The sequence below is a fragment of the Rhodococcus sp. 15-649-2-2 genome, assembly GCF_002258645.1.
GTDB lineage: Bacteria > Actinomycetota > Actinomycetes > Mycobacteriales > Mycobacteriaceae > Rhodococcoides.
On the sequence record NZ_NPFM01000002.1, the window covers coordinates 57,672 to 115,342 of the forward strand.

At 63.0% G+C, this 57,671-nt stretch carries 50 protein-coding genes and 1 pseudogene (2 of these 51 cut by a window edge); 18 read left to right on the top strand and 33 right to left on the bottom strand.

Annotated features, from left to right (window positions below; all coding sequences use genetic code 11):
* A protein-coding gene (locus CH305_RS01050) for a glucose 1-dehydrogenase (protein ID WP_094702151.1) crosses the window boundary here: on the top strand, positions 1–564 show its 3' portion. It extends 204 nt beyond the left edge of the window; the window shows 564 of its 768 coding nt (coding positions 205–768); its start codon lies beyond the left edge, outside the window; it ends in the stop codon at positions 562–564.
* 89 nt (positions 565–653) lie between these two features.
* Here CH305_RS01050 and CH305_RS01055 read toward each other — a convergent pair whose 3' ends face one another.
* Entirely contained in the window at positions 654–1,505 is an 852-nt protein-coding gene (locus CH305_RS01055; RefSeq protein WP_179275752.1) for an IclR family transcriptional regulator, read from the bottom strand.
* A 208-nt stretch (positions 1,506–1,713) separates the two neighbouring features.
* On the opposite strand from CH305_RS01055, the gene CH305_RS01060 reads away from it, so the two are divergent.
* Positions 1,714–2,172 (top strand): MarR family winged helix-turn-helix transcriptional regulator, encoded by a 459-nt coding sequence (locus CH305_RS01060; protein ID WP_094657879.1) that lies wholly within the window; start codon positions 1,714–1,716, stop codon positions 2,170–2,172.
* Positions 2,169–3,563, top strand: coding sequence for an MFS transporter (locus tag CH305_RS01065; protein WP_094657880.1), 1,395 nt, complete (start codon positions 2,169–2,171; stop codon positions 3,561–3,563). Before CH305_RS01060 ends, CH305_RS01065 begins: the two co-directional genes overlap by 4 nt.
* 84 nt (positions 3,564–3,647) lie before the next feature.
* Here CH305_RS01065 and CH305_RS01070 read toward each other — a convergent pair whose 3' ends face one another.
* Both CH305_RS01070 and CH305_RS01075 read right to left on the bottom strand, forming a co-directional pair.
* A complete protein-coding gene (locus CH305_RS01070) occupies positions 3,648–5,147 on the bottom strand; it encodes an aldehyde dehydrogenase (protein ID WP_094702370.1) in 1,500 nt (499 codons plus the stop codon).
* Between the two features lie 239 nt (positions 5,148–5,386).
* On the bottom strand, positions 5,387–6,505 hold the full coding sequence (locus CH305_RS01075; RefSeq protein WP_373453932.1) for a tartrate dehydrogenase: 1,119 nt from the start codon (positions 6,503–6,505) through the stop codon (positions 5,387–5,389).
* 158 nt (positions 6,506–6,663) lie between these two features.
* Here CH305_RS01075 and CH305_RS01080 point away from each other — a divergent pair, with 158 nt between their 5' ends.
* The 4 genes from CH305_RS01080 to CH305_RS01095 all read left to right on the top strand — a co-directional run bounded on the left by CH305_RS01080 (position 6,664) and on the right by CH305_RS01095 (position 10,825).
* Complete coding sequence (locus CH305_RS01080) at positions 6,664–7,557, top strand: LysR family transcriptional regulator (RefSeq protein ID WP_094639652.1); 894 nt, start codon at positions 6,664–6,666, stop codon at positions 7,555–7,557.
* A 182-nt stretch (positions 7,558–7,739) separates the two neighbouring features.
* On the top strand, positions 7,740–9,203 hold the full coding sequence (locus CH305_RS01085) for an MmgE/PrpD family protein (RefSeq protein ID WP_094702153.1): 1,464 nt from the start codon (positions 7,740–7,742) through the stop codon (positions 9,201–9,203).
* A complete protein-coding gene (locus CH305_RS01090) occupies positions 9,200–10,537 on the top strand; it encodes a TRAP transporter large permease subunit (protein WP_094702155.1) in 1,338 nt (445 codons plus the stop codon). The genes CH305_RS01085 and CH305_RS01090 overlap by 4 nt, the downstream gene beginning before the upstream one ends.
* A gap of 18 nt (positions 10,538–10,555) precedes the next feature.
* On the top strand, positions 10,556–10,825 hold the full coding sequence (locus tag CH305_RS01095) for a hypothetical protein (protein WP_141215359.1): 270 nt from the start codon (positions 10,556–10,558) through the stop codon (positions 10,823–10,825).
* 58 nt (positions 10,826–10,883) lie between these two features.
* Here the strand turns inward: CH305_RS01095 and CH305_RS01100 are convergent, their stop codons facing one another.
* Entirely contained in the window at positions 10,884–12,005 is a 1,122-nt protein-coding gene (locus CH305_RS01100; protein ID WP_094639648.1) for an XdhC family protein, read from the bottom strand.
* Between the two features lie 345 nt (positions 12,006–12,350).
* Between CH305_RS01100 and CH305_RS01105 the strand changes: the two genes are divergently transcribed.
* From CH305_RS01105 to CH305_RS01115, 3 genes are read left to right on the top strand one after another with little or no spacing between them, the layout of a single operon-like run.
* Positions 12,351–12,932 carry a (2Fe-2S)-binding protein gene (locus tag CH305_RS01105; protein ID WP_094639647.1) on the top strand — a complete coding sequence of 194 codons (582 nt, stop codon included), beginning with the start codon at positions 12,351–12,353 and terminating at the stop codon, positions 12,930–12,932.
* Positions 12,933–12,935: 3 nt separating this feature from the next.
* Positions 12,936–13,913, top strand: coding sequence for a xanthine dehydrogenase family protein subunit M (locus tag CH305_RS01110; RefSeq protein WP_094702157.1), 978 nt, complete (start codon positions 12,936–12,938; stop codon positions 13,911–13,913).
* Positions 13,910–16,075: a xanthine dehydrogenase family protein molybdopterin-binding subunit gene (locus tag CH305_RS01115; RefSeq protein ID WP_094702159.1), complete on the top strand. Its 2,166-nt coding sequence runs from the start codon at positions 13,910–13,912 to the stop codon at positions 16,073–16,075. Before CH305_RS01110 ends, CH305_RS01115 begins: the two co-directional genes overlap by 4 nt.
* Positions 16,076–16,150: 75 nt before the next feature.
* Here the strand turns inward: CH305_RS01115 and CH305_RS01120 are convergent, their stop codons facing one another.
* From CH305_RS01120 to CH305_RS01165, 11 genes and pseudogenes are all read right to left on the bottom strand, one after another.
* A complete protein-coding gene (locus CH305_RS01120; protein WP_094702161.1) occupies positions 16,151–19,558 on the bottom strand; it encodes a pyruvate carboxylase in 3,408 nt (1,135 codons plus the stop codon).
* Positions 19,559–19,613: 55 nt separating this feature from the next.
* Positions 19,614–20,483, bottom strand: a complete 870-nt coding sequence (locus CH305_RS01125; RefSeq protein ID WP_037189099.1) for an NAD(P)-dependent oxidoreductase — start codon at positions 20,481–20,483, stop codon at positions 19,614–19,616.
* A 59-nt stretch (positions 20,484–20,542) separates the two neighbouring features.
* Complete coding sequence (locus CH305_RS29320) at positions 20,543–20,848, bottom strand: hypothetical protein (RefSeq protein WP_256983435.1); 306 nt, start codon at positions 20,846–20,848, stop codon at positions 20,543–20,545.
* Between the two features lie 55 nt (positions 20,849–20,903).
* A pseudogene (locus tag CH305_RS01130) lies at positions 20,904–21,797 on the bottom strand (MFS transporter).
* 62 nt (positions 21,798–21,859) lie between these two features.
* Complete coding sequence (locus CH305_RS01135) at positions 21,860–23,509, bottom strand: AMP-binding protein (RefSeq protein ID WP_256983436.1); 1,650 nt, start codon at positions 23,507–23,509, stop codon at positions 21,860–21,862.
* A 5-nt stretch (positions 23,510–23,514) separates the two neighbouring features.
* A complete protein-coding gene (locus CH305_RS01140; RefSeq protein ID WP_256983437.1) occupies positions 23,515–24,366 on the bottom strand; it encodes an SMP-30/gluconolactonase/LRE family protein in 852 nt (283 codons plus the stop codon).
* A gap of 68 nt (positions 24,367–24,434) precedes the next feature.
* On the bottom strand, positions 24,435–26,969 hold the full coding sequence (locus CH305_RS01145; RefSeq protein WP_179278142.1) for an ATP-binding cassette domain-containing protein: 2,535 nt from the start codon (positions 26,967–26,969) through the stop codon (positions 24,435–24,437).
* 35 nt (positions 26,970–27,004) lie between these two features.
* Positions 27,005–28,255 (bottom strand): substrate-binding domain-containing protein, encoded by a 1,251-nt coding sequence (locus CH305_RS01150; RefSeq protein ID WP_037189096.1) that lies wholly within the window; start codon positions 28,253–28,255, stop codon positions 27,005–27,007.
* A gap of 50 nt (positions 28,256–28,305) precedes the next feature.
* A complete protein-coding gene (locus CH305_RS01155) occupies positions 28,306–29,358 on the bottom strand; it encodes an ABC transporter permease (protein ID WP_094670038.1) in 1,053 nt (350 codons plus the stop codon).
* A gap of 212 nt (positions 29,359–29,570) precedes the next feature.
* Positions 29,571–30,422 (bottom strand): CoA ester lyase, encoded by an 852-nt coding sequence (locus CH305_RS01160; RefSeq protein ID WP_094702372.1) that lies wholly within the window; start codon positions 30,420–30,422, stop codon positions 29,571–29,573.
* Entirely contained in the window at positions 30,419–31,420 is a 1,002-nt protein-coding gene (locus CH305_RS01165) for a MaoC family dehydratase (protein ID WP_094702169.1), read from the bottom strand. The genes CH305_RS01160 and CH305_RS01165 overlap by 4 nt, the downstream gene beginning before the upstream one ends.
* A 219-nt stretch (positions 31,421–31,639) precedes the next feature.
* On the opposite strand from CH305_RS01165, the gene CH305_RS01170 reads away from it, so the two are divergent.
* Together CH305_RS01170 and CH305_RS01175 are read left to right on the top strand one after the other, a co-directional pair.
* Positions 31,640–32,362: a FadR/GntR family transcriptional regulator gene (locus CH305_RS01170; protein WP_037189093.1), complete on the top strand. Its 723-nt coding sequence runs from the start codon at positions 31,640–31,642 to the stop codon at positions 32,360–32,362.
* A 107-nt stretch (positions 32,363–32,469) separates the two neighbouring features.
* Entirely contained in the window at positions 32,470–33,438 is a 969-nt protein-coding gene (locus tag CH305_RS01175) for an NAD(P)-dependent oxidoreductase (RefSeq protein ID WP_094702171.1), read from the top strand.
* A gap of 74 nt (positions 33,439–33,512) precedes the next feature.
* Here CH305_RS01175 and CH305_RS01180 read toward each other — a convergent pair whose 3' ends face one another.
* The 8 genes from CH305_RS01180 to CH305_RS01215 are packed head-to-tail and all read right to left on the bottom strand — an operon-like array spanning position 33,513 to position 42,196.
* Positions 33,513–34,535, bottom strand: a complete 1,023-nt coding sequence (locus tag CH305_RS01180; RefSeq protein ID WP_037189090.1) for a zinc-binding dehydrogenase — start codon at positions 34,533–34,535, stop codon at positions 33,513–33,515.
* Positions 34,536–34,589: 54 nt separating this feature from the next.
* Positions 34,590–35,789: a CoA transferase gene (locus CH305_RS01185; RefSeq protein ID WP_230596192.1), complete on the bottom strand. Its 1,200-nt coding sequence runs from the start codon at positions 35,787–35,789 to the stop codon at positions 34,590–34,592.
* A gap of 8 nt (positions 35,790–35,797) precedes the next feature.
* Complete coding sequence (locus CH305_RS01190; RefSeq protein ID WP_179278143.1) at positions 35,798–37,288, bottom strand: aldehyde dehydrogenase; 1,491 nt, start codon at positions 37,286–37,288, stop codon at positions 35,798–35,800.
* Positions 37,289–37,316: 28 nt separating this feature from the next.
* On the bottom strand, positions 37,317–38,486 hold the full coding sequence (locus CH305_RS01195; RefSeq protein WP_094702173.1) for an acyl-CoA dehydrogenase family protein: 1,170 nt from the start codon (positions 38,484–38,486) through the stop codon (positions 37,317–37,319).
* Positions 38,483–39,262, bottom strand: coding sequence for an enoyl-CoA hydratase/isomerase family protein (locus tag CH305_RS01200; protein WP_037189086.1), 780 nt, complete (start codon positions 39,260–39,262; stop codon positions 38,483–38,485). The genes CH305_RS01195 and CH305_RS01200 overlap by 4 nt, the downstream gene beginning before the upstream one ends.
* Positions 39,250–40,455 (bottom strand): CaiB/BaiF CoA-transferase family protein, encoded by a 1,206-nt coding sequence (locus tag CH305_RS01205; RefSeq protein WP_037189160.1) that lies wholly within the window; start codon positions 40,453–40,455, stop codon positions 39,250–39,252. Before CH305_RS01205 ends, CH305_RS01200 begins: the two co-directional genes overlap by 13 nt.
* A 47-nt stretch (positions 40,456–40,502) precedes the next feature.
* Positions 40,503–41,429 carry an acyl-CoA dehydrogenase family protein gene (locus CH305_RS01210; RefSeq protein ID WP_094702175.1) on the bottom strand — a complete coding sequence of 309 codons (927 nt, stop codon included), beginning with the start codon at positions 41,427–41,429 and terminating at the stop codon, positions 40,503–40,505.
* Positions 41,426–42,196, bottom strand: coding sequence for an enoyl-CoA hydratase-related protein (locus CH305_RS01215; protein ID WP_037189083.1), 771 nt, complete (start codon positions 42,194–42,196; stop codon positions 41,426–41,428). The genes CH305_RS01210 and CH305_RS01215 overlap by 4 nt, the downstream gene beginning before the upstream one ends.
* 150 nt (positions 42,197–42,346) lie before the next feature.
* Between CH305_RS01215 and CH305_RS01220 the strand changes: the two genes are divergently transcribed.
* The 4 genes from CH305_RS01220 to CH305_RS01235 all read left to right on the top strand — a co-directional run bounded on the left by CH305_RS01220 (position 42,347) and on the right by CH305_RS01235 (position 47,195).
* A complete protein-coding gene (locus CH305_RS01220; protein ID WP_094702177.1) occupies positions 42,347–43,810 on the top strand; it encodes a 3-hydroxyacyl-CoA dehydrogenase NAD-binding domain-containing protein in 1,464 nt (487 codons plus the stop codon).
* An 89-nt stretch (positions 43,811–43,899) separates the two neighbouring features.
* Positions 43,900–44,880, top strand: a complete 981-nt coding sequence (locus CH305_RS01225; RefSeq protein ID WP_094702179.1) for an alpha/beta hydrolase fold domain-containing protein — start codon at positions 43,900–43,902, stop codon at positions 44,878–44,880.
* Between the two features lie 34 nt (positions 44,881–44,914).
* Positions 44,915–46,105, top strand: coding sequence for a serine hydrolase (locus CH305_RS01230; protein ID WP_037189079.1), 1,191 nt, complete (start codon positions 44,915–44,917; stop codon positions 46,103–46,105).
* Between the two features lie 40 nt (positions 46,106–46,145).
* Positions 46,146–47,195 carry a hypothetical protein gene (locus tag CH305_RS01235; RefSeq protein ID WP_094702181.1) on the top strand — a complete coding sequence of 350 codons (1,050 nt, stop codon included), beginning with the start codon at positions 46,146–46,148 and terminating at the stop codon, positions 47,193–47,195.
* On the opposite strand, the gene CH305_RS01240 is transcribed toward CH305_RS01235, so the two are convergent.
* The 8 genes from CH305_RS01240 to CH305_RS01275 all read right to left on the bottom strand — a co-directional run bounded on the left by CH305_RS01240 (position 47,196) and on the right by CH305_RS01275 (position 54,463).
* The gene (locus CH305_RS01240) at positions 47,196–47,981 is read right to left on the bottom strand and encodes an enoyl-CoA hydratase/isomerase family protein (protein WP_037189078.1); all 786 of its coding nucleotides are present in this window, start codon (positions 47,979–47,981) and stop codon (positions 47,196–47,198) included.
* Position 47,982: 1 nt separating this feature from the next.
* Positions 47,983–49,593, bottom strand: a complete 1,611-nt coding sequence (locus CH305_RS01245; RefSeq protein WP_230596191.1) for a class I adenylate-forming enzyme family protein — start codon at positions 49,591–49,593, stop codon at positions 47,983–47,985.
* A 2-nt stretch (positions 49,594–49,595) separates the two neighbouring features.
* The gene (locus tag CH305_RS01250) at positions 49,596–50,369 is read right to left on the bottom strand and encodes an SDR family oxidoreductase (protein ID WP_094670089.1); all 774 of its coding nucleotides are present in this window, start codon (positions 50,367–50,369) and stop codon (positions 49,596–49,598) included.
* Between the two features lie 63 nt (positions 50,370–50,432).
* Positions 50,433–51,200, bottom strand: a complete 768-nt coding sequence (locus CH305_RS01255; protein WP_037189075.1) for an SDR family NAD(P)-dependent oxidoreductase — start codon at positions 51,198–51,200, stop codon at positions 50,433–50,435.
* Positions 51,201–51,298: 98 nt separating this feature from the next.
* Complete coding sequence (locus CH305_RS01260; protein ID WP_037189158.1) at positions 51,299–51,640, bottom strand: carboxymuconolactone decarboxylase family protein; 342 nt, start codon at positions 51,638–51,640, stop codon at positions 51,299–51,301.
* 5 nt (positions 51,641–51,645) lie between these two features.
* A complete protein-coding gene (locus CH305_RS01265; RefSeq protein ID WP_230596190.1) occupies positions 51,646–52,488 on the bottom strand; it encodes an aspartate/glutamate racemase family protein in 843 nt (280 codons plus the stop codon).
* Between the two features lies 1 nt (position 52,489).
* Entirely contained in the window at positions 52,490–53,701 is a 1,212-nt protein-coding gene (locus tag CH305_RS01270) for an acetyl-CoA C-acetyltransferase (protein WP_094670087.1), read from the bottom strand.
* An 18-nt stretch (positions 53,702–53,719) separates the two neighbouring features.
* Positions 53,720–54,463, bottom strand: a complete 744-nt coding sequence (locus CH305_RS01275; protein ID WP_037189073.1) for an SDR family NAD(P)-dependent oxidoreductase — start codon at positions 54,461–54,463, stop codon at positions 53,720–53,722.
* 62 nt (positions 54,464–54,525) lie between these two features.
* Between CH305_RS01275 and CH305_RS01280 the strand changes: the two genes are divergently transcribed.
* Complete coding sequence (locus CH305_RS01280; RefSeq protein ID WP_037189072.1) at positions 54,526–55,716, top strand: acyl-CoA dehydrogenase family protein; 1,191 nt, start codon at positions 54,526–54,528, stop codon at positions 55,714–55,716.
* Positions 55,717–55,831: 115 nt separating this feature from the next.
* On the opposite strand, the gene CH305_RS01285 is transcribed toward CH305_RS01280, so the two are convergent.
* Together CH305_RS01285 and CH305_RS01290 are read right to left on the bottom strand one after the other, a co-directional pair.
* Complete coding sequence (locus CH305_RS01285) at positions 55,832–56,254, bottom strand: universal stress protein (protein WP_037189071.1); 423 nt, start codon at positions 56,252–56,254, stop codon at positions 55,832–55,834.
* A 55-nt stretch (positions 56,255–56,309) separates the two neighbouring features.
* Complete coding sequence (locus tag CH305_RS01290) at positions 56,310–57,053, bottom strand: SDR family oxidoreductase (protein ID WP_037189070.1); 744 nt, start codon at positions 57,051–57,053, stop codon at positions 56,310–56,312.
* Positions 57,054–57,257: 204 nt separating this feature from the next.
* On the opposite strand from CH305_RS01290, the gene CH305_RS01295 reads away from it, so the two are divergent.
* A protein-coding gene (locus tag CH305_RS01295; protein ID WP_037189069.1) for an aldehyde dehydrogenase family protein crosses the window boundary here: on the top strand, positions 57,258–57,671 show its beginning. Its footprint extends 1,014 nt past the window's final position; 414 of the gene's 1,428 nt are visible here — the first part of the coding sequence; its start codon is at positions 57,258–57,260; its stop codon lies beyond the right edge, outside the window.

Consider the following 57,671-nt stretch of genomic DNA (forward strand, 5'->3'; position numbering starts at 1 on the left):
TCCAGCGACATTCGTAACGCAATCGAGCGGACCGTCGAGGAATTCGGTCGGCTCGACATCGCGTTCAACAATGCCGGCATCGAACAGCCGGCCGCACCACTGGTCGACATCGAGGAAGACGAGTGGACACGGCTGATCGACATCGATCTGCGAAGCGCTTTCCTCTGCATGAAGTACCAGATTCCCGCGATGCTCGAAAACGGTGGCGGATCCATCGTCAACACGTCGTCGGGAGCAGGTGTCATCGGGATTCGAGGGCAGGCGGCATACGTCGCTGCGAAGCACGGATTGATCGGACTGACCAAGTCTGCCGCGCTCGACTACGCCGACCAGGGCATTCGAGTCAATGCGGTCTGTCCCGGAATCATCGAGACGCCCATGATGGACAGGTTTTCGGGCGGCACTCCGGAAGGCAGGGCTCGTGTGATCGGCCAGGAACCCGTCGGACGCATGGGAACCGCCGCCGAGATCGCGTCTGCGGTTCTGTGGCTCTCGTCAGACCTCGGAAGTTTCGCGACAGGTCATGCAATGGTGATCGACGGAGGTCAGACCGTCGGTCTCTGACCGACCTTCCGGTACCGGCAAATCGCCGTCAGACAGTGTGAGAGCACCTCGTCTGGCGGCGATTTGCCTTGTCTGCTTGGGAGATTCGATCACAAGGAACTCGAGACCGGTCCCGCCCCGTCGGCAGCGTCGGCGCGACGTTGGATGTCGGCCACTCCGTCCGAAATCTTCGACGCTGCGAGCTTCACGGCCGTCACTGCCCGCTGCACGTCGACATCGCGCCGCTCGTTCACATCCCACGCCACCCCAACACTTCCCAGTGCCGTCTTCTGTCCGGTGAGAACAGGTGCCGCGACTCCGCAGACGCCAGGGTTGAACTCCCCCACCGTGACGACGAAACCGTCTTTCTTGAATGCTCCCAAAGTCGTACGGAAAGCGCTCCACGAATCTCCCAGACCCGCCTGCTGGATCTGCTCACGTTGACGCGGGTACAACGCCTTCAGACGGTGATGTGGAAGGTACGCCAGGATTATTTTGGACACCGCTCCATGAAACAACGGACGCCGTTCGCCGCGAGAAAAACGGTTGGCCGGACTGAGCGGAGCGCGGTACTCACCGACACAGAGGACCGAGTCGCCGAATGGTCGACACAACAACGCGGAGTGACCGATGTTGTCGACAAGATCCTCCAGCACACCGCGGCTGGCCAATAGAAGTGGATCGGTCTCGCGAATCTGGCGATCCATCTCGATGATGCGGGGACCGAGAGTGTATTGCCCGTTACGCACCGCGGCGATCAACCCGGCATCGTTCAACGTCTTGATGTACCGATACCCCGTCGATCGAGACGTATCGAGGTATTCGAGGATCGCGGCGGTGGACCACATCGGCTGGGCTTCGCTGAACAGTTCCAGAATGTGGAGCATCTTCTCCAGGCTGCCGGCCGTGTCCGGGCTTTCCGCCACCTCATCGAGGTCATTCGATGCATGAGACCGTGCCATCGTTCGAGTCCGACCCATTTCTTCCGTCGTTCGCCGCGTACCACTCATCCTAGTGCTCCGGCCCACCATGATGCGTCACACCGCACTGACGCCCGACCGACCGGATATTAGCCAGTGATGCTGGCTACTTATCCGCCATCTTACATCCGAAAACGCCCTTAAGGGCGTATGTTGATAAGCATTGCTGGCTATAAATAAGGAGGGTCACGTGGACGATCGGGTCGATGGACTCCGAGAAGACATCGTGCTGTTCAACCGCGCTATTCGAGCGAACGTTGCTGGCCACCTACTGACGCCCACCCAGCTTCAGACACTTGGGAATCTCGACCGCATCGGCGCAATGAGCGCCCGTGAACTGGCAAATGTAGAGCGGGTGACACCGCAGACCGTGGCTCGGACGGTCACACTCCTGGAAGAGCGCGGACTGGTTACACGCATCCAAGACCCCGATGACGGTCGCGCGCAGATTATTTCGATCACGCAGGAGGGCAAGGCGAAGCTCGGAGCCGACCGCCGCAAGCGCGACGAGTGGCTGGCGAACGCACTCGATACGCATTGCAGTTCGGTGGAACGTGACGTGCTCTTCGCTGCCGGTGCCCTGCTGCGTCGCCTGTCGAGCGCACCCGTCGTCGACGACAGCGTCGACGATCGGGCGGTGCGCGAATGACGCGGAGTACCGAAACGGAGCCGACGCGAACATCAATTCCCTTCAGCGTCCGAGGAGCGGCTGCCACCGGAACCGTGCTTCAACCGCTCAACTCGTCCATGATCGCTGTGGCCATTGTCGGAATCGCAGCTCAGTTCGGCCCGAGCGCCAACGTCTCGTGGGTCATCTCGGCCATGTACATCACAACCGCCGTCTGCGCGCCGATGGCGGGTCGCTTGGGATCGATGCTCGGCGCGCGCCGAGTGTTTGTGGCAGGTTTGGCTTTCGTGGCACTGGGTTCCGTCTGCGGGGCCTTCGCACCGAACATCGGGACGTTGATCGCGTCGTACGTTGTTCTCGGGATCGGGATCTCGGCGCATATGCCCAACGCCATGACCATGGTGCGCGCATACGGAGAACTCCACGGGCAGCAAACGCGCACTGCGCTCACCACCATCGTGATGTGCGGCCAGTCCGTTGCTGCGCTCGGCCCGACCGTCGGCGGGCTTCTGGTCGGAACGTTCGGCTGGCAGTCGATCCTGTGGGTGAACCTTCCCGTCGTGGCCATCAGCGCGATCGCAGTGTTGTCGGTCGACGTCGGAAACGAAGGTCGGTCCACGGTGTCCGTGCGAGAAGCTCTCGGAGCCATGGACGGAATCGGTATCGCGTTCTTCGTCACCGCAGTGGCGTCCTTGATGGTGTTTCTGGTGTCGATCGGAGACACCGTCCGATGGTGGATACTCCCCGTCTCTTCGGTCGCGTTCGTGCTGTTCGTCGTGTGGGAACGTCGCACGGACCAACCGTTCTTCGACGTGCGCGCTCTTGCCCAGAACCGTGCGCTGGCTGCGACCCTGGGCGGTGCACTCATCACCTACACGTGCTTCTACTGCGTGTTCTTCGGCATTCCACAGTGGCTGCAGGCTTCTCGGGGAATGACACCCATCGAGACCGGTCTGACCATGCTGCCGGTCGCCGGCGTCACCGTCCTGTCGACGGTCATCGGAGCCCGCGTGTACGGCCGGTTCGGCGCGCGACGCACCCTTCTCGCCGGCACGGTCATGATGCTCGTCGGCGGCACCCTGATTGCCACCGTCGAGTCCAGCACCGCCCCGATCTACGTTCTGCTTCTGGTCGCTGCCGTACTCGGAATCCCCAACGGCTTCCACAACATCGGCAATCAAAGCCTCATCAATGCGACGACCTCGGTCGACGATGTCGGCACCGCTATCGGGATGTACCGGACGATCGCCTTCGTCGGAGCAAATCTTGCGGTGGTCGTCTTGCAGATCACCGCAGGTCCGGTCGTCGACGACGACGGCCTGCACCGGACGGGCATGTTCATCATGGTGTGCGCCGCAGTCGTTCTCGCGGGGTTGCTCGCTTACCGTCGAGCGGCGACGTCGCGAGGTTGAGACAAGAAAGTGGGCCCCTTCCGTTGATTGCCCAGTAAGGCAACACAATCGAAGAAGGGCCCACTTTTCGGGGTCAGCGAGTCGTCACAGCTCCATGTAGACGCATTTGGTGTAGAGGTAGTTGTCCATGTGGGCAGCGTTGCCCTTGGCTCCGTATCCGCTCAACTTGGTGCCTCCGAAGCCGACCATGGGATCGATGTATCCGTAGCAGTTCACCCACATCGTGCCCGTGTGCACTCCACGGACCACCCTCATGGCGGTCGACAGACCTTGCGACCACACTGCACCGCCGAGTCCGTAGTCGCTGTCGTTGGCAATGTGAATAGCCTCGTCCACGTCGTCGAAGGGAAGAATCGAGAGCACCGGTCCGAAGATCTCCTCGCGGGCGATACGCATATCGTTCGACACACCGCCGAACACGGTCGGTGCCATGAAGTAGCCGCTGCCGAGATCGCCGCCCAACCGCTCGCCGCCACGGAGCAGTTCGGCTCCTTCCTCACGGCCGATGTCGGTGTAGGCCATGACCTTGTCCAACTGGGGCTGCGAGATGATCGGACCCAGGGTGGCCGCGTCGTCGAGGCTGTGTCCGACCCGGATCTCGTCCATGTACTTCAGGAGTCGCTCGGTGAATTGATCGACGATGGACCGCTGAACCAACACACGCGTTCCGGCGAAGCAGATCTGACCGGAGTTGGCAAACACACCCATGGCTGCTCCTGGTACCGCCTTGTCCAAATCTGCATCGGAGCAAACGATGTCGGCGGATTTGCCACCGAGCTCGAGCTGTAAGCCCTTGATGTTGACAGTCGAGGCCTTGATGATGCTGCGGCCGGTCTGCGTCGATCCGGTGAAAGCAATCCGGTCGACGTCCGGATGACTGGCCAGCGCGTTGCCCGCATCTTTGCCCAAGCCAGTGACCACGTTGACGACGCCGGCGGGAACGCCGGCCTCGTGCAGTATCTCTGCCGTTCTCAGAACGGACAGCGACGCGTCCTCGGAGGGCTTGAGTACGGTGGTACAGCCACTGGCCAAGACCGCACCGATGATCCAGAACTGGCCGCCCAACGGGCCGTTCCACGGGATGATCCCCCCGATGACACCCACCGGAGCTTTCAACGTCATCGTGGCGATGTCGCCAGGGATGCCATTCATCAATGTCTCACCCGAGATGTTCCCCGCTTGCGTCGAGAAGAACGACAACATCTTCATCAAGGCCGCCTTGGAGTTGCGCAACCTCGTGACCGGGGCACCCATGTCCAGTGCTTCGATCTGGATCAGTTCGTCGAAACGGTCGTCCATGATGTGCGCGATACGTGTCAATAGAGCTTGACGTTCGTAGGGAGACCAGGTGCTCCACTGACCGTGGAAGGCGCGGCGGGCCGCGACCACCGCCCGGTCGATGTCGGACTCGCCGCCTGCACCGATCCGGGCGAGAACCTCACCCGTAGACGGATTGACGGTCGTCAGAGTCTCACCGGAATCAACCGGAACACCGCGCCCGTCGACGAAGGGGTGGTGCACCTCCCGCGCCAGGAAACTCTGCGCACTGTCCAAAAGTACAAAATTCTGCAGATCCGTACTCACTTGCATCCTCTCGAAAATTATCGACGACACCGCATCGGTCGGTGGAGCGTCAACCGACTTGACGGTTCTTGTGTTTCAAAGCGCGCTCTACATCCATGAGCCGAAACTGATTCGCGTACAAGGATTTCACACCCGGTGTGCCCTCGGCCCGAACTACGCGCACGCTCGGGTGGAACTTCGTTGGAACCGGTCGGCTCGACAAGGGCCATATCGAGCCGACCGGGGTCTGATGCGCCGGGTCACACTGGCGTGAGCGCGGTCCGTAGCGCGTTGACGATGGCATCGGTGACGGTTTTGGTGTCTGCCGTGCCACCGATGTCGCGGGTGAGGACTCCCCCAGCTGTGGTTGCTCGAATGGCGTCTTCGATCTGCCTGGCCTCGGCGTGGCGTCCGAAGTGATCGAGCATCAGGGCTGCGCTGGCGATCGCGCCGATGGGGTTACTGATGCCTTTGCCTGCGATGTCGGGGGCCGATCCGTGGACAGGCTCGAACATGCTCGGATAACGACGTTCGGGGTTGAGGTTGGCACTAGCTGCGATCCCGAGGCTGCCGGCGAGTGCAGATCCGAGGTCGGAGAGAATGTCGGCGTTCAGGTTCGACGCGACGACAACGGACAGTTCCTCTGGGTGGAGGATGAATTTCGCGCTCATCGCATCGACCAGAACGCTCTCCGTGGCAACGTCGGGATAGTCCGCTGAAACTCGATGGAAGACCTCGTCCCACAGCACCATGCCGTACTGCTGGGCGTTGGACTTGGTGACCGAGGAGACCTTTGCGACAGTGCGAGTGCGCGCCAGATCGAACGCGAAACGCATGATCCGCTCGCAGCCCTTGTCGGTGAACAACGACGTCTGCAGTGCCACCTCGTTGCCAGGGCCGCGTCCGCCGAGGTTGCGTCCACCGAGGCCCGCGTACTCGCCCTCGCTGTTTTCCCTGACGACAACCCAGTCGAGTTCTGTGTCGTCCGCTTTGCGTAACGGGGATTGCACTCCGGGCAGAAACTTCACCGGTCGCACATTCGCCCACTGATCGAAGTTCTGTGTGATGTTCAGGCGCAGACCCCACAGACTGATGTGGTCCGGGACGTTCTCCCACCCCACGGCACCGAAATAGATGGCGTCGTAGGCTCTCAGAATCTCGAGGCCGTCGTCGGCCATCATTTTTCCTGTCCTCGCGTAATATTCGCTACCCCAGGGAAACTCGTCCCATTCGAAGGCGAACGCACCCCCGGAGTGCCCGGCCACGGCGTCCAGTACCCGTCTGCCCGCGTCCACCACCTCTGCCCCGACACCGTCGGCGGGGATCGACGCGATCCGATACGTGGTCGACTGCGAGCCCACTACTACCTCCGATGTCAGACAGATCACGCTTTGAGTCCATCAATTAAGACCTCGCAAGCTCCCCCCCGTCCAATACCAAGTTCCGATGTCACTCATAGGCTCGATCAATAGGAAGGGTTCGGCCGCAGCTAGACTGCATCGAACTCACGACGCTCACAACAAGGAGACAGGTTCGAGTGGATGCACGAAAGCTGAAGTATTTCCTGGCTATTGTCGATGAAGGAAGCATCAATCGCGCGTCCGAGGTGTTGCTCATCGCCCAACCCACTCTCTCTCAGGCCATCGCCGGACTGGAGCGCGAACTGGGGGTGCCCTTGTTTCATCGCATCGGTCGGCGACTCGTACTGAGCGCCGCCGGCGAAACCTTGGTGGGGCCGGCTCGAGTGGTATTGCGCGATCTGGACGACGCGGAAGCAGCCGTGCATGGCCTGAAGGGACTTCGAGGAGGACGCCTCGACCTGATCACGATGCCATCACCTGGGATCGAGCCTCTCACCACTATCCTCACCGCGTTCGGTCGGCTGTTTCCGGCCGTAACCGTCAATGCCCAAGCCGCATTCACCCCCGAGGAGGTCCTCCGAGCGGTTCGCACCGGCGTCAGCGAGATCGGCATTCTCGGCTCACCCCAGGCCGTTCAGGCACCGGACCTGCAGGTGGTGACATTCAAGAGCCAGCCTCTATTGCTGCTGTCGAGCCCCGACGCGGATCTACCCGACCGGCCCGAGATTCAGCGGTCAGAGCTGGCAGGGCTGAGGTTGATAGCTTCTCAACAGGGGTCGCTGATGCGATCGCTGGTGGACGACATTCTCGCCAGCGGGATCCCCGCCACTATCGCCGCCGAGGTCGCACACCGGACGTCCATTCTCCCCATGGTGCTCAGCGGCTTTGGCCACGCAGTCACTCCCTCTGCCTGGGCGGCGTCGGCAGAGCAGGCTGGTGCCCGAGTTCGCCGCATCGTCCCTGAGTCCTACCTGCACGTCGCCGCCGTGTGCCGACTGACACACATGACTCCCCCGGCACGAGTGCTGATGGACGAAGCCCAAAAGTACGCCGGCGAAGTACCGAATTGAGCATCACCGAGATTTTTTCCACATCCGAACATCGGCGTAATCGATAACTTCAATTGGCAAAACGTATTGGACATTTGAGGCTGCGTAACCCCTTAATAGATCGACTCGAACTGTGACCCAAGCGACAACGCGTGTCCGAAGCCGGACGCTGTCATTCGAGGTAAACGCGATAGGGGTTTTATATGCCGACCGAAACCGACGACCTGGTACATCACCTGGCGTACGCAGCTGCCAACACGACGTTCGAGACACTGGCACCGGAGGCGATAGACGCCGCCAAGAAAAGCATCCTGGACACTCTCGGGGTAATCCTTGCCGCCAGTGGCGTCGAACCAGCAGTACGCGCAGCTATCGACCTGGTCCGAGAGGGTGGTGGTACCCCAGAGGCGTCCCTCCTGGCTTTCGGAGGAAGAGTCCCGGCCATCGCGGCAGCGTTCGCCAACGGTGCCTTGGCCCACTGCCTCGACTACGACGATCAGACTCCCTGGGGCCAACATGCTTCCAGTTCCATCATCCCCGCCGTTTTCGCAGTCGCCGAGCGCAAGGGCGGAGTGACCGGCCAGGACCTCATCGCGGCGGTTGCGACGGGTCAAGACTTGTTCGCCCGGCTGCGATGCAACGTCGGTTGGCGTAAGGACTGGAACCTGTCGACGGTGGTGGGGGTGTTCGCTGCCACCGCAGCAGCAGGTCGCGTACTCGGCCTTTCCGCCAGTCAGCTCGCCCATGCACTGGGTATCGCGAGCATGCAATCGAGCGGTGTCATGGAGGTAGTGGCTGGAACCGGAAGCGACCTTCGTGGCATGTACGCGGGCTTTTCTGCCCGAGGCGCGGTGACGGCCGTTCTTTTGGCCGAGAAAGGCACCACGGGCGTCGACACCCTGTTCGAGGGCGAATACGGCATCCTGAAAACATACTTCGGCGGCGTATACGACCGCGAGAAGATTCTAGAGGGTCTGGGAACCGATTACCTGGGCAGCGGAACTCTCTACAAGAAGTGGCCGGCCGTCGGTACCGCCCACAGCCACATCCACGCGACCATCGAGCTACTGAAAGAAAACCACCTGACTGCGGACGATCTCAGCGAAATTCGTGTATTCGTCGGCGACTACCACGATCTCATGTGCCGTCCACTCGAAGCACGCCGAACTCCGACGACGCTGGTCGACGCGAAGTTCAGCCTCCCGTTTCTCGTCGCGGTCGGCGCAGTTCATGGGACCGTGAAGATCGCGCACTTCAGCAGTGAATCTCTGAAGGACACATCTGTCCTGGCCGTCGCTCAGAAAATAGTCCCGATAAGTGATGCGTCCCTGGACTGGACTCTCGAGTTACCCCCGGGACGAGTCGAGATCGTCACTCGGGACGGTCGGCGATACGAGAAGACCGGCACCGGGGTACCAGGAAACGACGATGCGCCGCTCTCCTGGAGCGATTTGGCCGAAAAATTTATCGACTGTGCGGCGGTCGCCGTTGTCAGGCATTCGGACGACAGTCTGGACGAGGTCGTGGACTCGATCAAGAAATTGGAATCGCTCGAGGACGCAACAGTGGTACTGGGAATTCTCAGTCCTGCTGCAAGCAATAGTTGTTCACCGGAGTACGAAACATCTTCGCAGACGACGTCGCCGAAAACCGGGGCGCGGTTGTGATCGCCATCTGGGCGCTCGTAGCATTCATTGGCACGATCGTGGTGTGGAATGCAGTGCTCAAACGAAATATCGGCGAGGCGATGCTCGTCGGCTTCGTCGTAGTCGGCGCATTTGCCGGCCGAGATGCGCCGAGGTATATGGCGAACGGCTTCGTCGACGCGATTCAGGCCGAAATTACTTTTGCGGCTCTGGCGTTCATCTTCATGAGTTTCATTCTGGCGAAGACACCGGTGCTCGATCGGCTCATCGATATTCTCAACTCATTCCTCGGGCGAATGAAGGGAGGACCGATTTACACCACGACTCTGGCCGGAGCGATTTTCGGTGCGGTCGCCCACGTCGGCGCATCCATGGCCGCAGTAGTGGGATCGGTGACGGTTCCATGGATGAAACGTTCCGGCGTCAGCGGAGAGTTGTCTGCCACCGTCGTAGCCGGTTCTGCAGGTATGGGTTTGACGTTTCCATTCAGTGCCACGATGTTCATCCTGGTCGGATCGGCCACTGTCAGCGGCATGATGGACGCGGACGAAATCATCGTCCCCCTCGCCATCGCAGGCGTGTGGTGTCTCGTTTACCGACTTGTGCTCAATTTCTATCTGATACGCAAGAACGGCTTGCAGCCGATCGCTGTCGAGGACCGAATCCCTGCCCGACGCAGTCTTCGTGCTGGGTGGACCTCGGGCCTTCTACTCATTCCGCTGCTCATCCCCTTGTTCCTCACCCAGGGGCCGATCGCGAACGCACTCGGTCGATACACCGACTTGGTGATGTCGAGAGCGATAAGCATCATCACCTGGATCCCCGTGCTGATGATTCTGCTCGTCCTTTTTCTCGGACGTCGACACCTGCCCAGAGACGGCAAAGGCTGGTGGAAGATACTCGGCGAATCGGCACCTCAGTTCGGAATCATCGGCACGACGCTCGTCGCGGCGTTCTCCGCGTCCGCTGTTCTCGGCCAGCTGAGGCTACCCGAGCAATTGACCTCGATGCTCGAGTCATTGGCCGCACCGAAGTGGCTGATGGCAATCCTGGTCGGGATCATCATCGTCGTCATCGCGATCCCCCTGACGGCATCGGCCACCGTCGCAACCGTCGGACCGGTGGCCGTCGCAGCATTGGCCGGTGCCGGCGTCCCTGTACCGATTGCGGCCGCCGCGGTGCTGGTCTTCGCGTCGACCGAGGGAGCGTCACCACCGTCCGGCGCGCCGATCTACATCGCCGCAGGAATAGCAAGAATCGATCCGTCGAAAATCTTTGTGCCGCTGCTCAAGTACTACTGCATTCCAATTCTCGCCATCGGTGTGCTGATCGCGCTCGGCATTCTCCCCGTCTGAATGGATAGGACATCGTTCATGTTCCGCACGGCCGTATCGACACTTTTCCGCCTCAGCACCGTTGTCTTTCTGCTCGGAGGGCTGGTCATCGTCCTCTGCCAGGCGGCCGGACTGATCCTCGGCAGAGGGGAATTCGTTACTCAGACTTTCGCCTTGATGAGCCCTTACGTATTCGGCAGCGCGGGAGTAGCCGGGTTGCTTGCATTCGTGATGTCGTATCTCGGCGATCCCGAGGAAGACTCTGTGACCGAATCCAGCGTTCGTGACGCGGCACCGGATGCAGCATAGACCGCACGGCAATGAAAGTGGCCTGCGGACCCCACCGAGTAAAGCGCAATTGCACCGGCTAGACAACCGCATTCATTGACACGCGCGCGTCAACGCCGACACCCTCGTGCTGTCGATGTATCGGTCCGTCCAACTGCCGCAGCCGCTGTCCCGAAGCGCCACTTCGGTCAGCTATCAGTTGGGCCAGAATCGAGATTGCTGTCTCCTCGGGGGACCGCGCATCGAGGTCCAGTCCGAGGGGTGAGTTCACACGCGCGAGCACATGCTCGGGAAGCCCTGTAGCCCGTAATCGTCCTAGTCGCTCGGAATGCGTCCGACGTGAACCGAGCGCACCCACGAAGGCGAGCTCGTCCAGCTTCAATGCCGCCACCAACATCGGGACATCGAACTTGCTGTCGTGTGTCATCACGCATACGACCGTGCGAGCGTCGAGTCTGCCGGCAGCGTCTTCGGCTTTCAGATATCGGTGCGGCCAGTCGACCACTACCTCGTGCACGTTCGGGAAACGTTCGGTGGTTGCGAAGACAGGTCTGGCGTCGACGACGGTCACCCGATACCCGAGCAGCGTGGCAGACGCACCCAATGCTCGGACGAAGTCATTGGCACCGGCCAGGATCATCCGCGGCGGAGGAGGGAAGGTATGAACAAACACTCGGGCACAGTCCCCCGCGTCTTCGACGATGCCGGTCGATCCCGACTCGTACACAGCAAGGGCACTCACAGGCAATTCTCGCGCCCAACCGTTGTCTAGCGACGCCTTCGGGTCGCCCAGTACGAAACGTCGCGGCTGATCACTCAGCACCGTGACCAGGGCGAACTGTCGTTCCTGGTCCCGGGCCACGATCAACCGATCGATCAATTGTCTGTGCGAGGGGTCGATTCGTTCGATAAAGACCTCGATCTCGCCACCGCACGGTAGTCCGATCTCGATTGCGTCGGGATCGGAGTAGCCGAACAGCTCGCGCGCGGACGTTCCGGTTCTGATGACCTCGACAGCCGTATGGATCACAACTGATTCGACGCATCCTGCCGACAATGAACCCAACGGTTCCCCGTCTGCGGTCACGACCATGCTGGCTCCGACAGCGCGCGGTCCCGCCCCGGACGTTGCCACGACACGTGCCAACGCGACAGGAGAGGTTTCCAGAAGACTACTGATGTCATCGAGCAATTCGTGCATTCAAGGGCCCTTCCCGGATCGCGGCGCGATTGGGCTCTCGGTATACGAGACCGCGTGCGATGCAAAATAGCGAAGTCGCTGATGCCGCTGTGTCGAAGTACGAACAATCAACTTATGATGCGGCGTTGGCTCGACGGTACGCCGCAATGACGGCCCTTGCCGTCAAACGTGCAGGCAGAGGGGTTCCCTGCCAGTACGTGCCTAGCCAGTGCCTGTCCGATCCACGAATTCGCTGCAAGCATGGGCCCAACAGTCGCGTCCCCACGTTCGTACAGTGCCTAGGAGAGTGCAATGGCCCCACAGCACGACACCGATTCGCCCGAAGAAGCTAGCGTTCCACACACCATGACGCGCCGTACCTTCGTAGGTACCTCTATCGCTGCAGGTGGCGCGATTGCGGCCGTTTCTCTGTTGAACGGTTGCTCGAACGACTCAGGTGCCCCGGTCACCCCATCCGAAACGTCGCCGGTGCGATTGACGGTGAACGGTGCCGAACGTGAACTCGCCGTTGATAATCGCACGTCGCTGCTGGACATGTTGCGGGAGCACACGGAGCTGACGGGAACGAAGAAGGGCTGCGACCAAGGCGCGTGTGGGGCCTGCACCGTGCTGTCCGACGGTCAGCGGGTGTTGTCCTGCTTGACTCTTGCCGTTCAAGCAAACGGATCCGAGATAACAACCATCGAAGGTCTGGAGACCAATGGCCAATTGCATCCACTCCAGCAAGCATTCATCGACGAAGACGGCTTCCAGTGCGGATTCTGCACCTCCGGCCAGATTCTCTCGGGAATCGGCTGTATCCGCGAGGGTCACGCCGGCTCACCTGAAGAGATTCGTGAATCCATGAGCGGCAACATCTGTCGGTGCGGCGCGTACACCAATATCGTCACCGCCATCTCTCGCGTGGCCGAACAGGGAGGTGCTTGAATTATGTTTCCTTTTCAGTACGATACGGCTGCCGATGAAGCAGCAGCACTGGATGCAGCCGAAGGCGGTGCCCGTTATCTGGCCGGAGGAACCACCCTCGTCGACCTGATGCGTCAGACCGTCGAACGGCCCACCCGAGTCGTCGATATCAATGCGCTGCCCTACCGCGACGTCGACCTCGACTCGAACCGCTTGCGCATCGGTGCCCTCACTCGCATGTCCGAGGTTTCGGCCGATGAACAAGTGCAGGAGCAGTTTCCGATGCTCACCCAGGCGCTGGATCTCAGCGCCTCGGCGCAGCTACGCAATATGGCTTCCATCGGCGGAAATCTGCTGCAGCGGCCACGTTGCCTGTACTTTCGCGACGTCAATGCCAACTGCAATCGTCGCGAGCCTGGATCCGGTTGCGCAGCAATCGATGGCCGCAACCGCACATTGGCGATCTTAGGAACCAGCACGGAGTGCGTGGCAACACACCCATCCGATCTTGCCGTCGCGCTGACCGCACTGGACGCCACGATAGTCACCCGAGATCGAGACGGAGAGCGGACAATCCCGATCGCAGACTTCTTCAGGTTGCCCGCAGACACACCCGACCGCGAGAACAACCTCGCACCCGGAGCACTCATCACCGCCGTCGAGATCCCGGTCCGCCCTGACACAAGAAGATCCGGGTACCTCAAGGTCCGTGACCGCTCGTCCTACGAGTTCGCGCTGTGTTCGGCTGCCGTCGCGCTCGACATCAGCGGCGGTACCGTCCGGTCGGCGAGGGTCGCCGCCGGCGGAGTCGGCACGGTCCCGTGGCGCCTGACCGGCGTCGAGGAACGACTCGTCGGCCAGAGGCCGAGCCCCGAGTTGTGGACCACCGCAGCAGACGCTGCGGCGGAAGGCGCGCAACCCCTGTCCGAGAACGGATTCAAGGTGATATTGCTCCAACGCACCGTCCGACGTCAGCTCTCCAGAATGGCGGCCCTGTCGTGACCACCCCACTGAGCGGCGTACTGACCGGTCAACCCCTCACCCGCGTCGACGGGCGCCTCAAGGTCACCGGAGCTGCGCTTTACGCTGCCGACAACCCAGTACCGGACCATCTGCACGCAGTCCTTGTGTGCAGCAGGGTTTCTCGGGCAACCGTCGCATCGATCGATACCGACGCCGCCAGAGATCATCCCGACGTGGTCAATGTGATCACGAACTTCCCTGGTATCGAACTCCCCTACGACATCTCGCGGGTCAACTTCTTCGGCCAACCGCTTGCGGTTGTCGTCGCGAATACTTTCGAGGCCGCGACGCACGGTGCGGCTCTGGTGTCCATTCGGTATAACGAGGAACCGCAGAGCACCAATCTCGACGACGCAGCAGAAATGGGCCGCGAACCCAGCAGAATGGGTGCCCCGTACTCCCGCGGAGACGCCGACACAGCACTCCGCACCGCACCTGTCGTCGTCGACCGCGAATACTCCATTGCACGCAATTATCACAACCCGATGGAGATCCCCGCGACTATCGCGTCGTGGGACGGCGACCGTCTGACGGTGTGGGACAAGGTGCAAGGAATTCACTACAGCAGGGCCGCATACAGCGGCGCTCTCGGGATTCCTGCCGAGAACATTCGCGTCATATCCCCCTTCGTAGGTGGTGCATTCGGAAGCGCCGGCGAAACCTGGCCGCATCAGTTCCTCGCAGCGGAGGTAGCGCGCCAGCTTCGCCGTCCGGTGAAGCTGTCACTGACGCGACCTCAGATGTACGCCGCGATCGGCTATCGCCCCACGAGCCGTCAGCGCCTTGCCCTCGGTGCCGATCGTGACGGAAGATTTCTTGCCACCGTGCACGAGAGCGAAGTCGAGGTATCGCGGTACGGCGGCTACGAGGACTTCCCCACGGAAGGGACGAGACTGATGTACACGTCGCCAGCATTCCGGACGGCCGCGAGCGTCGTTCCCCTCGACACCAGCGAGTCAACCTATATGCGAGGACCGGGAGCCGTCACGGGCGCATTCGCGCTCGAATGCGCCATCGACGAAGTCGCGGAGCAACTTCGACTAGATCCGATAGAAATCCGGTCGAGGAACGAGCCCACCGAAGACCAGACCACCGGAGCTCCGTTCTCGACTCGCCGACTTACCGAATGCTTTCAGCAGGGCGCACGGACGTTCGGGTGGTCCCGACGCAACGCGACCCCCGGTGCCGTACGTGACGGCGACCAGCTCATCGGCATGGGTACCGCATCTGCGCTCTACCACACCCTTCGCTCACCGTCTTCGGCGACGGCGCGGGTGAACTCCGATGGGACAGCCGAGATTTTCGCCGCCGCTAGTGATATCGGGCCAGGTACCTACACCGCGATGACTCAGCTGGCTGCCGATGCGCTGGGCTTGCCGCTCGACAGGGTCACATTCTCCCTCGGCGACAGCAACTACCCGGAGGCCGCAACCCAGTACGGTTCACAAGGGATGGCGAGCGTCGGATCGAGCATCGAAATCACCGCAAACATGCTGCGTGATCGCATCATCAGAACCGCCGTACTCGATCCCGCATCGCCCCTGAACGGGGCTCGGCCGGACGAGATCGACATCGTCGACGGCCAGATGCAGTTGCGTGGCGACCCGGGCCGAGCAGAGACGTACCGGGACATGCTGCGCCGCCGCGGCGAACCGAGCATCGAAGCGTCCGAGACCTACACTCCCGAAGACGTAAGTGCCCGATTCTCCATGCACGCATATGGAGCCGTGTTTGCCGAGGTGGCCGTGGACGAGCTGCTAGGAACCGTGCGGGTGCGGCGAATGTACGCTGTATACGACGCCGGCCGAATCATCAACCCCAGGATGGCGCACAGCCAAGCCCTCGGCGGAATGACACAAGGCATCGGCATGGCTCTGCTCGAGTCCGCAGAAGTCGACTACCGCGACGGACGTCTGGTCAACGCGAACCTTTCCGACTACCTCGTGCCGGTCAACGCCGACGTCCCCGTTCTGGACGCTGCGTATCTCGACGCCCGCGACGACATTGCAGATCCGATCGGTGTCAAAGGCCTGGGTGAAGTAGTGATGGTGGGAGTTCCCGCAGCAATTGCCAACGCTGTGTACAACGCGACAGGGCGCAGGGTGAACGATCTTCCCATCACAATCGAGAGCATGCTCTAGTCCACGGCACGAAGCAGGTGCGGCCGATAGCGCGCGCTACCGGCCGCACCTGTTCGCGGTCTCGGACTGTCCCACTTACGACGGATCGGTCGGATCCCCGACACTGATGACGGCGATGAGGTCTCCACCTTCGACCTGCGCGACACCGGTGATCGCGAGGCGGGTGATTCGGCCGCCGCGTGGTGCAGTGATTGTGGCTTCCATCTTCATGGCCTCGATAATGGCCAACGTGTCTCCCACCGAGACCGAATCCCCCTCCGCCGCAACCATCGTCACGACTCCAGCGAACGGTACCGCCACGTGAGACGTATCGTTTCGGTCCGCTTTCTCCGACGCCGGGGCATCCGCCGCAATCGACCGGTCGCGCACCGACACCGGGCGCAACTGCCCGTTGAGGATGCACATCACCGTCCGCATTCCGGCGTCGTCGGGCTCCGAAATGGCCTCGAGCCCGATCAGCAGCTCCACACCCTTTTCGAGCTTCACCCGGTGCTCGTCACCCTGTCGTAGACCGTAGAAGAACTGGTTTGCCGACAACGACGAGGTGTCGCCGTACTTCTCGCGGTGTTCGGCCAGTTCCTTGGCGGGGCCGGGGAACAGCAACCGGTTCAACGCTTCTCGACGGACCGGTCCGGCTGTGTCGAGTGCTGTCTCGTCGTCGGGTGTCAGGGGTGCGTCAGGGCGCGCCCCGGTTCGTCCGGCGAGCGCCCGTTCTCGGAACGGCTCCGGCCATCCACCGGCCGGTGTCCCGAGGTCGCCGCGCAGAAAGCCGATCACCGAATCGGGGATGTCGTACTTTCCTGGGTCCGCTGCGAAGTCGTCCACGCTCACCTGCGCACCCACCAGGTGCAGTGCGAGATCGCCGACCACCTTCGAACTCGGTGTCACCTTGATCAGTCGACCCAGCAGCCGATCCGCGTCGGCGTAGGCCCGCTCCACCAGCTCGAATCGATCTCCGAGTCCGAGCGCAATGGCTTGCTGGCGTAGGTTCGACAGCTGGCCGCCAGGAATTTCGTGCCGGTACACCCGCCCCGTCGGCGAGGGCAGCCCGGACTCGAACGGCGCGTACACCTTTCGCAGAGCCTCCCAGTACGGCTCTAGATCGCACACGCTCTGCAGGCTCAAACCGGTATCGCGTTCGGTGTTCGCCGCAGCCGCCACGATGGCCGACAACGCCGGCTGAGACGTCGTGCCCGCCATCGGAGAGGACGCACCGTCGACGGCGTCCGCCCCGGCCGTCCACGCAGCGAGGTACGTCGCCAGCTGCCCACCGGGTGTGTCGTGAGTGTGCACGTGCACCGGAAGGTCGAAGTTCTTGCGCAGCGCGCTCACCAAAGTGGTCGCCGCCGGTGCCCGTAACAGACCCGCCATGTCCTTGATCGCCAACACGTGCGCGCCGGCGTCGACGATCTGCTCGGCAAGCTTCAGATAGTAGTCGAGGGTGTAGAGGTCCTCTCCAGGGTTCGACAGGTCACCGGTGTAGCTCAGCGCCACTTCCGCTACGGCAGAAGCAGTTTCGTGCACGGCGTCGATGGCCGGTCGCATCTGGTCGACGTTGTTGAGCGCGTCGAAGATACGGAAGATGTCGACGCCGGTCTGCGCGGCCTCCGCCACAAACGCGGACGTCACCTTCTGCGGATACGGGGTGTACCCCACAGTGTTGCGACCTCGCAGCAACATCTGGAGACAGATGTTGGGCACGGCCTCGCGAAGGGAAGCCAGCCGCTCCCACGGATCTTCGTGCAGAAACCGCAGCGCCACATCGTATGTCGCGCCGCCCCATGCTTCGATCGAGAGCAGCTCCGGTGTCGCTCTCGCCACGTAGGGAGCTACCGCCATCAAACCAGTCGTCCTTACACGCGTCGCCAACAACGACTGATGCGCGTCTCGGAACGTCGTGTCGGTGACCGCAAGCGCTTTCTGCTCACGCAGTGCGCGAGCGAAGCCTTCGGGACCCAGCTTCTGGAGACGTTGACGACTACCGTCCTGCGGGGGAACCGTCATGTCCAGTCCCGGCAGTTTGTCTCTCGCGTAGACCACGGTCGGGCGACGGCCGTGCGGCATGTTCACCGTGATGTCCGCGAGGTAGCTGAGAATCTTTGTGCCTCTGTCACCGGAGGCGAACGACGTCAGCAGACCGGGCCGCTCCTCGATGAACGAGGTCGTGATGTGTCCGGCTCGGAAGTCGGGATCTGCCAGAACGCTCTGCAGGAACGGGATGTTCGTGGCCACGCCACGAATGCGGAACTCTGCGATTCCCCGCCGCGCGCGGGCGACCGCGTCATCGAAGGTGCGGCCACGGCAGGTGAGTTTGACCAGCATCGAATCGAAATAGGCGGAGACCTCCGCACCGGTGGTGGTGCCACCGTCCAGACGCACACCGGCCCCACCAGGCGTCCGGTACGCGGTGATCCGCCCGGTATCGGGGCGGAACCCGTTCGCCGGATCCTCCGTGGTGATACGGCACTGCAACGCCGCCCCACGAATCGTGATGTCCTCCTGTCGAAGCCCCAGATCCGCCAACGACTCACCCGACGCGATCCGCAACTGCGACTGCACCAGATCGATATCGGTGATCTCCTCGGTGACAGTGTGCTCGACCTGAATACGCGGATTCATCTCGATGAACACATGGTGTCCGTCGCGATCGACCAAGAACTCCACGGTCCCAGCGCACGAGTAACCGATCTTCTTCGCGAAGGCGACCGCGTCTTCGCACAACTGAGACCGCAACGCCTCGGTGATGTTGGGGGCCGGTGCAATCTCGACCACCTTCTGGTGGCGACGCTGCACCGAGCAGTCTCGCTCGAAGAGATGGATGACGTTGCCGTAGGTGTCTGCAAGGATCTGTACTTCGATGTGCCGGGGCTCGATCACTGCTTGCTCGAGGAATACCGTCGCATCGCCGAACGCCGACTCAGCCTCTCGCGCAGCAGCTTCGATCGAGTCGCGCAGACCTGCGATCTCTACCACCCGACGCATGCCGCGGCCGCCACCGCCCGCGACCGCTTTGACGAACACCGGAAAGGTCATGGTCTCGGCTGCCGCCATCAACTCGTCGACGTCCGAAGACGGTTCAGAGGACGAGAGCACGGGCAGACCCGCGGCCTTCGCCGCTGCTATGGCACGAGCCTTGTTCCCCGTCAGCTCCAACACATCGGCAGACGGGCCGACGAAGGTGATTCCAGCCTCCACGCACGCCGCCGCCAGATCCGGGTTCTCCGACAAGAACCCGTACCCCGGATAGATCGCATCTGCGCCGGCGCGGACCGCAGCATCGACGATCTTCGTCACCGACAGATAATTGCGCACCGGATGTCCGGGCTCGCCGATCTCGTACGCCTCATCGGCTTTGGTGCGGTGCACCGAATTTCGGTCCTCGAACGGGAACACCGCAACGGTGCCCGCTCCGAGCTCGTAGGCAGCACGGAATGCTCGAATTGCGATCTCGCCACGGTTGGCGACCAAGACCTTGGAAAACATATGGACAGCAAACCCCTCGACGAGCTGGAATCGGACTGTTGAGTCGTGCAGAACTTCAGTCGGTCACAGGTGGGTACCATTTCTGCATGAGGTCGGTCTGATCGGCGGAGCCCCCGAGTCGTTCGACCGCCTCGTCCATCATCTCGGCGACCAACGATCCGACTCGCAGTTTCTGCCCGACGTGGTCTGCCAATGCCCCGGCGAGATGCGCGTCCTTACGCATCAATTCGAGCGTGAAGCCCTGCTTCAAGTTGGGGAAGACGATCTCGGGATACGTGTAGTCGGTGACGTAACTGCGCCCGGACGATACGTTGAGGACGTCGATCATGACATCGGGCGGGATTCCGTACCGCTCGGCGAGCGTGATCATTTCGACCGTCGCGAACCGGTTGCAGTGGTTCAGGAGGTTGTTGACCAGTTTGGCGGCATGTCCGGCACCGACCGGCCCCAGGTGAAACACGTTGGAGGTGATCGTGTTCAGCAGCGGCTCGGCGCGGGCGAAATCCTCGTCGGTTGCGCCGACCATGAGGGTGGCCAGACCGTCGTAGGCGCGTCGAACCCCGCCGGCGATCGGTGCATCGATGTAGGAGATCGATTTCACGGCGAGGTCGCGGACGAGTCCCTCGTCGACGATGGGAGTGCTGCTCGTGGTGTCGATGACGAGTGAACCCGGACCCATCTTCTCGGCCAGGCCGCCGTCGCCGAGCAGAAGCTTCAGGACGTTGTCGGGGCCGGGAAGAGACAGGAACACGACGTCGCATGTCGCTATCTCGTCGAGTGGTGCGAACCTCGCTCCCCGTTCCTCCAAGGGAAGTGCGAGGGCGGGGTTCAAGTCGTTGACCAACAACGTGTTCGTGTCGACGAGTCGAGACGCGATGGCCGACCCCATCGCTCCGATGCCCACGAATCCAATACTCTGCGACAAAAGTCCGCTCCCCTCAATAAGTCTGACAATTCGCATTGTGCTACCTAGTGGCCCAATTGTCAATGCAGAGAAGCGTTCCTGACGACGTGATCGGCACCGGACCGCCGAGATGGAGCATCGATCTGCCGTACAGACAGGGCACACAGGGCCGAGATGACGGTCGATGCCGCGATCCAGAGCACGACCGGCAGCCCGGAGTCCATGTCCGCCACCAACTTCGTCAGCACCAACGGCGTCACCGCACCGCCCAGAATGACTCCCAGGGTGAACCCGATCGACAGACCCGTGTACCGGACCGCGCCGTCGAACGCCTCGGCGAAGAACACGCCGATGGTTCCCCACGTCATCGAGTAGCCGGTCAACATGACCAGGTACGCAACGAGAACGGACGGCCTGGTTCTCCGTGTCGAAGGCCCGCATCTATCCGTACGCGGTCACCGCGATAGCCAGATTGCCCGTGATGAAGATCTGTTTCCGACCGACGCGGTCGCTCAGCGCACCGAAGAAAATACTGACCGCGATCACCCACACGGCCGCCGCGATGATGATCACGAGCATCTGGTTTCGGGTGAAACCGTGATTGGAGCCGTACGACAGACCGAAGACGGTCGCAGAGTAGAAGGTCACCGAGTTGCCCACGGCTGCACCGGCTATCAAAAGAACAGCCATCTTGTGTCGACGAAGAACGACCAGCGCGGGGGCCGGCGAGACGACATGAGACTTGCGCAGGGCCTCGAACTCGGGGCTCTCCTCCAGACGCAACCGAATGATCAACCCGAGGATGACGAGCAGACTGCTGATCCAGAACGGAACGCGCCACCCCCAGCTGAGGAAGGCGTCGTCGCCCATCGCCGCGCCGACCACCAGGAACACGATGTTCGCCACGATCAGGCCGCACTGGGCACCCGTCTGAACCCACGAACTGTAGAAACCCCGCTTGCCCTTGGGGCTGTGTTCGACAGTCATCAGCACGGCACCGCCGTATTCGCCGCCCAGCGCAATACCTTAGATGAAGCGGAGAACAACCAGCAGGATGGGGGCGGCGATCCCGATGGTGCCGTATGACGGAATCAGCCCGATGGCGACAGTCGCGGCGCCCATCATCACCAGAGTCACCTTGCGACCCACCCGATCCCCGAAATGACCGAAGACGACTCCACCCAGTGGCCGAGCCACGAATGCGACGCCGAAGGTCGCGAGCGACAACAGCGTGCCTTTCACCGGATCGGAATTGGGGAAGAACACCGTGCCGAACACCAGCGCGGCAGCGGTTCCGTAGATGAAGAAGTCGTAGTACTCGATGGTGGTGCCCATCAAGCTGGCGATGCCCACCCGTCTGACGTCATTCTTGGAAGGTGTCCTGGACACGGTGTACCTCAATTCCGATGGTCGCTTGCGAGTCGCTCGCGCAACTCGACCTTGCGAATCTTTCCGCTCATTGTCTTCGGCAAGTCGTCGACCACGATCACGCGTTCGGGGCAGTAACGCTTGGCCAAGCCGGACTCGATCAAGAAGTCCCGCAACGATTCCACTGTCACCGCGGAGCCAGGTCGGCACCGCACGAAGGCGCACGCTCGCTCGCCCAGCCTGTCGTCGGCGTACCCGACCACAGCCACATCGGTCACGGCCGGATGGCGGAAGATCTGACTCTCCACGGATCCGACGGGAATGTTCTCGCCGCCGCGAATGATGATGTCCTTGGTCCGGCCCGTGATCGTCACCGAACCGTCCGGGTCGTGGACCGCCGTGTCACCGGTGGCGAACCAACCGTTGTCGTCGAACGCTTCCTCAGTTGCCTCGGGACGATTGTGATAGCCGACGAACATGCCCGTACCGCGCAGCCAAAGATCGCCCACCTCACCGTCGACCGCGTCGTCGCCTTCGGCGGTACGAACGACGACCTCAGCACTCGCGAGCGGTAGACCGTCGGTGGTGCGATTGATGTCATCGAGACCTGGCTTGCCGGACACAGCGATACCGAACTCGGTCATTCCCCACGCAGGGATCACGGAACATCCGAGCGCCTCTTCCGCCTCGCGCATCAGCGGGCGCGGGATGGGTGCGCCCGCCACTGCGATCAGGGCGAGATCAGGAGCGTTCTCGCGACGAAGCTCGGACGTACGCAGCAGGTCGATCAAGAACGTCGGAGAGCCCACCATCGTTGTGATGCGCTGCGATTCGATGACGCGAGCGCCGACGTCTGGACTCCACTTCTCCATGAAGACAGCGGTTCCGGCGAGGTGAACAGTGAACAGCGCTCCCCAGAAGAACCCAGTCGAGTGCCCTACCGGTGACATTACGAGATTTCTGAACGGTCGACCGAGCGACTCGGGACCAATGTGAACAGCCCACCCACGAACCACGACATCGAGGGTGGCGTGCAGGTTCATCACGGCCTTGGGTTCGCTCGTCGTCCCCGAAGTGAAGGCGAGCTGAGCAACGCCGAGAGGATCGGCCGGCACCTCGACGAATGCCTCCGCTTCCCCAAGGAGCGCGTCGAGCGACACGGTCCCCTCGACTGGCTCCCCGACGACCACGATCGTCAGATCGTCGTTCAGACGGATCTTCTCCGACAGGGCAGTGGTCACGACGTCGGTGGTCCCGTGGAAACGAGAGACGACGAGCATCTTCGTTCCGGTCGCAGCGGTCATCGACTCCACTTCGTGCGAGCCATATGTGATCGGAATGCCCGAATATGTCGCTCCCGCCCTCAGCACGCCGTAGACGACGCCAAGGAACTCCGCCGAATTCGTCATCATCACGGTCACCACGTCCCGTGGTTTCACACCGTTGGCCTGCAGACCGGCTGCGACCCGTCGGCTCATCGTGTCCAGCTCGGCATATGTCGACTCGCCGACGGTTCGCCCGGTGTGGTCGACGCTGACCGCCGCTACCCTGTCGGGATGGCGGGCGACCGCGTCGTCGAGGAAAGCCCACAACGACTCCGGCCGCCACTCCCCCTCGTCCAACCGGCGGAGCGCTTCCTCGTACGTGACGACCGAACCGTCGGGCAACCCTCTGGTCATAGTGTTCATCGTGCTGCCGGGACGCCGACTCGCATCGTGACGATGCTGCTGTCGCGTGCCGACTTTCGGGCCTCGACATCGAAATCCGGTGTCGCACAGAAGAACAGCGTGCGACCGTCCTCGCCACCGAGTGCGCACGCGAAGACACAGGAGCCCGGGTCGACGTTCTCGACGATTTCACCGCCGACCAGGCGAAGCAGCCGATCCTGTCGGATGTCGGCAAGCCACACACCGCCCTCGGAATCTATGCACGACCCATCAGGGGAGACCGTCAACTCCTTCATCGCGTCATCCGCGGACCGCGACGTGGGCAGCGGACCGAAGGTCGCCCACACCCGTCGGTTGACGAGCATTCCCGAGTCGGTCAAGTCGAACGCCGTGATGCGATTGCCGAACGTCTCGTTGACGAGCATGACGTTGTCGTCGGTGATCACACAGCCGTTCGGGAACCACAGGTCGTCGGCGACGCGAGTGATTGTCCCGTCCGGATCGACTCGGTGAATGCAGCCGCATCGCATGTCCTCGCCTGCATAGAGGTCGAACCCGAAGTCGCCCAGGTACGCTCGCCCCTGAGTGTCGACGATGATGTCACCGAGGAATCCGCCGACATGATCGGACAGATCCGCGTGCACGACGACGGTCCCGTCCGGTTCCCGCCGGAGCAGCGTCTTGTCCATCATCGACACGATCAGCAAACGACCGTCGGGCAGCCACCCGAGACCCGACGGTTGATTGGGCACCGTCGCTTCCTCTCTCAGGTCCGAGCCGTCCTCGCGTGCCGACTGAACCTTGTGGGTGTACAAATCGGAGAACCAGATACGGCCGTCGTGCCAGCGCGGCCCTTCTGTGAACGTCATTCCGGGAACAATGGTCTCGAATTTTTCGGACACAGTGGACTCCTCAGTGGTGGTTTCTGTCCGAATGCTCATGCTTCGGCGCGCCTCCGTCCGCGTTGTGCGTAGGCGTAGGTGCCAACTGCGATCAGCAGAATGAATCCGTAGATTGCCTGCCGCGACGAATCCGGGATGTTCAGCAACGGCGTGACGTTGTTCAGAAGCGAGAGGAACAAGGCTCCCAACATCGCGCCGATGAACGAGCCGCGGCCGCCGGTGAGTACCGCGCCACCGAGGAACACCGCCGCGAAACAGGTCAACGTGTATCCCGAGCCGACCGAGTTCGATCCGATACCGGTCTGCGACGCCAGGAACACGCCGGCGACGACAGCACCGAATGCGCAGACGAGCAGTCCGATGGTTCGCACACGAGCGACCGGCTGGCCGACACGTCGGCTGGACTCGATGTCGAAGCCCGTCGCGCGAAGTGCGAGACCGGCCGCGCGGCGGTACAGCCACCATTCGCCTGCCAGTGCGACGAGAACGAGAACGATGAAGGCGGTGGGGACGAATCCGACACCGAGAGCGAACAAGTCGTACAACTGTGGCGCGATGACACCTTCGGGGGTGGGTCGCAGAACGATCGCCAATCCGGCGATGATCGCCATGGTCGCCACGGTCGCCACGATCGGGTTGATCTTCAGCTTTTCGATCAGCAGCGCATTGAGACCACCGACCGCCAGCGCGGTGAGCAGGAGTAGCGGTATCGCCACGATCAGGGTGCCCACGGACAGATCCGGTAGCACAAGGGAGGCGATCACCACCGTCAGGCTCATGGTCGATCCGACCGAGATGTCGAGACTGCCCGAGATCATCGTGTACTGCTGTCCCAGGGCGACGAATGCGAGTGGCAACGTCAGCAACATCAAGTTGGCCCAGTTCTGCGGTGTCCAGAAGACATCCGACTGCGTTCCCGTGTAGATCGAGACCAACGCCAGAAGGACGAGCAGCATGGTGACGGGCACGTACGCCGGGGCCTTGGCCAGTAATCGGCCGAGCCAACTGGGACCGATCGGAAGCGAGGACACCTCCTCGTCGACGTCCACTGCGCCCACGAACGAGCTGACGATCGCGGATTCGGTTGTGGGGCAACTGATTTCCTCTATCACCGCACCCTTGGACATGACTACCACCCGATCGCACAGGCCTGCGAGTTCCGACGAGTCCGAGGAATTCACCACGACGGCTACACCGGACTCGGCCGCATTCGCCAAGAGCCGATAGATGTCCAAGCGCGCCTTGGCATCGACGCCCTGTGTCGGCTCGTCGACCATGAGGACTTTGACCTGCTTCATGGCCGCGCGCGCCAGGACGGACTTTTGCGCATTGCCGCCCGAGAGCCCGCCGATGGGCTGGTAAGGGGACACCGTCACGATTCCCAGACTGGCTTTGACGTCCTCGAAGCTCGAGCGTAGTCGCCCGGGCAGAGCCAAGCCGAAGGGTCCGGCGTCCGATCCGAGCTGGGTGGTGGCGTTGGACATCACCGACAGCGGAAGGAACACCGATTCTGCGGCCCTGTCACCGCTTTGGAAGCTGATTCCCGCGTCGAGCGCGGATGGAGGCGACAACCGCGAGATGTTCTTGCCGTCGATCGACACCGAGCCGCCGGTCTGACCGATACCGATCATTCCGCGCAGAGCAGCCCGCTGGCCGTTACCTTCTGCGCCTGCGACGCCGACGATCTCGCCCGCGCGCACACTGAAGTCGATGGGTCCGTACCCGGGACCCGACAGCCCGGTGACCCGAAGCCGTTCGGCAGCAGCGGAATCCACGCGCTTGCGTTCCGGGAACTCGAGGGCGGTCGGCGCACCGACCATGAGTTCGACGATGTCGTCGACCTCCCACTCCCCCGAATCGAAGGTGCCCTGCCCGATGCCGTCGCGGATGACCGTGATCCGATCGGCGAGGCGTCGCACTTCGTGGAGGCGATGGCTGACGTACACGATGGCCGCGCCGTCCTTACGTGACTGACGAACCAGTCCCTCGAGGTGCTCTGCGTAGCGCATGTCGAGTGCTGCCGTCGGTTCGTCGAGCATCAGCACCAATGGGTTGTGGCACATCGCTTTCGCGACTTCCAGAAGCTGGCGTGCACCGGGACCCAGTGCGACCACCGAATCGGACGGCTTGAACGGAAGATCGTACTTCGCCAGCAGCCCGGTCAGATTCTCCGGCGGTGCCTCGCCGATCGAGTGGAAGGACAGTGCGATGTTCTGCTCGACCGTCATGTTCGCGATCAGAGAGGTGTCCTGGTACGCGACCATCAGTCCCAACATGCGCGCCTGGCGCACCCCGCGGCCACCCAGCTCCTCGCCGCCGATGATCACGGTGCCCTGATCGGGCACGACCACTCCTGACGCCGACTTGATGAGTGTCGACTTCCCCGAACCGTTTTCGCCCACCAGGGCGTGTACTTCACCGGGGAGCACATCGAACGACACAGCGTCCAACGCGCGAACTCCCGGATACGTCTTGGTGACGTTGCGCATCACCAGCGCGGGGGTCCGGTCCGAGTCCTGCGTCAGCTTCTCGCGGGTGCGAACCGAGGTGTCACGATTGTTGTTGTTCATGCCAGTTTCTTCTTCCGGATTGATGGCCGCGGGCATCATGACGCCGACAATGCGAGTCGAATTTGTTCGGGGGTCAGCAGGCTCGGCACCGGTGTGCTCGCGGGGATCGAGCTGTCCATCTGATCGAGAATGTCGCCCACCGGAACAACAGGATTCGGTGAGATCATTTGTTGGTCGACGTCCTGCCCGGCCCTGAGCATGATTCCGGCCGTCACCGCGATGCGGCCTGACCAGACTTGACTGTTGGTGACGAACCCGACGGGCTCGAGCCCCGCGTCTCGCGCCTCCGAGAACGCTGTCAACCAGGACTGGTTGACCACGTCGGACATCGTGACCGGCGGAGTCACACCTCGGTCGATGAACGGACGCACGAGATCCTCGGGGGTGTAGTCGTAGACGACAGCGCCCGGGTTCTCACCGGAGGCGAGAAGCGCATTGGCCGCTTGCGATGTGCCCTGCGGAGTCCACTGGGTGAATCCCTCCACGGATTTCTCCCAGCCGTTGTCGGCCATCGACTGATCGAGGCACGGCTGCCAGACCGCTGCGTTGCCATTGCCCGGGATTCCCGTGTAGAGCGCGTAGGTTTCGGATGATGACCCGGCGGCAGCGATCATGTCGCCGGCCTCGGCGTAGGTCTGGCACAGATCAGGAACGACCTGGGCCGACACCGTGGCGGCAAGGTCGGCGGGGAGCGGAGTCTGCGCCTCCACCACCAGGATCCCGGCATTCTTGGCCTGCTCGAGCACCGGCCCGATCGCGCCGCCGTAGATCGAGTTGATCACGATGACGTCGACCTGCTGAACGACCAGGCTGCGGAAGTTCGCGAGGAATCCGGCTACGTCGGTCGAGGTGTTGTAGATGAATCTGCTGACCTGCGGTGACGCGATGGCCTGAGCGGTGATCTCGGCGCGGAAGATGCTTCGCCACGGGTTGACGTTGTCGTTGGCGAACGCGACGGTCATCGATCCTCGACCCGTCTCGCAGGTGTTGTTGTCGAGGCAGTCGGCGTAGACGGCGTCCAGTTCGGGGGTGAACGGAACCGAGGCGACGGCCATCGTGTTGCGGATGACCGGGTTCAGGGAATCGGCGGGGATGTTCTGTAGGAACGCCTTGTCGATGGTGGCCTGCAGAGCAGCCGGATCGGCCACATCGGCCGAAACGGGCTCGACCACACCGCGTTCGACCACGGCGGAGGTCGTGCTGGAACAACCGGCACCGAACACCAGTAACGGTACGAGGGCCGCCAGGTACAGCCAACGGGGTCTACGCAGTCGCGCAGTGATCATCGAACTCTCCGGATTTCGTGAATGCGGGTGGGAACGTCCAGCCTGATCGGTCATTTCTTCACCCGCACGGCCCCGGTGATGCGGCGCAAGCCGCTGGCACCGAACGTCGCGAGCGTGATCGCTGCCACCGCAGTGACCAATGCAATGCCCTGCACCATCGTTCGGGCACCCGCCGACAGGCCGAGGATCGCGAGTACTTGATCCAGCAGCTGAAGGAACAGGCTGGCCACGACGACGCTGAGGACACTTGCCGGTCCGCCTGCGAAGATCCCGCCCGCAATGCCGACTGCGGTGACCGTTGCCAGCTGATAGGGCATTCCGATGCTCACGTCGGGGGTACCGACGAAGCCGGACACGAGTACACCGGCGATGCCGTAGAGCAGTCCTGCAGCGGCGAAGGCTGACACGCGAACGGTGGTGACCCGCACTCCCAGCGCCCGCGCTGCCCGTGGGTTGGACCCCACCTCGGCGACTCGGCGACCGGCGCGCGTGAGGTGCAGAGTTCCCGCGACGAGCAGGGCCACCACGACTGCGACGAGGAAGCATGCGTTCACTCGGAGGATCGACGTCTGAGTGAAGTCCTGCAAGACCTGCGGCGCAAGACCGGACAGCGAGAACGAGACGCCGGTCAGGTAACTGATCAGACCGCTCACGATGCCGAACGTGGCCAGGGTGACGATCAGCGAGTTCAGCCCGAGAGCGGAGATCAGGATGCCGTTGACGACACTGATGGCGATGGCCGTCAGGATCGCCGCGAAAATGACGAGCGTGACGTTCGCTCCTTCACCACCGAAATGGACCACGATGCCGGCGACTGCCGCGATGATCGCGGGTACGGACAGGTCGATCGCGCCCAACATGATAATCAACATCTGGCCGAGAGCAGCTAGTGCCAACACCCCGGTGAGTGCTGTGACCACCCAGATGGAGTCGCCCGACAGTGCCCGCGGGGTGGCGAAGAGGGCGACGACGATAAGAAGCCCCAGCGCGCCCCATGCTGCGAGGTAGCGGCCCGGGTACCGGTACTTGAGATCGGTGAGCACGCGCTGCCTGCTACTGCGGGACGCCTCCGCAGGCCTACCACCCTGAATGATCGTTGACATCTGCCACACTTTCTTTACAGTCGGTCAAAAGTGTGACCGAGTGATCGAAGTCATACTATTACTCATGTCTGGCTCTTCGTCAACGATTGATCGAAGCTCGCCGAAATCTGGTCATGTCACGCCGAGGCGGATGCACGCCGAAGACCCGACCGCACGATCAGCGGTCGGGTCGATCAGTGTTCAGGTCAGGACATCAGCCGGCGGTCGAACGATCAGACAGTCCCGTACACCCGGGCAACGATTGCGCGGGCACGAGCAATGACTGGCGGGTCGATCATCTTACCGTCCAAGGCCACAGCTCCTCCGTCGTCATCAACGCCTTGCGCCTCGCTCATCTCGAGTACCTTTGTCGCCCATGCTGATTCGTCGGGTGACGGCCGAAGAGCGTCGTGTACGGCACCGATCTGGCGCGGATGTATGCACAGCTTCGCACCGAGGCCCAGAGCGAGAGCATGAGCGACATCGTCCGCGAGCTGCGCGGTGTCGTCGATACTCGCGGTGACGCCATCCACGGGTGACGCGAGTCCCGAAGCCGCGCTGGCAAGCACCAACTGCGAACGCGTGTGCCGGAAAGCGTCTCGGCAGTCCGGATCGACGCCGAGCGCCACAGCAAGATCCATATGGCCGAGAGCGAGACGAGATACTCCGTCCGCTGCGGCGATGGACTCGGAGTTCACCACACCCCTCGGCGTCTCGATTAGCGGTACCAAAGGTGCGGACAACTCACGGTGAAGCGACGCAAGCCTGGACGCAGAGTCCGCTTTGGGCACCATGATCGCTGCACCGCCACCGCGCATCGCGCGGACCTCGGTGCCGTGCCACCGTGTTCCGTGGGCGTTGATGCGAACCATCGTCAGCGCACCGTCGACACCTGCGTCGGCTCTGGTCAACCATTCTTCTACCGCACGTAGAGCCTCGCCCTTGTCGGAAGGTGCCACCGCGTCCTCGAGATCGAGAATCACTACATCAGCGCCGGCCGCGTGAGCTTTGCGGAACAGTTCCGGCCGAGAGGCGGGGACGAACAGGAACGTTCGCGCCGCACCGACTGCATCTGCGGCCCTCATCGCACGAGCACGATCGGACGCCACGCGAGAACTTCGTCGAGTTTGCCATCAGCATGCCTGCGGGAGGTGGTCACCTTCAGTCCGAGTGCATCGACTCCGGAAGCGTGCGAGGTCACGCTTTCGATGGCCACCGTCGACGCCAGAACGTCGCCCTCGTGAACCGCAGCGAGGTGGTCGCACCCGTGCCATCCCGCGACGGCGACGATCCCCGGTAGGGCCTGACACACATGATGGAATGCGAGCCCGATGGTGTGTCCGCCGTATACGAGTCGTGAACCACCGCCGGCCGCACTGTCGTGATGCACGCGCGCGACGTTTCCTGTCAGACGAGCGAGTTCGGGTGCGCTGGAGACGACGTCGCCACCGAGAACGCGCAGTTCTGTTCCGATCTTCGACGGCATACCGGTCGATCGGGGAATGCCGGCTATGTCCCAGTCGGTGATCGAGGCGAACATATCGGTCTCCACAGGGAGGTCGTTCACCGTCGCGATGTCGTCGGCCTTGTCCGTCGGCGGGGCTCCGGGCGACAGGAGCAACATGGCGCACCGTCGATAGTCCAGGACTGTGCGTCCGCGTTGGTCGACCGTCGTGATGCGCAGAACTGCCAGTCCGGTAGGGGTCCGCGGAGCCTTTCGTGCATTTTCTCTCAGGGCTTCCACCACAGCCTTGGTCCGCAGAGTGTCGCCGATGGCGGGAAGTCGGTAGAAGAACAATCCACGGTAGAACAAGTTCGCCCGCACGTGCTGGGTCGCCGGCGTGGACTGGCCGATCGAGACATCCCACACGAGTGCAGGGCTCGCCAGAGGGCCACCGGTCACAGTCCGCGCTCGTTGTCGATCGAGCGAAAGCGCGAATCGATTGCCGACGATGGACTGATGGACGGCTGCCATGCCCTCGGTGAGGGTGACGGCCGGCGCCGTGTCGAACACTTGCCCGACCGTCAATTCATCGAAAAATGGACTGCGCTCGGTCGTGAGACGCTCACCTACCACTGACATCGGTTACTCAACCTTCACATATCGACAACGTGAACAGCTAGAATACTGTCAGATATTTATCGCGTTGAACATCCTTGATCACTGGACCGAAAGTGCGCAGTCGCACAAGTGAGCGTCGAGCGCCCAGAAACTCATTCGGTCGACAGCGTGGGAGACTGTAAGACCATTGATGTGTCAGCCGACAACGCGAGCACTTATTCAACGCCGACTGGAGATCACATGCCTTCCACCCCAACCAGTTCTTTCAAAGCGCGTCAGGTAACTCGCCCCCGCGATCAGGTGGAAGAGCAGTTACGCGAGGCAATCCTCGACGGGCGCTTCAAACAGGGTGCCAAGCTCCCACCCGAGACAGAGCTCGCCCAGCTGTTCGGAGTCAGCCGCCCGACCGTCCGAGAAGCACTCGGCGCACTCGTCAGTTCAGGGCTCATCCGGAAGATCCCCGGAGTTGCCGGCGGCAGCTTCGTGAATACGGTGACACCACATTCGCTGAGTCAGATGCTCAGCGAATCCATGGACACCATTGTCCGCATCGGCGCGCTGGACATCGCCGAGATCACCGAGGTGCGGCGGCTCCTCGAGATCCCCGCCGCAGAGTGGGCCGCGCGCAACCGAACAGACGAAGACATAGTGAAGATTCGAAGTGTCATCGACCTGCAGAAGAACATCACGATCGACGATCCGGAGATCCCGGAGTACGACCTTCGCTTCCACACCGCGATCGGCTACGCATCGGGAAATCGGCTGCTCGCGGCCTTCATTTCGTCGGTGCACGACGCCACCCACCCCGCCCAGTTCCTGGACGTGACGCCCGAGGTCGCGAAAAAGACGGTTCGTCAGCACATCGCCATCGAGGCAGCGATCGAGGCTCGCGACCCGGAGAAGGCCGGAGCGGCCATGAGAGAACACCTGGACTTCGTGCTGCAGTACTCGCTCCCCTGCTGACGAACAAGCCGAGCCGCATGCCCATCCTTATTGTCAGACATTAAACTGACTGCTAGTTTTGGTGGACACTTCCTTTCTGGACTACATCCTGCGGCTGGAGATCACCCATGACGAACACTGCATTACAGCCGGACGGCGAGCCACTGAGAATTCTGGTCACCGGAGCAGCGGGCTTCGTCGGGTCTCATGTGGTGGAGCTTCTGGCTGCCGATTCGGACACAACCGTGATCGCTACCGACGCGGGCGGCGAGGCCATGCTGAAGGAATTGGACAGACTGGACGGTGTGACTGCGTATTCGGCAGATCTTCGAGATCCGTCCTCGATCACCTCGATGGTCCGCGACGTCGACGTGATCGTCCATCTCGCAGCTGTCCGGACGAAGGCATCGTCCTCGAACACCCGTGACGCGCACGAGGTCAACGTCGGATCCACCTACGACCTGCTGACCGCGGCGAGCGACTCCAGCGCGCGACGGTTCGTTTTCGGGTCTTCGCACACCGTCTACGGCTCGTTTCCCGATGCCCACCGTGCCCCGTTCGCAGAAGACGAGCCGTGGCCCTGCACGGGGGTCAACATGTACGCGGCCACCAAACTCGCGGGCGAGGCCTATTGCGAGGCGTTCGCATCGGCGGGTGGGCCCGATTATCTGGCGCTACGGCTGGGCACGATCTACGGCCCGCGCACCAGTCCGGGCTCGAACGGGTCGCTGATGACCGATCTCCTCGCGGCCGTTCGCGACGGCCGGACACCGACCATTCCGTGGGCCTCGACCGCTCAGCACGGGTTGATTCATGTTGCGGATGTCGCAGAAGCCGTCCGCCGCGCAATTCTTTCCGACGCGACGGGCATGGCGGTCAATGTCTCCGGCGTCCCGCGCACGTCCGCGGAGATCTACGGAGCCCTGGCCGAAATGGCTGGAAGTGATCCCACCGCAATCGTTTTCGACGAGAACCGGACTCGGCACCAGCTGGTGAGCCAACGTCGGATGAAGGATGTGCTGGGCTTCACGCCGGAGGTCGAACTGAAGGACGGCCTGCGCAGCGTGATCGAGTGGTTCGACACGACACTCGTGTGAAACGACTGGTGTGAAACGAGATGCGACGCCGACCGTGTGACGGTCGGCGTCGTACGTCGTTCGCTCGGCTGCCGTCAGAACAGGATTACGCCCTTGCCCGCGCGTTGCTTGTCGAACTCGGTATACGCCTCGGACACCTCGTCGAGCTTCCACCTATGAGTGAACAGCGCGTCGACCGGAAGGTTTTGCGCAACAATGAAGTCCGCGCACTCCTTCTGCCCCACCCAGGACATCGACCACGAGGTCATGACCGTCAACTGACGTCGCAGATACGGCAGCACGCCGATCCGGATCTCGGCGCCGACACCCACGAAACATGCACGGCCCCATCGCGCCAAGCTGTCGACGAGGTCGGCAGCGGCGATGGACGACCCGGACGTCTCGATCCCCAGTGGCACTCCGTCGGCACCTGCCACCTTCCGGACCGCCTCCGGTACCGGCCCGGCCGCCGGATCGATCGCAGCCACAGCGCCGAAGCTCAGTGCCTGCTCCCGCCTGGCGGCACTGAGGTCGACCGCGATGACGCGCGCACCCATGGCCGTCGCGAGCATCGTTGCGGACAACCCGACCGGCCCCTGCCCGAAGACGACCACCGTTCGTCCGCCGACGTCACCCACCCGGTCGAGAGCACCCCACGCGGTACCCGTTCCACACGAAATCGCCGCGCCTGCCTCGAAACTCAACGTGTCATCGAGTGGAACCAGGGTAGACGCAGGCACCTTGATGTACGGCGCGTGACCGCCATGGTCGTCGCTACCGAGCACGACGATCGGTGCGACGATACACATCTGAGACCACCCTGACCGGCAGTCCGAGCAGGCCCCACAGCCGATGTAGTGATGGATCATCACCCGGTCGCCGACCTTCGCGACGGTGTCCGAGACACCCTCGCCCACCGCGTGCACCACACCCGCGGGCTCGTGTCCGGCGATGCAGCGTCCTTCGCCATCGGTGGGCTCGGCCCGGTAGTAGTTGAGGTCGCTACCGCACAGTCCCGACGCCTTGGTGGCCACGACGACTTCGCCCTCACCCGGTGTGGGTTCCGGAAAGTCACGCAGTTCGACCTTCCTGTCGCCGAGGTATACCGCTCCTTGCATCACGTACTCCTGTCGTTCGCCATTGTCTCAACTTCGTTCATCGATCCGAGCGGGCTATCCGATGACACCGCGCTGGTGCAGGCCGGCCAACTCGGCACCCGACAGGCCAAGTGTGTCGGCAAGGACTTCGTCCGTGTTCGCCGACAAGCCTGGTGCTGCAGCAGATGTCGCATGCACGTCACCCCACCGCCACGGTGCCGCAGCGCTGAGCATGGTGCCGACGCCCGGTTGATCGATCTCGTGCACGATGCCGACCGAATCCGCGAGCGCGAGCTGCACTACCTCGCTCATATCGCGGTACGGACTCCACAGCGCTCTTGCCGCGTCGAGTGCCTGCTCTATTTCGGAGAAATCGCGCGCCATGAACCAGGGTCGGAGAACGGATTCGATCGTTTCTCGAAAGCGGAACCGCTCGCCTTCGTCGTCGAGGTCCGCACCGAACGTCTCCGCCAACGCCGAGAACACTGTCTCGGTGCCCGTGGCCCGCTGCACGGCATGCCACTGACCCGTCGTCAGCGCGACGACCATGACGCGACGACCGTCCGAGGTCTCGAAATCGACACCGAAGGTCCCGAACATGTGATTGCCCAGTCGCGCTCTGGCACTACCGGATTCGTGCGCCTCCGCCAACCACCCCATGTCCGCCACACCGGCGAGAGCCACGTCGGACAACGCCACGTCCACCTTGGACCCGTTCCCCGTCCGATCGCGATGGACCAGCGCCGCTGACACAGATGTCGCGGCGATCATCCCCGTCACGAGATCCCATGCGGGAAGCACGTGATTGACAGGTCCCACAGAGTGGCTCGGACCCGTCATCATCGGCACACCGATCTCGGCATTGATCGAATAATCGACCGCAGGCAATCCGCCCCTGCGTCCTTCGATGTGGACATGGATAGCGTCGGCACGGTGCTCGGCAAGCTGCTCGTAACGAATCCTGCTGCGGCCCACCATGTTGTCGACCAGAATTCCGCTTCCGGGACCGGGCGCGGTCACCAGTCCGACGAGGAGTTCGCGACCCTCGGGAGTCCGATGGTCGATGGTCACGGATCGCTTGCCACGGTTGAGGTTCGCCCAGAACAAGCTCGATCCGGTACGAGAGAGCGGCCACCGCCCGGCGTCACTACCGCCGGCCGGCGGATCCACTCTGATGACATCCGCCCCGAGCTGGGAGAGTGCAAGCCCGGCGGACGGACCGGCCACGAACGAGGACGCTTCGATGACGCGAACGCCTGCAAGCGGCCCCGTCACCTCACCGATCACGTTCTCGCCAGTGCCGGGTCAGCCGCGACGAGTGTGTCGGCAACCGCCGCCGACACACCTACAGCCTTGAGCTCGACATATGCTTCGAGTCCCTCCGGCCCGTTCTCCCGACCCAATCCACTGAGCTTGATCCCGCCCATCGGTGCGGAGAAACCGGCCGGACTGCCGTTCACCTCGACCGTGCCGGTATGCATGCGCCCGGCGACACGCAGGCCGCGCTGAACGTCCCCGGTGAACACCGCACCGTTGAGTCCGTAGTCCGAGTCGTTGGCCAACTCGATGGCGTGCGCCTCGTCGCGGTACGACAGCACCGACACCACGGGCCCGAAGATCTCTTCCCGCACGATCTTCATGTCGGGAGTGGCATCGACGAAGATGGTCGGCTCGACGAACCACCCGCGATCGAGGTCCTTCGGCCGACCACCGCCGAGCACGCAACGCGCACCCTCGGCCCGCCCGGCGGCGATGTAGCCCTCCACGACCGCGCGCTGACGCTCGGAGACCAGGGGTCCGATCTGGGTCTCGGGGTCCATCGGGTCACCGACGGGCATCGCCGACACCATCGCTACGAGACGGTCGGTGAACTCCTCCTGCTGCGACTCGTGCACGAGAATGCGAGTCTTGAGCGAGCACACCTGGCCGCTGTTGCGGAACGATCCCATGCGGAGCGCTTCGACAGCCTGGTCCAGGTCCGCGTCGGGAAGCACCACTGCGGCCGACTTGCCACCGAGTTCGAGAGTGACGCGGCGCAGGTCCTCGCCGCAGCGCGCAGCGATGCTTCGCCCCGCTGCCGGGGATCCGGTGAACGTCACCTTGTCCACCAGCGGATGCCCGACGAGATACGCACTCGCCTCTCGGCCTGCCGGCACGACGTTCAGCACTCCGGGTGGCAGACCGGCTTCGGTTGCCAACTCGGCCAACAGATACGCATCCAACGGCGTTTCCGGCGACGGCTTGAGCACCATCGTGCAGCCGGCGATGAGCGCGGGCACGAGTTTCTGCACGTTGATCGAGAGCGGCATGTTCCACGGAGACACGGCAGCAACGACGCCGACAGGGCTGCGAGTGACGAGAGCGTTCGCCAGCTCGGAACGTCGCAGCGAACGCCACGGGAACTCCGCTGCGATGTCGAGGGACGCGTCGATGACCTTGACCGGGTTGGCCGCCTGAATGGACCGAGATTGGGTGATGGGACAACCCATCTCGGTAGTGATCGTCGTGGCGAGGTCCTCTGCGTTGTCCAGGAACAGCTGCCTCAGCCGCTGCAGAATCTCGAGGCGGTCCTGCAGCGTGGTGCCGCGCCACTTACCGTCGTCGAAAGCACGGCGCGCAGCACGAACAGCGGTATCCATGTCCTCGACGGATCCTGCGGGTACTGTCCCGTAGACCTCGCCGGTTGTCGGCGAGATGAGTTCGGTCATTTCGGACGACGCAGGGGCGATCCACTCTCCGTCGACGAAAATCGTTTCGTACGTTGACTTCTGCATGTCCTTCAACTTCTGCATATCGAATGCCTCACGCGTCCGCGGTTGCACGTGTCGCGGTGAGACGGATGTCCCGCGCGACAAGCATGCTCTGAACCTGATTGGTGCCGTCGTAGATCTCGGCGATCTTCGCATCGCGCAGTAGCCGCTCGACACCGAGCGAGACCAGGTCGCCGTCCGGCCCCAGAAGCTCGACGCATCGCGCGGCGACCGTCGTTCCCAATGTCGTGCAGTGCATCTTGACCAACGACACTTCGGCGACGGGCTCGTCGACGCTCGAGTCCACCTGATCGCACACGGACAGCAGCATCGCCCGCGCCGCCGTGATGTCGCCGCGCAACCGGGCGAGCTCGAACTGCAGGTCCTGCGCATGCAACGTCTTCGACGACAGCAGATCTCGATCCGCAGCCCAGGACACCACTGCGTCGAACGCTCCCTGCGCGAACCCCACGCCCTGCGCCGCTGCGCTGATCCGCGATCGAACGACGGAGCGCAGCAACAGCGGATAGCCGTCGCCTTCCTCGCCCATTCGAGCCGAGACCGGGATTCGGCAGTCCTGGAACGACAACGTCACCGTCGACGCGCCCTTCTGACCGAGCTTCTTCATGGGCGGACCCGGCACGAAGCCGTCGAGAGTCGCCGTGTCGAGCAGAAACGCTGTGATACCCAACTTTCCGAGGGCTGTGTTCACCGTGGCGAACAGAACGATCACGTCGGCGCGGTCACCGTTGGAAATGAACGTCTTCTCGCCGTTGACTACGTAGCTGTCCCCGTCTCGACGCGCAACCGTACGCATCGAACTGACATCGGATCCCGCGCCGGGTTCTGTGAGTGCGATGGATCCAATCGCAGTCGCTGCGCACAGTGCCGGGACCCAGCGCTCACTCTGCTCCCGTGTGCCCTGCAGATGAATCGGGTGAGCGGCGTGCATCTGCGTCATGTAGACGGTTGATGTCGCTCCGCACGCTGCCGAAATACGCAGCAGCGCTTCGGCGTAGGTGGAGGTGCTCGCTCCCGCGCCACCAAGCGACTTCTGCATCTGCAGAATGCCCAGGCCCGCTTCTGCCAACTCGGAGATCGCGGCGGCGGGGAATGTCCCCGTCGCGTCGATCGTCTGTGCTTCGGGAGCGATGGTGCGCGCGATGACCGAATCGACGATGTCGATGATGTCGTAGTCGATGCTGGCCCACGGTGTACTCATGTGTTCTCCTGGTGGAAGACGGGTGCGCGACGCTCTGCGAAGGATGTGATCCCTTCCTGCCCGTCGCGCGCAGCAATGGAGATGGCAGCGAGGGCCGCCTCATGATCGAGCGCTGCAGCACTGAACGCCGACCGCGCCGCATCGAGAATGTTCGCGACCCCGGTTCTGCTTCCCGACGCGATCAGCTCGGCCAGGCGTCGGGCCTCAGCGGTCGAATGCTCCGGCGGCGACGGAGGTACCGAGAGCAGACCGATCTGCCAGGCACGATCCGCGTCGACACGCTCCCCCCCGAGCATCATGAGAAGCGCCGCCGGTTTGCTCACGGACATGGCGAGCCGCTGGGTGCCGCCGAAACCCGGGATGCACCCGATGCGCGCCTCGGGGAGGCCGAATCGACTCCGATCGGACGCCACTACCAGGTGGCAGGACAACATCAACTCGAAACCGCCACCGAGCGCGAATCCGTCGACGTCGGCTATGACCGGGATCACCGAGTCGGCAATGGCTTTCATGGTTCGTTGACCGGCTCGAATGAACGCGTGCGCAGCTTCGACATCGAGCCCGCGGATCTCGTCGAGATCGGCACCGGCGCTGAAGGCTCTGTCCCCACTGCCACGAATGATGATGGCACCGAGGGAATTATCGTGTTGTGCGTCGGTGACTACGCCGAGAATCTCCCCTAGGACGGTGGAGTTGAGTGCGTTCAGTTGGCCCGGACGGGTGATCTCGATGGTCAGCACGCGTCCGGAACGCATGGTGTCGATCACGGAACCCATACGACCTCCTCGTTCGCCAACTGTGCGATCGCCGCATCGTCGAGTCCGATCTCGCTCAGCACAGCCCGGCCGTGTTCCCCGCGCAGAGGTGCCGGAATACGAGACTGCCGATCCTCCGGGTCGGACGCAAGCCGCCATGGCGTACCCACGCCGCGAAACGTACCGGCCACCGGGTGCTCGTAGGAGACGATGGCCCTGCGCGCTTCGACCTGTGGGTCGGAGACCACCTCCGACAATGAGTTGATCTGCGAGCACGGAACACCGACGGCCTGCAGTGTCTTCAGCGCGGCCTCGGACGGCATGGTCTCGAGTCGAGCTTGAAAATGTCCTACCACCTCGTCCCTCTTGGCGCGTCGATCGGCGTTGGTACGCAGATCTTCTCGTCGTCCCAATTCGTCCAACCCGAGCGCCGCGCACGCACGACGCCAGTGACCGTCGTTGCCGATGGCGACCACGATGGGACGGTCGGCTGTCTTCATGGACTGGTAGATGGCCACGACCGAGTCGCGCCCAGAGCACGGTGACGGCTCCGGCTCGCCGGCGAGGTAGCTCGCGATACGCGGTGACATGAATGCCAAATCGGCTTCGAGCAAAGCGATGTCGACGATCTCGCCCTCCCCGGTGCGTTGCTGCTTTACCAGGGCCGACGACACAGCGAACGCAGCGACCGTTCCCGCCGCGACGTCGGACAGGGCTGTGCTGACGCGTTGCGGTACGCCGTCCGCGCCCGTCACGCTCATGATTCCCGATCGGGCCTGTGCTATCAGGTCGTAGCCCGGCAATGCGGAATCGGGTCCGGTGAGACCGAAACCGGAGAATGCACAGATAATCAACTGCGGGAAAGCCTTTCGCAGAGTGTCTGGACTCAAGCCGTGCTTCTCGAGTTTGACAGGATTGATATTCTCGATGAAGACGTCGGCGGTCTCGAGCAGCTTGAACAGGACGTCGCGGCCGGCCTGTCCACGGATGTCGAGGCACATGCTTCGCTTGTTTCGGTTCACCGACAGGAACCAGGCGGCCTCACCGTTGAGGAAGGGAGGGCCCCATCCACGCGCGTCGTCTCCGCGTGTCGGTTCGATCTTGATGACGTCCGCACCCATGTCGGCGAGGTACATCGAGGTCGTCGGTGCAGCGTAGGACGACGAGATGTCGACTACCCGAACACCGGCCAACGGTCCACTCGCTGCGTTCATGTTCTTCTCCGGTTCTGTGTCTGTGTCGCTGTCACAGGAGGCAGCAGTCATGGCAGCACGGCTGCTCGAGGGCCCAAGCCGAGTTGGGCGACTCGTGCGATGTGGAAGCGTCGCCCACCTGCCCTCGACGCGATACCGATGGCATCGCGCAACAATCCGGCGATGGGGTACTCGTCGATGTACCCGTACCCACCGTGCGCCTGAACGGCATCGATGCATACTGCGACAGCGGCGCGGCCGGCGACGGCCGACACAGGTGACGAAGCGGCGCCGTCGAGGGCCAGCACCAGCAGTGCTTCGGTCTCCCTGACTCGAAGATCCATGTCGGCGACCAGGGCACGCAGGCCGACGAAAGACCCGATGGGGACGCCGAACTGGTGACGACCCATGACATAGGCCTGCGACTCGAGCACGGCTCGGCGTGCCGTTCCGACCAGCGCGGCCCCGGTGAACAGGTCCCACCGCGAGACGAGCTCGGAGGCGTCGGCGTCGGCGACGACAGAGCCGGAGGGAAAGGTCACCGAGACCAAATCTGCCTGCGCCAGACCGGATCGCTCGCTGCCAATTGTTCCGACCGAATCGAAAGGCGCTGCGAACACCGATCCGGACTCTGCGTCCCACACCACTGCTCGCTGCGGTTCGAGTGCTGCCGACACGACGGTCGCTGAGCCGGCAAAGGCCAGTCCGAACGACGAGCCGTCCGGTCCTGCGTCGCGGCCGACGTGGTCGGCAGCGTATCGGCCGGCGAGCACGAAGGCGAGTGACGGAGATGTCTGCGCGACCACGCGGACGGTATGAGCAAGCCAGTGCACGCCGTCCGCCTCGTCCGCGACATCGCGCGCGAGATCGAGGAGTCCGGTGCTGTCCAACGCTCCGCGTGAGGCGCTCACCGAGTCGGACGAGTCAGCCACGGACGACGCAACCTTCGTCGCGGTCGTCAGGAACGCCTCCAACTCGGGGCTCAGGGCGGTCATCGGTTGAACTTCGATCGGTCGGGCTCACGGCGCTCTTCGAAGGACTCCGACATCTCGGTGGCCTCCTGAGTGCTGCGATATGCAGTGAGCAGGAGGTCGTGAGCCATGCGTGCCTGCCCGACCACACCGGTGTGCCGTCCGGAGAATGCAGCCTTGAGTGCGCTCAACGCGAAGGGGCCACGACGGCGAAGCGTCTGCGCCAGCTCGTGTGCATGTGCGACCGGATCGTCGGCGATGTCGTTGATCAAACCCATGTCCAGCGCCTGCTCAGCGGAGTACTTGCGGTTCAGGTACCACATTTCCTTTGCGCGCCGACGCCCGATCGTTTGTTCCAGGTACCACGTGCCGTATCCGGCGTCGAAGCTTCCGACCATCGGCCCGACCTGACGAAAGATCGAATGCGGCGCAGCGACGGTCAGATCGCAGACGACCTGAAGGACGTTGCCGCCACCGACGGCGAAGCCGTTGACAGCCGCTATCACGGGCTTGGGCATCGTGTCGATGAACTCGTACAGGTCGATCACCGGCATCACGCTCGAGTAGTCGAGTGAGCTGAGCTCTTCGTGCTCACCGCCGATGCAGAAGAACTTGTCGCCGGTCCCGGTCAGCACTGCCGCATCGATGGTGGGCGTCTCTCGCACCATGCGGAACGCGTCGAGCAACTCGCGTGCGGTGGTGAAACGCAGCTTGTTCGCGTTCTCGGGGCGGTTGATCGCAATGGTTGCCACCCCCTCGTCGACGGAGACGACAATGTCTTCGTAGGTCATAGCGGTACCACTTTCTGTTCCGGTCCAGAATATCGCTTTGTAAGACATTTAGTCTGATACTTTCTTTACAGCAACGTACATTGTCATACAGATAGAAGCAACAAGATTTGTCCGGCGCGCGGCCCCGCCAACAACTTCCGGGAGACACACATGACCACAGCATCCACCCCGATCTGCGTTGTGGGCGCAGGAACGATGGGGCGTGGGATCGCGCAGACCGCGCTCTCCGCGGGCCACTCGGTAACACTTGTGGATCCGCAGGAAGCACAGCTGAAGGCCGCGACCGACGACATCGGGACCCGGTTGGCGAAGCGGCAGCCTGCCATCGCGGCTTCCCTGGACAGTCTGCTGACCACCTGCACGTCGATGGACCTCGCTCCCCAGCATCCGAACACGGTGGTCATCGAGGCCGTCCTCGAGTCGCTCGACGTCAAGGCCGCGGTCTTCACCGCGGCTGCCGACCACTTCGGCCCTCAGTGCATCCTCGCGACGAACACCTCGTCGCTGTCCGTCTCCGAAATCGCCGCCCGCTCCCCACTCCCCAGCCGAGTCGTCGGCATGCACTTCTTCAATCCGGTGCCGGTGATGAAGCTGGTCGAGGTCGTCACCGGGCTGCAGACCGACCAGCAGGTTGCGGACGACATCGACACGCTGGCGGTTGCGTGGGGCAAGACGGTCGCGCGGGTCACCAACGCACCTGGCTTCATCGTCAACCGGGTCGCGCGCGGCTTCTACGGCGAACCTCTTCGGCTTCTGCAGGAATCCGTGGCCTCTCCCGCCACACTCGACGCGATCATCCGCGGCGCTGGCCAATTCAGGATGGGCCCGTTCGAGCTCATGGATCTCATCGGCAACGACGTCAATGCCGCCGTGACGAGGACCGTGTGGACGGCCTTCAATTTCGACCCCCGCTTCGAACCGTCGCGCATCCAGGACGAGCTCGTTGCGGCGGGCCGCTACGGACGCAAGCGTGGCCACGGCTTCTACTCCTATGCCGACGGTGCCACCGCGGACGCCCCCGCGCAGGTGGTGGCCGGGGCACTGCCCGGTGAGTCGATTCGACGAGGCGACAGCCCCGAACTCGACACTCTGGTGGAGCGAGCGCGCGTCGCGGTCACACGCGAGGAAACGGCACTGAGCGCGCGGGGCGAACTGGTACTCGACGGAACCGTAGTCGTGATCACGCGTGGCCGAACCGCGCGTTCCGAGTCGGCCGAGCGAGGCGGCGTACCCGTCGTCGTGCTCGACCGCTGCATCTCGGTGGCGTCCGCCACCGGTATCGCGATCGCATCCTCGCACCCCGAGGTGCTCTCGACCGTTGCGGCGATGCTCGAACGTGCAGGCATCGCCGCCCACCCCGTGTCCGATGTGCCGGGACTCGTGCTGGCTCGAACTTTGGCAGTCGTGGCGAACGAAGCGTGGGAGACCACCATGCACGGAGTGGCTACCCCCGACGACATCGATGTCGCCATGATGCTCGGCACGAACTACCCTGCCGGCCCGTTCGAATGGACGCGCGACTGGTCGCGGGCCGCAGTTCTGGAACTGCTCGACGCGCTGTGGTCGAGCTACCACGACACCCGGTACCGAGCCAACCGCCTACTACGCGATTGACGGGAACCCGACATTCGGCGGTCTCGATTGCGAGGTTTGCGTCGCCCCGGCGGTTCACGGGAGGCGATTTCCTGACGATACTATGATCCATGACACAGTCGAGCGGAGCGTCGCGGCTTCCCCGACCCGAGATCGACGCCGAACTCCGGGCTGGGCTCGCCATCGTGGGTGGAGTCTTCCCGCCGACGATCACTCCTGACCTCATCGCCTTCATGCGGCGGTCGTACGCGTCGCCGCCCCTCCCCGACATCCTGCAGGGGCACCTCGTGGACCACCTCGAGCACGTGGTCCGCGGCCACCTCGGCGACGAGATCGTCATATCGGTATTTCGCTCCCCCCGCCACGGCGGCCCGCGGCCGGTGACCCTATACGCCCATTCGGGAGGGCTCATGTTCGGCGACAGATTCAACGCGCTGGCACTGAACCTCGACTGGGTCGAACGCCTCGGTGCAGTCCGCGTGTCGCCGGAATACCGGTTGGCACCGGAGTTTCCGGACCCGTACGCACGCGAAGACCTGTTCTCGACACTGCGGTGGATCGTAGACAACGCATCGCCCCTTGGGGTGGACACCTCGCGCATCATGGTTGCCGGAGCCAGCGCCGGCGGCGGCCTCGCGGCTGGACTCGCTCTTGCTGCGCGCGACCGCGGCGGACCACGCCTGTGCGGTCAGTTGCTGATCTACCCCATGCTCGACGACCGCGGAACTGCCGTATCGACAAAGCAATTCGATGCCGTGGGCGTCTGGGACCGAGTGAGCAACGAGACCGGATGGCGCGCGGTGCTCGGCGAGCAGTACCGGACAGACGACGTCTCGCCCTACATCGCCCCGGCCCGCGCAACGGACCTCGCCGGCCTTCCACCTGCGTACATCGACGTCGGATCGGCCGAGATCTTCCGGGACGAGGCCGTCGACTATGCGACCTCCCTTTGGCACGCAGGAACCGACGCAGAGCTGCATGTGTGGAACGGCGGGTTCCACGCCTTCGACATCTTCGCTCCGCACACGACTCTCGCCCAGGGCATGATCCGCACCCGCAACGCGTGGGTCGAGAACCGCCTCGCCGATTGATTTTTCGCTCATCCCCGAGAAAAGGAGAATCAGCATGACCGCATCACAGGTCGACCGCTCGACCTTCGAATCCGCAATCGACCCTGTTCTGAACAACGCTCCCGCATCGGTACCGGGCGTCGTCGCCGGCGTCACCGACAGGAACGAGACGTTGTATCTGAAGGCTTCCGGGTACCGAGACGTCGGTGCGAAGAGCGAGATGACCACCGACAGTGTCTTCGCGATCTTCTCGACCACGAAGGCGTTGACCGGAGTTGCCGCGTTGCAGCTGCGAGAGCAGGGACTGCTCGACTTCGACGCGCCCGCAAAGGAATATGCGCCGGCACTGGGCGAGGTGCAAGTGTTGGACGGGTTCGACGACGAGGGCCGACCCGTACTCCGTGCACCCAAGCGTGACATCACGACGAAGCATCTGCTCCTGCACACCGCCGGGTTCGGGTACGACTTCTTCAACGAGAAATACAACCGCCTCGCGGTCGAGCACGGCCAGCCCAGCATCGTCACCTCGAGCCGTAAGGCCCTGCAGACTCCGTTGCTGTTCGATCCCGGCGAGCAGTGGGAGTACGGCAGCAACATCGACTGGGCGGGGCAAGTGATCGAGGGGATCACCGGCAAGAGGCTCGGCCAGGTGATGCAGGAACGCATCCTGGCGCCGCTCGGCATGAACGACACCGCGTTCACCCTGTCGGACCGCACCCGCGATCGCGTGGCGACCATGCACCAGCGGGAAGCCGACGGTGCACTGACCCCCACGGACTTTGCGCTCCCCGACCCCGAGGTGGATATGGGTGGACATGGCCTGTATTCGACTGTCGGTGACTATCTTTCGTTCATCAGGATGTGGCTGAACGACGGGGCGTCCGCCTCGGGCGAGCAGATCCTGCGGCCCGAGACGGTTGATTTCGCACTGCAGAATCACCTCGGTGATCTGAAAGTCAAGATGCTTCCCGGGGTTATCCCGTCGCTCAGCAACAATGCCGAATTCTTCCCCGGCATGCCCAAGTCCTGGAGCTACACGTTCATGATCAACGACGAAGACGCACCCACGGGCCGACCAGCCGGAAGCAACGCCTGGGCGGGACTTGCGAACCTGTACTACTGGATCGATCGGCGCAACGGAATCGGCGGGTACTGGGCCACCCAAATCTTCCCGTTCGCCGATGCGGGATCCGTCGGCGGGTATCTCGATTTCGAGAAGGCCACCTACAGCGCTCTCCATGGCTGACAATGGGTAGGACACGATAGAGAGCGGCGGAAGGGGCCGAATGCAGGAGCTACTCGGCAAGATCTCGGCACTCGACCCCGACGCCAGCCTCGGAATTCGTGTGATCGCCTGTTTCGACGAGCTCATCAGAGGAAACGTCAACAGTCGTGCGCTGCTCAGCACCGCAGCGTCGCTCGCAGGATGCCCCGCAGGGCTGCAGGTGGACGACCCTGCACGAACGATGCGCATGACACCCAGCGGTGAAGAGCTCGACGGTCCGGGACCCGGCACGGTGTTTTCCTACGAGCTTCCCGGTAACGCCGAGGTGTGGCTGGAACGGCAGGGCGCGCCCCACCCGAACGACGCCATCATCGTCGAGCGTTTGGCTCTGTCCATCGGTGTCAGGCTGGGCATGGAGCGCCGCGACCTCGAACCCCGTCGAGACCTGGGGACCGCCCTGGACGCGCTGCGAGACCCAATGGAGCGTCGAGCAGCAGCAGAACGACTTGGCCTGAGAACAGGACAGTCCTACCGCATCGTGGCTGCGCCGCTGTTCGCGGTGTGGCAATCCCATCCGTCCGGGGCCGGCGACGTGGTCAACACCGCGTACGGCGCGATCCACATCGTGGTCGTCGACGCGCACGCCGACCGCCTCGACGTTCGCCCTTCGGGTGCTGGAATCGCGGTGGGGATCGACGATCTGGACTTCTCGCTACGCACGGCGATGGTCGCTCTCCAACTGTGTGACGGGGACAAAGAACCGTTCGTCGACGCGGATCGATACACCGGGATCGTGGAGTTGCTCGCCGATTCCTCCGAACGCCGAGCGGGACCCGACGTGCGCGCGATCGCGGACGTGATGAACCACCCGTGGGCGCGGTCGACGCTCGACGCTCTCCTCGACGCGCCGTCGATCCGTCAGGCTGCCCGCCTTGCCGGGGTCCATCACAGCACCATGCAGTCTCGGGTCGATTGCGTGCAGGACATCATGTCCTTCGATCCGATGTCCGGTTACGGCGGAATTCGTCTTGGACTTGGGTATTTGCAGTACCGACTGGCCACATCACATGTCCTCGAGCTGCCGCCACCGATACATCACTCGGGCGGATGATCAGGCCGTGTAACGCTCCATGACCGCCAGAATTCCGGCCCGGACATCGGGGCGGGCGATCAGCGAGATATTTGCCGCCAGGCTTGCGCGAAGGGCCGTGTCGAGCTCGACCGTGGACCTCGTACGAACGATCTTCTTGACACTCGCGTACGTAGCCGACGGCCCTTTCGTCATCTCTCGGGCCACCTCGATGGCTCGGTCGGACAGAGCGTCGGGTTCGCATACCTCACTGACCATGCCCAGTGCAAGAGCCCGGTCGGCAGTGATGAACTCGCCCGTCGCAAGCATGCGCAGCGCGGCGGCCGGACCGATGAGAGACGGTAGGAGGTACGCACCGCCCGCTACCGGAACCATACCGAGATTGACGTAGCTCTCGGCAAATCGCGCCCTCGACGACGCAAGCCGCACGTCACAGGCGAGCCCGAAGTCCAGACCTCCTGCAGTTGCGGCCCCGTTGTATGCAGCGACTACCGGAACCGCTGCACCCCAAAGCAATCGAACGGTGTGCTGCACGGCAGGCATCCAGGTTGCGGCGAGGTACTCCATCAACCCATCCGGACCGTCGGCGTTGTAGACGTCGTACATCTCTCGAACGTCAGCGCCAGCGCAGAAGACCTTGCCGGTACCAGTGAGCACCACCGCAGATACCGAGTCGGACTCCGCGAGTTCTGCCACCGCTTCGCCCATGCGTCGCACGACGTCCGGGGTCACCGAATTTCCTCTGTCCGGCCGGTTCAGTCGGACAGTTCCGATTTCTTCTGCCACCGATACGACGATGTCCGTCACGTCATTTCTCCACTCTGGTCACGTTGGCCGGCACACCGCTCGGGTCCGCAACCCACGACTGCACGATCTTCTTGATGTCGCCTCGCGCGATCTTCGACTCTCCCGAGGCGCGTGGAATGGGATCCGGTGACACGAATATGTGACCAGGCCGCTTGAATCCGGCGAGGTTGTTCTTCAGCCACGCGTCGAGGTCGGCGCCGACGGACTCCCAGGGCTCGGACAGGTGCACGTATGCCGCCGGAGTCTCCCCCCACTTCGCGTCGGGAACACCGACCACCACGGCTTCGCGGACGGCTGCGTGCTTCTCGAAAGCCCGCTCGATCTCCACCGGTTGAATGTTCGTACCACCGGTGATGATCGTTTCGCTCGCGCGACCGACGATGTAGATGCGCCCCGACTCGTCGAGGTGACCGAGATCGGAAGTGCGCCACCACCCGTCGGGAAGCAACCGTTCGGCGTGCTCGTCCTCGGAGCCGAGCAGTGTGCTCGCGACGCTCGGTGTCCTGATCACCAGTTCGCCGTCGACACCCGGTTCAGGACTGTCGAGGACCACGCCGTCGGTGTAGACGGAGAACTCCACACCGGGAACCGGCCGCCCGATCGACGCCCAGAGTTCGCGCTGCTTCATGTCGGTCCGCGACAGCAGCGTCGTCGATGCGGGCGCTTCCGTCTGGCCCCAGCACTGAATCAACGCGTCGGTGTGTTCCCCCACCACCTCGAGCGCGGGCAGAGCCGCCGGCTCACCAGCGAGCATGAGGCAACTGAGCGACGACCCTCGCAGTGCGGCCAGTCCTGCGAGCGTGCTCATGCGTCGCAGCATCGTCGGGACCGCGAACATCCAGGTGATCCCTCGCCCGACGATCACATCGAGCATCTGCTCCGCATCGAAGCGGTCCATGAACACGTTGGTGCCGCCGCAGAGCAGGGTGGGCAGAACGCTCCAGCCACCGGCGTACACCAGCGGCGCAACTTGCAGCGTTCGCGGCCTGTCGACCGGTCCACTGCTGCTCATCACCCAGGTGTTCCCGAGGATCGCCGCACGAGCACCTCGATGAGAGATGGCTATCCCCTTGGGTTTTCCGGTGGAGCCGGAGCTGAAGCGAATGTGATAAAGGTCGTCGGGACCGGTCGCGGCCTGTACGGATGTCGGTGCGCCGCCTGCGACGATCCCGGCGAACATCAGCCATCCGTCCCGTGGCCCGATGTGCACTCGCAGGATGTCGGCGCCGTCGAGAACCTCGTCGAGTACGGCAGACGATGCGTCGTCGGCCACGACAAGACGAACGTCCGCCAATTCGATGCACCGACGGAGCTCGTTCGGAGCGAACCGATGATTGAGGGGAACTTTGACGAGTCCTGCTTTGAGCAAAGCGAATTCGAGCACCACGTACTCGACGTGGTTCTGCGCCACGTATGCGACGCGACTGCCCGGCGTCAGGCCGAGGCCTATAAAGGCGTTGGCCAAGCGGTTCGACGAGAGCACTAGTTCGGCGATGGTCAACCGATGCTGTCCGGCAATGTCTTCCGCAGCCACCTCGTGCCCGGGGCGACGTTGGATCTGACTCATCAACTGGACGACGGTCTGGGCGACCGCCGGTGACTGCGCACTCATCATCAACCTTGGCCGAAGCCGATTGGCATGGTCGCCAGTGACAGCCCGCCGTCGACCACGATGGTCTGGCCGTTGATGACAGCGCTCTGGGGAGAGCACAGGAACGCCATGACCTCGGCGACCTCGGCCGGTGTCGGGTACGCACCCGACGGGGTCTGCGCGAGCCACTGCTTCGCGTAATCGTCCCACGCGTCGCCTGCGTAGTAACGGAAGGAGTCGGTGTCGATCGGTCCTGGGCAGACTCCGATCGTGCTCACCCCGTTGGCGGCCAACTCGATCGCAAGGTACTTCACGATCGTCTCCATCGCAGCCTTGGCCGCGCCGAGGAGGCCGTGTCCCGGGAGGACGCGGAAGCTGTCCCAACCGCTGACAGCCATGACGCGACCGCCACGGTTCATGTGTGGCAGAGCCAGTCGAACCAGGTCGAGGAAGCCCTGCACCGTGATGCCCATGGTCTTCTCGATGTGACGTCCGTGAATGTCCATCAGCGGCTTGAACGCGCTGGCTGCGGCGTTGGCCACGACGACGTCGAGGGAGCCGAAGCGGTCGACCGCGTGTCCGATCATGGCCTCGACGGCGGCAGTGTCGGACACGTCCGCCTGCACAGCGAGTGCCTTTCCTCCCGCCGCTTCGATGGCATCGACGGTCTGGCTCGCGGCCTCGGTGTCGCGGCGGTAGTTGACGACGATGTTTGCGCCTTCACCGGCGAGACGCAACGCGAGTTGCTGCCCCATTCCGCGGGAACCGCCGGTGATCAGGACCGTTTTGTCACGCATGGGGTGAACGACCTCTCGGTGTCGGATTGGAGAAACTCGTGATCGGAATGGCAAGGCGGCGCGTCATGAGCCCATCGTCAATCCTCCGCCGACGCACAGGGTCTGCCCGGTGACGTAGCTGGCACCGTCGCCCGCGAGATATGCGATCGCAGCGGCGATTTCGGACGGCTCACCCGCTCGACGCATCGGCACGCCCCTCAGAATGCTGCCCAGCACCCCACCGTCCGCGCCGTCACCGGATACCAGACCTTGCTCCTCGAGCAGGGGGGTGGCGGTGATACCCGGTGCCACTGCGTTGACGCGGATCCCGAAGCGGGCCCACTCACGAGCGAGCGACTTGACCAACGCGATGATGCCGGCTTTGGCCGCCGAGTAGACGGCTTCGCCGGAGGTGCCGACCGTGCCTGCTTCGGACGAGGTCAGCACGATGCTTCCGCCGCTGTCCTTCATCACGCGACCCGCGGCCGCCGACAGGTAGATCGCCGACATCAGGTTCACGTCGATGATGCGACGCCAGTAGTCCGGAGACTCGTCGAGGAACTTCGTGATCGCCGTCCACCCGACGGTGGAGACGACAGTATCCAGATGCCCGACGGCCTCGACGGCGGCCGCGACCAGTGCGTCGCAGGCCTCCGGGTCGGTCGCGTTCCACGACTGTCCCAGGTCGATGATCCCGTCCACTTCGGCGGCGAGTGCTGCCACCGACTGCGCATTGAGATCCGCCGCGACGACGCGAACTCCCGCGCCCGCCAATTCGATGGCGCTCGCGCGTCCGATTCCGGATCCCGCTCCCATCACCAGCGCGGTGCGGGTGCCATTACGTTCTGTCATCGACGATTCTCCTGTAGAACTCGAATACGCTGGTCGGTCGTGGTCGCGGTCACACGCAAAAATATCATGATGCGTATTGTCTGACAATACTATTGCTGTTAATCAGCGAGTTCGTCGTGCGCCCACGACAGGGCCTCCACCACAGGTACGAGGCCGAGGCTCGTGCCGAGTTGGAGGATGACGATCTGTTCTATCTCCTCCAGCGTCGCGCCTGCATCCTTCGCGCGCGTGCAATGCACGCGGAAGCCTCCCTCGTTCCGCGTGACAGCAAAGCCCACCAGCAGACTGAACTCCCGCTGTTTCGGTTCGAGAGTGCCGTACGCGTCGGCGGCCACGCGCAGACCACGGAAGGCATCGGCAACGTCCGGCGCGGTTTCGCGAAGACGGTCCAGATTGGAGACGAACACATCCTGCTTGCTCAACGGGTAACGCACGTCCATCGAATTCACTCCTCTGTTCGTTGTGTGGCGGGGTCGGAACGGTCGATCGATCGCTTCAGGGCAGGCACGTTGTAGCCATCGGCGTATTCGGCGGCAGATTCCTGGATCGACGCTTGGGGTGCCCGCGCGTACAGCCTGCGGCGACTGACGAAAGTGCCTGCCTGCCGGTGTATTCGGACAGCCGACTCGACTGCGGTCACGAGCGAGACGGTTCCGTCGAGGAGCGGTGCACCGTCGACGTCGCGGATCCCCACTGCATTGAGGAACGCGGTCAGGCGACCACCCGCGGGGATGACCACCTCTGCCCCTTTGTCGAGGGACGCTCGCGCCGCCGCGACGAAGGAGTCGATCGCTTTCTGGCGCTTGCTGTCATCGGAGAAGCACGCATCGAGTTCGTGCGGAGTCAGGCCCATGCATTCGATGCTCGCGAGCCGGTCGCGCAATCCGTATCTGGCGACGTTCTCCTCGAAGCGACCGCCGAAGTAGGGATTGACTCCTACGAGCGAGAACTGACTGCCCATCATGCAGGCCGTCAACATCGAGGTCTCCCCGAGACCCAGCACCGGGATATCGACCATCGACCGTGCCTCGCGAAGCGCCGGATCGAGGATGTTGCCGATCGCCACCGCGTCGAAGCCGTCCTGTTCCGCAGCCACGACGGAGTCGAGGATCGACACCCAGTCGAGTACTTCGAAGAACCGAAAGCTGTCGATGCGACCGACCCGCGTGCCTCGGAGCTCGAACTCGACGTCCGGTGACTTCACCCCGTCGATATAGGTCCGCAGATACGGAAAGTAGTTGGGTGAGTATTTCTCCCGAGACATGCTCAGATACAGGATCTTTGCCACGTCAGACCACCCGCTCGAAGATCGCAGCCAGTCCTTGGCCGCCGCCCATGCACATGGTCTCCATCCCGTATCGCGACTCACGTCGATCCATCTCCCGCAACAGGTTCGCGAGAATACGACCTCCCGTCGCTCCGATTGGGTGGCCGAGCGAGATGCCGGAGCCGTTGACATTGACGCGGTCCAAATCGGCGTTGCTCAATTCCCATCCGCGGAAGCAACCGATCACTTGAGCAGCAAAAGCCTCGTTCAATTCGATTAGATCGATGTCTTTCCAGGACAACGACGCCCGCTCGAGGGCCCGACGTGCCGCCGGAACAGGGCCGATACCCATCAGCTCGGGCTCAACGCCGGCCAGGGACCAGCTCACGAGCCGCGCCAACGGACGCAACCCGAGCTGCTCGGCCTTCCCTGGCGTCGTCACGATCGCTATTGCGGCCGCGTCGTTCTGACCGCTGGAGTTGCCGGCCGTGACCGACGCGCCGGGCAGGGTCGCTCCCATTATCGGTTTCAGCCGCGAGAGTGACTCGATTGTGGTGTCCGGGCGCGGATGCTCGTCTTGGGAGACGATGAGTGGCTCACCTTTCCGACCCGGAACGACTACAGGGATCATCTCGTCCTCGAACAGCCCGGCGTCGATGGCCGCAGCAGCGCGCTGCTGCGACCGCAACGCCCACTCGTCCTGCTGTTCGCGCGTGACAAAGTACTTCGCTGCAACGTTCTCGGCGGTCTCGATCATTCCGCCCCGAACTGGGTACCGCCGCCCTCCAGAATTGCTACGCGGGCTCGCGAGCCGATCACGGAGATCGGGCAGACCGCCTGAGTTCCATCGGGCATTCGGCATGTAGTACTCCGCTTGACTCATACTCTCGGCACCGCCGGCCAGCACCAGATCAGAGCCCCCGGTAGCGACCTGCATGCATGCGTACAGCACAGCCTGGAGACCGGACCCGCAGCGCCGGTCTATCTGTAGACCTGGAACTGACACATCGAGACCGGCGTCGAGTGCTGCAATCCTGCCGATGGCGGCTGCCTCGCCGTTCGGGTAGCCCTGGCCGAAGATGACATCGTCGATATCCTTGGCAGTCAGACCAGTGCGATCGACCAGACCTTTCATCACCGTCGATGCGAGGGACGTCACCGGGACGTCCTTGAAGATGCCTCCGTAGCGGCCCACCGGCGTACGGATCGGCTCGCAGATCACTGCATCGGTCATGCTTGTTCCTTTCACTGTTCAGACGCTCGCTTCTCCGCCGTCAACCGCGATGGTCTGCCCGGTCAGAAAATTCGGTGCCGTGAGCGCCAGGTACGCCACGACGTTGGCGAGTTCGTCCGGCGTGCCCATGCGGTAGGCCGGAATGCGGCGCATGACCTTGGCCATGGCTGCGTCGTCGGCGCGGAGTTCGGCATTGATATCGGTTGCGAAGTAGCCAGGCGCAACGGCATTCATCTGCGCACCGAACCGCGCCCATTCCGCAGCGACGGACCGGGTGAAGTTGATGACGGCACCTTTGGACGCGCAGTACGCGGAATATCCAGGCCGGCCAAGCAACCCGAACACCGAAGCTACGTTCACCGCGCGACCGGAGCCAGCCAGAGCGAAACGTCGTCCGGCCTCACGACTGCACAGGAACATGCCGCGGACGTTGGTGTCGAAGATGCGGTCCCATTCGGCCTCGTCGAGATCGACAAGATTGACGCGGTTGGCGATACCCGCGTTGTTCACCAGCACGTCGATCCGGCCGAAGACTCTCTCTGCGTCCTCGAACAGTCCCGCCACGGAGTCGGAATCGGTCACATCCGTCACGCGCACCAGGGCGCGACCGCCCTGCGCTTCGATGGTGGACTTCACGCTTTCCAGCGGCTCGATCGATCTTCCGGCGAGGACAACCGGGGAGCCCTGACGCGCAACCTCCAGCGCTATCGCCTCACCGAGCCCTCGCCCAGCACCAGTAACGACTACTACCGAATTAGACATGCATGTAATATGTCTGACATCTAGTACCTTAGTCAAATGGATTCACAGAGGAGATACAGATCATGAGCCGACTCGCGCGAACAACGGGACTGACTGCAGAGCAGGACGAGATACTCGATGTCGTTCGACGCTTCGTCGAGAAGAAGATCATTCCCGTCGCAACCGAGTTGGAACATGCAGACGAGTATCCGACGGAAATCGTCGAGGGACTCAAGGACTTGGGAATTTTCGGACTCATGATCCCGGAGGAGTACGGCGGCCTCGGCGAGTCACTGCTGACCTATGCACTGGTGGTCGAAGAGATTGCCCGTGGCTGGATGAGCGTGTCAGGTGTCATCAACACCCACTTCATCGTGGCGTACATGTTGACTCAGCACGGCACCGAGGAACAGAAGCAGCGCTACCTGCCGCGGATGGCCACCGGCGAGGTTCGCGGCGCGTTCTCGATGTCCGAGCCCGGGCTCGGTTCGGACGTGGCGGCCATCTCCACCAAGGCCAAGCGGACGGCCGAGGGATACGAGATCACCGGGCAGAAGATGTGGCTGACCAACGGCGGCTCTTCGAATCTCGTTGCCGTGCTGTGCAAGACGGAAGACGGCTCCGACTCGGTCTACAGGAACATGACGACGTTCCTGGTGGAGAAGGAACCCGGATTCGGCGAGACCGCACAGGGCGTGACCATCCCCGGCAAGATCGACAAGATGGGCTACAAGGGCATCGACACCACCGAGATGATCCTCGATCACCATCGGGTGGACGAAACTCAGGTGCTGGGCGGCGACACCGGGAAGGGCTTCTATCAGATGATGGACGGCGTCGAGGTGGGACGCGTCAATGTGGGCGCGCGCGCAGTGGGAATCGCCAATCGCGCGTTCGAGTTGGGCGTCAAATACGCCCAGCAGCGCGAGACCTTCGGCAAACCGATCGCCCAACACCAGGCGATCTTGTTCCGCATCGCCGAGATGGCCACCAAGGTCGAGACCGCACACTCGATGGTGGTGCGTGCGGCTCGACTGAAAGATGCCGGAGAGCGGATGGACGTCGAAGCAGGAATGGCGAAGATGGTGGCCAGCGAATACTGCAATGAGGTCGTTCAGGCCTCGTTCCGCATTCACGGTGGCTACGGATACTCGAAGGAGTACGAGATCGAAAGGCTCTACCGCGAAGCGGCTTTCATGTTAATCGGTGAGGGCACGACGGACATCCAGAAGATCATCATCGGGCGCGCGATGCTCGCCGAGTACAAGATCTGACGCCGGTCGCGGCGGAACGATTGTGATCGTTCCGCCGTGCGGCTGGGTGAGCACATGCAGAACTGGACGTGGCCCTCGCGGGTCACGTCCAGTTCTGCTCGAATGCGGTGCCGCGTCAGACGGTCTTCGCGATGTACACGTCACAGGGGGCATGCGCGGCAACGGCACTGGCGACACTGCCGAGGACCCGTGCCAGACCCTGAGTTCGTCGATTTCCCACGACGATCAATTCGGCGTCGAGCCGGGTGGCCTCGTCGACCAGTGCAACCGCGGGACGGCCCTGCACCACGGACGTCGTCACACGCGGGGCAATGACTCGAAGCGCGACGGCTGCGTCACCGACGATCGCCTCCGCGAATTCACCCGACGTCACGAGCGACGATCCGGGCCTGTCGGGGAATTCCTTCACAGCGCCGCTGTCGACGGCGTTCACGAGATGAAGTCTCGCTCCTAGGCTGTGTGCGATCTCGGCCGCCCGGCGGGCCGCTCGCATCGAGGCGTCGCCACCGTCCACTCCGACAACGATGATGCTTACCACGGTCGCTCCTGATTCTGACCAGCTAAAGGTCGATTGATGAAAGGTGTTGCAGCGGTTACATTCCGCCGTCGACCGCGATGTCCTGGCCGGTGATCATGTCGGCCTGCGGTGTGGACAGGAAGACGGCGAGGTTGGCGATGTCGACCGCAGCGATCCGACGTTTCATGCTCTGGTTCTCGATCACCCAGTCGTGGTATTCCTGCTGCTTGTCGCCACGGTCGCGGTATTCGGCATCCGAGAGGACGGCACCCGGCGAGATGCCGTTCACGTTGATGAGGTAATCACCCAGTTCGCGGGCCATGCCCTTGATGAGTCCGTACATTGCACCCTTGGACGCGATATACGGCACGTAGCCGGTCCACCGACCCGTGAGGGTGAGGGACGTGATGTTGACGATCTTGCCGTAATTCTTGGCCTTCATGTGCTCAGAGCACACGCGCGACAACACGAATACAGCCGAGGAGTTGACCCTCACCTGATCCTCGTACTCCTTGATGGTGAACTCGGCGTGCGGCTTGAAGATCACCAGCGCGGCGTTGTTGACCAGTACGTCGACCCCGCCGATCTCGTCGGCCAGGGCCTTGACCGAGGTCTCGATGCCGGCCAGGTCAGCGAGATCGCACCCGAAGTAGCGGATGCCCTCGCCGATACCGTCGAGCGTCTTCTGCGCATCGGGTGCGTCGGGACGATCCAACGCGATGACGGTGGCCCCCTCCTCGACATACCGGCCCACAAGAGCCTGGCCGATGGTGCCCAGAGCGCCCGTGATCAAGACGTTCTTGCCTGTCAGTGAACCCACGATTCTTCCTTACGTCGTTCTGTGCCTGAAGCCGCCGATCAGTGAGTTCGGCGTCCGGGTGGTCATGCTGTATAATGTCAGACAGTTATACCTACGTCAATAAGCGCGCCGCCGCCCGCCGATCTTGGCGTTCAAATACAGGATAGGTTACGGTCTTACATTTGACGTCCAGTTTCGATTTTGGCACACGCACGGAGGCTTGAAGTGGAACATTTCGGACAGCTCTACGTCGGTGGTCAATGGATCGCACCCAGCGGTGACGGCACCCGCACTCTGGTCGATCCGACGTCCGAGGAACCGTGGGCCACCGTGGCCTCCGGAGGTGGGGTTGCCGATGTCGATCACGCCGTGGCAGAAGCGAAACGCGCGTTCGCGAGCTTCTCCAAGACCACCGTCGACGAACGCATCGCATTGATCGATCGAATCATCGCCGCGTACGAGCGCCGCGAGCCACAACTCGCTCAGCTGATCGCCCAGGAGGTGGGTGTTCCGGTCTCCTTCAAGGCGCAGGTGACCGGGCCCGCGGGGCACATGAAGGTTGCTCGCGACCTCATCCGCGGCTACTCGTTCCAGCACGAGTTGGCCGACACCCTCGTCAGGCGCGAGGCCATCGGTGTC

Excerpts from the sequence above, each read along its gene's own strand:
- CH305_RS01055 (WP_179275752.1), bottom strand. The coding sequence starts at position 1,505 with ATGGCACGGTCTCATGCATCGAATGACCTCGATGAGGTGGCGGAAAGC.
- CH305_RS01065 (WP_094657880.1), top strand. The coding sequence starts at position 2,169 with ATGACGCGGAGTACCGAAACGGAGCCGACGCGAACATCAATTCCCTTC.
- CH305_RS01085 (WP_094702153.1), top strand. The coding sequence starts at position 7,740 with ATGCCGACCGAAACCGACGACCTGGTACATCACCTGGCGTACGCAGCT.
- CH305_RS01095 (WP_141215359.1), top strand. The coding sequence starts at position 10,556 with ATGTTCCGCACGGCCGTATCGACACTTTTCCGCCTCAGCACCGTTGTC.
- CH305_RS01100 (WP_094639648.1), bottom strand. The coding sequence starts at position 12,005 with ATGCACGAATTGCTCGATGACATCAGTAGTCTTCTGGAAACCTCTCCT.
- CH305_RS01105 (WP_094639647.1), top strand. The coding sequence starts at position 12,351 with ATGACGCGCCGTACCTTCGTAGGTACCTCTATCGCTGCAGGTGGCGCG.
- CH305_RS01110 (WP_094702157.1), top strand. The coding sequence starts at position 12,936 with ATGTTTCCTTTTCAGTACGATACGGCTGCCGATGAAGCAGCAGCACTG.
- CH305_RS01120 (WP_094702161.1), bottom strand. The coding sequence starts at position 19,558 with ATGTTTTCCAAGGTCTTGGTCGCCAACCGTGGCGAGATCGCAATTCGA.
- CH305_RS29320 (WP_256983435.1), bottom strand. The coding sequence starts at position 20,848 with ATGTTGACCGGCTACTCGATGACGTGGGGAACCATCGGCGTGTTCTTC.
- CH305_RS01135 (WP_256983436.1), bottom strand. The coding sequence starts at position 23,509 with ATGACCAGAGGGTTGCCCGACGGTTCGGTCGTCACGTACGAGGAAGCG.
- CH305_RS01140 (WP_256983437.1), bottom strand. The coding sequence starts at position 24,366 with ATGACGTTCACAGAAGGGCCGCGCTGGCACGACGGCCGTATCTGGTTC.
- CH305_RS01145 (WP_179278142.1), bottom strand. The coding sequence starts at position 26,969 with ATGAACAACAACAATCGTGACACCTCGGTTCGCACCCGCGAGAAGCTG.
- CH305_RS01150 (WP_037189096.1), bottom strand. The coding sequence starts at position 28,255 with ATGATCACTGCGCGACTGCGTAGACCCCGTTGGCTGTACCTGGCGGCC.
- CH305_RS01155 (WP_094670038.1), bottom strand. The coding sequence starts at position 29,358 with ATGTCAACGATCATTCAGGGTGGTAGGCCTGCGGAGGCGTCCCGCAGT.
- CH305_RS01160 (WP_094702372.1), bottom strand. The coding sequence starts at position 30,422 with ATGAGGGCCGCAGATGCAGTCGGTGCGGCGCGAACGTTCCTGTTCGTC.
- CH305_RS01165 (WP_094702169.1), bottom strand. The coding sequence starts at position 31,420 with ATGTCAGTGGTAGGTGAGCGTCTCACGACCGAGCGCAGTCCATTTTTC.
- CH305_RS01170 (WP_037189093.1), top strand. The coding sequence starts at position 31,640 with ATGCCTTCCACCCCAACCAGTTCTTTCAAAGCGCGTCAGGTAACTCGC.
- CH305_RS01175 (WP_094702171.1), top strand. The coding sequence starts at position 32,470 with ATGACGAACACTGCATTACAGCCGGACGGCGAGCCACTGAGAATTCTG.
- CH305_RS01180 (WP_037189090.1), bottom strand. The coding sequence starts at position 34,535 with ATGCAAGGAGCGGTATACCTCGGCGACAGGAAGGTCGAACTGCGTGAC.
- CH305_RS01190 (WP_179278143.1), bottom strand. The coding sequence starts at position 37,288 with ATGCAGAAGTCAACGTACGAAACGATTTTCGTCGACGGAGAGTGGATC.
- CH305_RS01195 (WP_094702173.1), bottom strand. The coding sequence starts at position 38,486 with ATGAGTACACCGTGGGCCAGCATCGACTACGACATCATCGACATCGTC.
- CH305_RS01200 (WP_037189086.1), bottom strand. The coding sequence starts at position 39,262 with ATGGGTTCCGTGATCGACACCATGCGTTCCGGACGCGTGCTGACCATC.
- CH305_RS01205 (WP_037189160.1), bottom strand. The coding sequence starts at position 40,455 with ATGAACGCAGCGAGTGGACCGTTGGCCGGTGTTCGGGTAGTCGACATC.
- CH305_RS01210 (WP_094702175.1), bottom strand. The coding sequence starts at position 41,429 with ATGACCGCCCTGAGCCCCGAGTTGGAGGCGTTCCTGACGACCGCGACG.
- CH305_RS01215 (WP_037189083.1), bottom strand. The coding sequence starts at position 42,196 with ATGACCTACGAAGACATTGTCGTCTCCGTCGACGAGGGGGTGGCAACC.
- CH305_RS01220 (WP_094702177.1), top strand. The coding sequence starts at position 42,347 with ATGACCACAGCATCCACCCCGATCTGCGTTGTGGGCGCAGGAACGATG.
- CH305_RS01225 (WP_094702179.1), top strand. The coding sequence starts at position 43,900 with ATGACACAGTCGAGCGGAGCGTCGCGGCTTCCCCGACCCGAGATCGAC.
- CH305_RS01230 (WP_037189079.1), top strand. The coding sequence starts at position 44,915 with ATGACCGCATCACAGGTCGACCGCTCGACCTTCGAATCCGCAATCGAC.
- CH305_RS01235 (WP_094702181.1), top strand. The coding sequence starts at position 46,146 with ATGCAGGAGCTACTCGGCAAGATCTCGGCACTCGACCCCGACGCCAGC.
- CH305_RS01245 (WP_230596191.1), bottom strand. The coding sequence starts at position 49,593 with ATGAGTGCGCAGTCACCGGCGGTCGCCCAGACCGTCGTCCAGTTGATG.
- CH305_RS01250 (WP_094670089.1), bottom strand. The coding sequence starts at position 50,369 with ATGCGTGACAAAACGGTCCTGATCACCGGCGGTTCCCGCGGAATGGGG.
- CH305_RS01255 (WP_037189075.1), bottom strand. The coding sequence starts at position 51,200 with ATGACAGAACGTAATGGCACCCGCACCGCGCTGGTGATGGGAGCGGGA.
- CH305_RS01260 (WP_037189158.1), bottom strand. The coding sequence starts at position 51,640 with ATGGACGTGCGTTACCCGTTGAGCAAGCAGGATGTGTTCGTCTCCAAT.
- CH305_RS01270 (WP_094670087.1), bottom strand. The coding sequence starts at position 53,701 with ATGACCGATGCAGTGATCTGCGAGCCGATCCGTACGCCGGTGGGCCGC.
- CH305_RS01275 (WP_037189073.1), bottom strand. The coding sequence starts at position 54,463 with ATGTCTAATTCGGTAGTAGTCGTTACTGGTGCTGGGCGAGGGCTCGGT.
- CH305_RS01280 (WP_037189072.1), top strand. The coding sequence starts at position 54,526 with ATGAGCCGACTCGCGCGAACAACGGGACTGACTGCAGAGCAGGACGAG.